The sequence below is a fragment of the Mammaliicoccus sp. F-M27 genome, assembly GCF_022387115.1.
Classification (GTDB): domain Bacteria; phylum Bacillota; class Bacilli; order Staphylococcales; family Staphylococcaceae; genus Mammaliicoccus; species Mammaliicoccus vitulinus.
In genome coordinates, this window is record NZ_JAJNIE010000001.1 from 288,358 (window position 1) to 345,801 (window position 57,444).

68 protein-coding genes and 1 riboswitch (2 of these 69 cut by a window edge) are annotated in these 57,444 nt (G+C 32.0%); of the genes, 58 read left to right on the forward strand and 10 right to left on the reverse strand.

What is annotated here, in order from left to right; all coding sequences use genetic code 11:
* From hrcA to recO, 18 genes are all read left to right on the forward strand, one after another.
* Nucleotides 1-562 carry the 3' portion of a heat-inducible transcriptional repressor HrcA gene (hrcA, locus tag LQ598_RS01545; RefSeq protein WP_107559159.1) on the forward strand. Its footprint begins 413 nt before the window's first position, so 562 of the gene's 975 nt are visible here — the last part of the coding sequence; the start codon falls outside the window, past its left edge; its stop codon occupies nucleotides 560-562.
* Between the two features lie 27 nt (nucleotides 563-589).
* Entirely contained in the window at nucleotides 590-1,192 is a 603-nt protein-coding gene (gene grpE, locus LQ598_RS01550) for a nucleotide exchange factor GrpE (RefSeq protein WP_016910856.1), read from the forward strand.
* Nucleotides 1,193-1,237: 45 nt separating this feature from the next.
* Nucleotides 1,238-3,073 (forward strand): molecular chaperone DnaK, encoded by a 1,836-nt coding sequence (gene dnaK, locus LQ598_RS01555; protein WP_016910857.1) that lies wholly within the window; start codon nucleotides 1,238-1,240, stop codon nucleotides 3,071-3,073.
* Nucleotides 3,074-3,167: 94 nt separating this feature from the next.
* Nucleotides 3,168-4,301 (forward strand): molecular chaperone DnaJ, encoded by a 1,134-nt coding sequence (gene dnaJ / locus LQ598_RS01560; RefSeq protein ID WP_016910858.1) that lies wholly within the window; start codon nucleotides 3,168-3,170, stop codon nucleotides 4,299-4,301.
* Nucleotides 4,302-4,304: 3 nt separating this feature from the next.
* Nucleotides 4,305-5,237, forward strand: coding sequence for a 50S ribosomal protein L11 methyltransferase (prmA, locus tag LQ598_RS01565; RefSeq protein ID WP_107556802.1), 933 nt, complete (start codon nucleotides 4,305-4,307; stop codon nucleotides 5,235-5,237).
* Between the two features lie 8 nt (nucleotides 5,238-5,245).
* Complete coding sequence (locus LQ598_RS01570; protein ID WP_016910860.1) at nucleotides 5,246-5,995, forward strand: 16S rRNA (uracil(1498)-N(3))-methyltransferase; 750 nt, start codon at nucleotides 5,246-5,248, stop codon at nucleotides 5,993-5,995.
* Between the two features lie 6 nt (nucleotides 5,996-6,001).
* On the forward strand, nucleotides 6,002-7,348 hold the full coding sequence (gene mtaB / locus LQ598_RS01575) for a tRNA (N(6)-L-threonylcarbamoyladenosine(37)-C(2))-methylthiotransferase MtaB (RefSeq protein WP_107559158.1): 1,347 nt from the start codon (nucleotides 6,002-6,004) through the stop codon (nucleotides 7,346-7,348).
* A gap of 126 nt (nucleotides 7,349-7,474) precedes the next feature.
* The gene (rpsU, locus tag LQ598_RS01580) at nucleotides 7,475-7,651 is read left to right on the forward strand and encodes a 30S ribosomal protein S21 (RefSeq protein ID WP_016910862.1); all 177 of its coding nucleotides are present in this window, start codon (nucleotides 7,475-7,477) and stop codon (nucleotides 7,649-7,651) included.
* Between the two features lie 213 nt (nucleotides 7,652-7,864).
* Nucleotides 7,865-8,581: an NfeD family protein gene (locus LQ598_RS01585; RefSeq protein WP_182475407.1), complete on the forward strand. Its 717-nt coding sequence runs from the start codon at nucleotides 7,865-7,867 to the stop codon at nucleotides 8,579-8,581.
* Between the two features lie 23 nt (nucleotides 8,582-8,604).
* The gene (gene floA, locus LQ598_RS01590; protein WP_016910864.1) at nucleotides 8,605-9,600 is read left to right on the forward strand and encodes a flotillin-like protein FloA; all 996 of its coding nucleotides are present in this window, start codon (nucleotides 8,605-8,607) and stop codon (nucleotides 9,598-9,600) included.
* A gap of 15 nt (nucleotides 9,601-9,615) precedes the next feature.
* Nucleotides 9,616-10,323 carry a hypothetical protein gene (locus LQ598_RS01595; protein ID WP_107559157.1) on the forward strand — a complete coding sequence of 236 codons (708 nt, stop codon included), beginning with the start codon at nucleotides 9,616-9,618 and terminating at the stop codon, nucleotides 10,321-10,323.
* 246 nt (nucleotides 10,324-10,569) lie between these two features.
* Entirely contained in the window at nucleotides 10,570-10,923 is a 354-nt protein-coding gene (locus tag LQ598_RS01600) for a PH domain-containing protein (RefSeq protein ID WP_226908851.1), read from the forward strand.
* A gap of 35 nt (nucleotides 10,924-10,958) precedes the next feature.
* Nucleotides 10,959-11,906 carry a PhoH family protein gene (locus tag LQ598_RS01605; protein WP_016910867.1) on the forward strand — a complete coding sequence of 316 codons (948 nt, stop codon included), beginning with the start codon at nucleotides 10,959-10,961 and terminating at the stop codon, nucleotides 11,904-11,906.
* Nucleotide 11,907: 1 nt separating this feature from the next.
* On the forward strand, nucleotides 11,908-12,369 hold the full coding sequence (ybeY, locus tag LQ598_RS01610; protein WP_107537189.1) for an rRNA maturation RNase YbeY: 462 nt from the start codon (nucleotides 11,908-11,910) through the stop codon (nucleotides 12,367-12,369).
* 4 nt (nucleotides 12,370-12,373) lie between these two features.
* A complete protein-coding gene (locus LQ598_RS01615; protein ID WP_213017645.1) occupies nucleotides 12,374-12,718 on the forward strand; it encodes a diacylglycerol kinase family protein in 345 nt (114 codons plus the stop codon).
* Nucleotides 12,719-12,730: 12 nt separating this feature from the next.
* Nucleotides 12,731-13,135 carry a cytidine deaminase gene (gene cdd, locus LQ598_RS01620; RefSeq protein ID WP_016910870.1) on the forward strand — a complete coding sequence of 135 codons (405 nt, stop codon included), beginning with the start codon at nucleotides 12,731-12,733 and terminating at the stop codon, nucleotides 13,133-13,135.
* Nucleotides 13,136-14,035 (forward strand): GTPase Era, encoded by a 900-nt coding sequence (gene era / locus LQ598_RS01625; protein ID WP_016910871.1) that lies wholly within the window; start codon nucleotides 13,136-13,138, stop codon nucleotides 14,033-14,035. It begins immediately after the preceding gene.
* A 22-nt stretch (nucleotides 14,036-14,057) separates the two neighbouring features.
* On the forward strand, nucleotides 14,058-14,810 hold the full coding sequence (recO, locus tag LQ598_RS01630) for a DNA repair protein RecO (protein WP_016910872.1): 753 nt from the start codon (nucleotides 14,058-14,060) through the stop codon (nucleotides 14,808-14,810).
* Nucleotides 14,811-14,865: 55 nt separating this feature from the next.
* On the opposite strand, the gene LQ598_RS01635 is transcribed toward recO, so the two are convergent.
* Nucleotides 14,866-16,254, reverse strand: coding sequence for a glycine--tRNA ligase (locus LQ598_RS01635; RefSeq protein WP_016910873.1), 1,389 nt, complete (start codon nucleotides 16,252-16,254; stop codon nucleotides 14,866-14,868).
* A gap of 297 nt (nucleotides 16,255-16,551) precedes the next feature.
* Between LQ598_RS01635 and ccpN the strand changes: the two genes are divergently transcribed.
* The 7 genes from ccpN to LQ598_RS01670 all read left to right on the forward strand — a co-directional run bounded on the left by ccpN (nucleotide 16,552) and on the right by LQ598_RS01670 (nucleotide 23,201).
* On the forward strand, nucleotides 16,552-17,187 hold the full coding sequence (ccpN, locus tag LQ598_RS01640; protein WP_016910874.1) for a transcriptional regulator CcpN: 636 nt from the start codon (nucleotides 16,552-16,554) through the stop codon (nucleotides 17,185-17,187).
* Nucleotides 17,188-17,201: 14 nt separating this feature from the next.
* The gene (locus LQ598_RS01645) at nucleotides 17,202-18,017 is read left to right on the forward strand and encodes a pyruvate, water dikinase regulatory protein (protein WP_016910875.1); all 816 of its coding nucleotides are present in this window, start codon (nucleotides 17,202-17,204) and stop codon (nucleotides 18,015-18,017) included.
* Between the two features lie 11 nt (nucleotides 18,018-18,028).
* Nucleotides 18,029-19,801, forward strand: coding sequence for a DNA primase (dnaG, locus tag LQ598_RS01650; protein ID WP_239745126.1), 1,773 nt, complete (start codon nucleotides 18,029-18,031; stop codon nucleotides 19,799-19,801).
* Nucleotides 19,802-19,827: 26 nt separating this feature from the next.
* Entirely contained in the window at nucleotides 19,828-20,937 is a 1,110-nt protein-coding gene (rpoD, locus tag LQ598_RS01655; protein WP_016910877.1) for an RNA polymerase sigma factor RpoD, read from the forward strand.
* A gap of 100 nt (nucleotides 20,938-21,037) precedes the next feature.
* A complete protein-coding gene (locus LQ598_RS01660) occupies nucleotides 21,038-21,391 on the forward strand; it encodes a c-type cytochrome (protein ID WP_016910878.1) in 354 nt (117 codons plus the stop codon).
* A gap of 53 nt (nucleotides 21,392-21,444) precedes the next feature.
* A complete protein-coding gene (locus tag LQ598_RS01665) occupies nucleotides 21,445-22,113 on the forward strand; it encodes a tRNA (adenine(22)-N(1))-methyltransferase (RefSeq protein WP_107537162.1) in 669 nt (222 codons plus the stop codon).
* Nucleotides 22,110-23,201, forward strand: coding sequence for a Nif3-like dinuclear metal center hexameric protein (locus tag LQ598_RS01670; protein WP_107537160.1), 1,092 nt, complete (start codon nucleotides 22,110-22,112; stop codon nucleotides 23,199-23,201). Before LQ598_RS01665 ends, LQ598_RS01670 begins: the two co-directional genes overlap by 4 nt.
* Before the next feature lie 60 nt (nucleotides 23,202-23,261).
* Here LQ598_RS01670 and LQ598_RS01675 read toward each other — a convergent pair whose 3' ends face one another.
* Nucleotides 23,262-24,230 (reverse strand): 4-hydroxy-3-methylbut-2-enyl diphosphate reductase, encoded by a 969-nt coding sequence (locus LQ598_RS01675; protein WP_016910881.1) that lies wholly within the window; start codon nucleotides 24,228-24,230, stop codon nucleotides 23,262-23,264.
* Nucleotides 24,231-24,378: 148 nt separating this feature from the next.
* On the opposite strand from LQ598_RS01675, the gene LQ598_RS01680 reads away from it, so the two are divergent.
* From LQ598_RS01680 to LQ598_RS01700, 5 genes are all read left to right on the forward strand, one after another.
* Complete coding sequence (locus tag LQ598_RS01680) at nucleotides 24,379-25,713, forward strand: DEAD/DEAH box helicase (RefSeq protein WP_107537161.1); 1,335 nt, start codon at nucleotides 24,379-24,381, stop codon at nucleotides 25,711-25,713.
* Nucleotides 25,714-25,722: 9 nt separating this feature from the next.
* Nucleotides 25,723-26,613, forward strand: coding sequence for a deoxyribonuclease IV (locus LQ598_RS01685; protein ID WP_016910883.1), 891 nt, complete (start codon nucleotides 25,723-25,725; stop codon nucleotides 26,611-26,613).
* A gap of 111 nt (nucleotides 26,614-26,724) precedes the next feature.
* Nucleotides 26,725-27,528 (forward strand): metal ABC transporter ATP-binding protein, encoded by an 804-nt coding sequence (locus tag LQ598_RS01690; protein ID WP_016910884.1) that lies wholly within the window; start codon nucleotides 26,725-26,727, stop codon nucleotides 27,526-27,528.
* Nucleotides 27,529-27,555: 27 nt separating this feature from the next.
* A complete protein-coding gene (locus LQ598_RS01695; protein ID WP_016910885.1) occupies nucleotides 27,556-28,437 on the forward strand; it encodes a metal ABC transporter permease in 882 nt (293 codons plus the stop codon).
* Entirely contained in the window at nucleotides 28,400-28,813 is a 414-nt protein-coding gene (locus LQ598_RS01700; protein WP_016910886.1) for a Fur family transcriptional regulator, read from the forward strand. Before LQ598_RS01695 ends, LQ598_RS01700 begins: the two co-directional genes overlap by 38 nt.
* Before the next feature lie 65 nt (nucleotides 28,814-28,878).
* Here LQ598_RS01700 and LQ598_RS01705 read toward each other — a convergent pair whose 3' ends face one another.
* From LQ598_RS01705 to LQ598_RS01715, 3 genes are all read right to left on the reverse strand, one after another.
* Complete coding sequence (locus LQ598_RS01705; RefSeq protein WP_107559153.1) at nucleotides 28,879-29,442, reverse strand: 5' nucleotidase, NT5C type; 564 nt, start codon at nucleotides 29,440-29,442, stop codon at nucleotides 28,879-28,881.
* Nucleotides 29,443-29,511: 69 nt separating this feature from the next.
* On the reverse strand, nucleotides 29,512-30,612 hold the full coding sequence (gene ispG / locus LQ598_RS01710) for a flavodoxin-dependent (E)-4-hydroxy-3-methylbut-2-enyl-diphosphate synthase (protein WP_016910888.1): 1,101 nt from the start codon (nucleotides 30,610-30,612) through the stop codon (nucleotides 29,512-29,514).
* A gap of 26 nt (nucleotides 30,613-30,638) precedes the next feature.
* Nucleotides 30,639-31,400 (reverse strand): DUF1189 family protein, encoded by a 762-nt coding sequence (locus LQ598_RS01715; protein ID WP_107557226.1) that lies wholly within the window; start codon nucleotides 31,398-31,400, stop codon nucleotides 30,639-30,641.
* Between the two features lie 164 nt (nucleotides 31,401-31,564).
* Here LQ598_RS01715 and LQ598_RS01720 point away from each other — a divergent pair, with 164 nt between their 5' ends.
* From LQ598_RS01720 to LQ598_RS01780, 13 genes are all read left to right on the forward strand, one after another.
* Entirely contained in the window at nucleotides 31,565-32,167 is a 603-nt protein-coding gene (locus LQ598_RS01720) for a superoxide dismutase (protein ID WP_016910890.1), read from the forward strand.
* Between the two features lie 135 nt (nucleotides 32,168-32,302).
* A complete protein-coding gene (locus LQ598_RS01725) occupies nucleotides 32,303-34,348 on the forward strand; it encodes a peptidoglycan D,D-transpeptidase FtsI family protein (RefSeq protein WP_107559151.1) in 2,046 nt (681 codons plus the stop codon).
* A 463-nt stretch (nucleotides 34,349-34,811) separates the two neighbouring features.
* Nucleotides 34,812-35,765 (forward strand): PstS family phosphate ABC transporter substrate-binding protein, encoded by a 954-nt coding sequence (locus LQ598_RS01730; RefSeq protein ID WP_016911874.1) that lies wholly within the window; start codon nucleotides 34,812-34,814, stop codon nucleotides 35,763-35,765.
* A 78-nt stretch (nucleotides 35,766-35,843) separates the two neighbouring features.
* Nucleotides 35,844-36,773: a phosphate ABC transporter permease subunit PstC gene (pstC, locus tag LQ598_RS01735; RefSeq protein ID WP_103323163.1), complete on the forward strand. Its 930-nt coding sequence runs from the start codon at nucleotides 35,844-35,846 to the stop codon at nucleotides 36,771-36,773.
* Nucleotide 36,774: 1 nt separating this feature from the next.
* Nucleotides 36,775-37,677, forward strand: coding sequence for a phosphate ABC transporter permease PstA (gene pstA / locus LQ598_RS01740; protein ID WP_016911876.1), 903 nt, complete (start codon nucleotides 36,775-36,777; stop codon nucleotides 37,675-37,677).
* A 77-nt stretch (nucleotides 37,678-37,754) separates the two neighbouring features.
* Nucleotides 37,755-38,543: a phosphate ABC transporter ATP-binding protein PstB gene (gene pstB, locus LQ598_RS01745; protein WP_103323126.1), complete on the forward strand. Its 789-nt coding sequence runs from the start codon at nucleotides 37,755-37,757 to the stop codon at nucleotides 38,541-38,543.
* A 1-nt stretch (nucleotide 38,544) separates the two neighbouring features.
* Nucleotides 38,545-39,192: a phosphate signaling complex protein PhoU gene (gene phoU / locus LQ598_RS01750; protein ID WP_016911878.1), complete on the forward strand. Its 648-nt coding sequence runs from the start codon at nucleotides 38,545-38,547 to the stop codon at nucleotides 39,190-39,192.
* Between the two features lie 76 nt (nucleotides 39,193-39,268).
* The gene (gene rpmG / locus LQ598_RS01755; protein ID WP_016911879.1) at nucleotides 39,269-39,418 is read left to right on the forward strand and encodes a 50S ribosomal protein L33; all 150 of its coding nucleotides are present in this window, start codon (nucleotides 39,269-39,271) and stop codon (nucleotides 39,416-39,418) included.
* A gap of 149 nt (nucleotides 39,419-39,567) precedes the next feature.
* Nucleotides 39,568-40,122 (forward strand): 5-formyltetrahydrofolate cyclo-ligase, encoded by a 555-nt coding sequence (locus LQ598_RS01760; protein ID WP_103323127.1) that lies wholly within the window; start codon nucleotides 39,568-39,570, stop codon nucleotides 40,120-40,122.
* The gene (locus tag LQ598_RS01765; protein WP_103323128.1) at nucleotides 40,123-41,571 is read left to right on the forward strand and encodes a rhomboid family intramembrane serine protease; all 1,449 of its coding nucleotides are present in this window, start codon (nucleotides 40,123-40,125) and stop codon (nucleotides 41,569-41,571) included. It abuts the gene before it with no gap.
* 3 nt (nucleotides 41,572-41,574) lie between these two features.
* Nucleotides 41,575-41,766, forward strand: coding sequence for a YqgQ family protein (locus LQ598_RS01770; RefSeq protein ID WP_016911882.1), 192 nt, complete (start codon nucleotides 41,575-41,577; stop codon nucleotides 41,764-41,766).
* Nucleotides 41,763-42,734: an ROK family glucokinase gene (locus tag LQ598_RS01775; RefSeq protein ID WP_016911883.1), complete on the forward strand. Its 972-nt coding sequence runs from the start codon at nucleotides 41,763-41,765 to the stop codon at nucleotides 42,732-42,734. The genes LQ598_RS01770 and LQ598_RS01775 overlap by 4 nt, the downstream gene beginning before the upstream one ends.
* Nucleotides 42,734-43,048 carry an MTH1187 family thiamine-binding protein gene (locus LQ598_RS01780; protein WP_016911884.1) on the forward strand — a complete coding sequence of 105 codons (315 nt, stop codon included), beginning with the start codon at nucleotides 42,734-42,736 and terminating at the stop codon, nucleotides 43,046-43,048. Before LQ598_RS01775 ends, LQ598_RS01780 begins: the two co-directional genes overlap by 1 nt.
* 29 nt (nucleotides 43,049-43,077) lie before the next feature.
* On the opposite strand, the gene LQ598_RS01785 is transcribed toward LQ598_RS01780, so the two are convergent.
* Entirely contained in the window at nucleotides 43,078-43,317 is a 240-nt protein-coding gene (locus tag LQ598_RS01785; protein WP_016911885.1) for a DUF2759 domain-containing protein, read from the reverse strand.
* Nucleotides 43,318-43,416: 99 nt separating this feature from the next.
* On the opposite strand from LQ598_RS01785, the gene LQ598_RS01790 reads away from it, so the two are divergent.
* Entirely contained in the window at nucleotides 43,417-44,049 is a 633-nt protein-coding gene (locus LQ598_RS01790) for an MBL fold metallo-hydrolase (RefSeq protein WP_016911886.1), read from the forward strand.
* A gap of 37 nt (nucleotides 44,050-44,086) precedes the next feature.
* Here LQ598_RS01790 and LQ598_RS01795 read toward each other — a convergent pair whose 3' ends face one another.
* Nucleotides 44,087-44,332, reverse strand: a complete 246-nt coding sequence (locus tag LQ598_RS01795) for a DUF2626 family protein (protein ID WP_016911887.1) — start codon at nucleotides 44,330-44,332, stop codon at nucleotides 44,087-44,089.
* Between the two features lie 153 nt (nucleotides 44,333-44,485).
* On the opposite strand from LQ598_RS01795, the gene comGA reads away from it, so the two are divergent.
* The 10 genes from comGA to gcvPB all read left to right on the forward strand — a co-directional run bounded on the left by comGA (nucleotide 44,486) and on the right by gcvPB (nucleotide 52,678).
* Nucleotides 44,486-45,388: a competence type IV pilus ATPase ComGA gene (gene comGA, locus LQ598_RS01800; RefSeq protein ID WP_107559568.1), complete on the forward strand. Its 903-nt coding sequence runs from the start codon at nucleotides 44,486-44,488 to the stop codon at nucleotides 45,386-45,388.
* Entirely contained in the window at nucleotides 45,381-46,418 is a 1,038-nt protein-coding gene (comGB, locus tag LQ598_RS01805; RefSeq protein ID WP_119609445.1) for a competence type IV pilus assembly protein ComGB, read from the forward strand. Before comGA ends, comGB begins: the two co-directional genes overlap by 8 nt.
* A 13-nt stretch (nucleotides 46,419-46,431) precedes the next feature.
* Entirely contained in the window at nucleotides 46,432-46,749 is a 318-nt protein-coding gene (gene comGC / locus LQ598_RS01810; protein ID WP_016911890.1) for a competence type IV pilus major pilin ComGC, read from the forward strand.
* A complete protein-coding gene (gene comGD / locus LQ598_RS01815) occupies nucleotides 46,749-47,177 on the forward strand; it encodes a competence type IV pilus minor pilin ComGD (RefSeq protein ID WP_107557114.1) in 429 nt (142 codons plus the stop codon). Before comGC ends, comGD begins: the two co-directional genes overlap by 1 nt.
* A complete protein-coding gene (gene comGE, locus LQ598_RS01820) occupies nucleotides 47,161-47,442 on the forward strand; it encodes a competence type IV pilus minor pilin ComGE (RefSeq protein WP_016911892.1) in 282 nt (93 codons plus the stop codon). The genes comGD and comGE overlap by 17 nt, the downstream gene beginning before the upstream one ends.
* Nucleotides 47,417-47,851: a competence type IV pilus minor pilin ComGF gene (comGF, locus tag LQ598_RS01825; RefSeq protein WP_107559515.1), complete on the forward strand. Its 435-nt coding sequence runs from the start codon at nucleotides 47,417-47,419 to the stop codon at nucleotides 47,849-47,851. The genes comGE and comGF overlap by 26 nt, the downstream gene beginning before the upstream one ends.
* A 234-nt stretch (nucleotides 47,852-48,085) precedes the next feature.
* The gene (locus LQ598_RS01830) at nucleotides 48,086-48,574 is read left to right on the forward strand and encodes a shikimate kinase (protein ID WP_016911895.1); all 489 of its coding nucleotides are present in this window, start codon (nucleotides 48,086-48,088) and stop codon (nucleotides 48,572-48,574) included.
* Nucleotides 48,575-48,590: 16 nt separating this feature from the next.
* A riboswitch (glycine riboswitch) is annotated at nucleotides 48,591-48,686 on the forward strand.
* Nucleotides 48,687-48,766: 80 nt separating this feature from the next.
* Nucleotides 48,767-49,855, forward strand: coding sequence for a glycine cleavage system aminomethyltransferase GcvT (gcvT, locus tag LQ598_RS01835; protein WP_107557111.1), 1,089 nt, complete (start codon nucleotides 48,767-48,769; stop codon nucleotides 49,853-49,855).
* An 11-nt stretch (nucleotides 49,856-49,866) separates the two neighbouring features.
* On the forward strand, nucleotides 49,867-51,210 hold the full coding sequence (gene gcvPA / locus LQ598_RS01840) for an aminomethyl-transferring glycine dehydrogenase subunit GcvPA (protein WP_016911897.1): 1,344 nt from the start codon (nucleotides 49,867-49,869) through the stop codon (nucleotides 51,208-51,210).
* Entirely contained in the window at nucleotides 51,203-52,678 is a 1,476-nt protein-coding gene (gcvPB, locus tag LQ598_RS01845; protein WP_016911898.1) for an aminomethyl-transferring glycine dehydrogenase subunit GcvPB, read from the forward strand. Before gcvPA ends, gcvPB begins: the two co-directional genes overlap by 8 nt.
* A gap of 95 nt (nucleotides 52,679-52,773) precedes the next feature.
* On the opposite strand, the gene LQ598_RS01850 is transcribed toward gcvPB, so the two are convergent.
* The gene (locus LQ598_RS01850; RefSeq protein ID WP_016911899.1) at nucleotides 52,774-53,154 is read right to left on the reverse strand and encodes a rhodanese-like domain-containing protein; all 381 of its coding nucleotides are present in this window, start codon (nucleotides 53,152-53,154) and stop codon (nucleotides 52,774-52,776) included.
* A 119-nt stretch (nucleotides 53,155-53,273) separates the two neighbouring features.
* Between LQ598_RS01850 and LQ598_RS01855 the strand changes: the two genes are divergently transcribed.
* On the forward strand, nucleotides 53,274-54,104 hold the full coding sequence (locus tag LQ598_RS01855; RefSeq protein ID WP_107557110.1) for a lipoate--protein ligase family protein: 831 nt from the start codon (nucleotides 53,274-53,276) through the stop codon (nucleotides 54,102-54,104).
* Between the two features lie 236 nt (nucleotides 54,105-54,340).
* Here the strand turns inward: LQ598_RS01855 and LQ598_RS01860 are convergent, their stop codons facing one another.
* Together LQ598_RS01860 and LQ598_RS01865 are read right to left on the reverse strand one after the other, a co-directional pair.
* Entirely contained in the window at nucleotides 54,341-54,553 is a 213-nt protein-coding gene (locus LQ598_RS01860; protein WP_107557108.1) for an SA1362 family protein, read from the reverse strand.
* Between the two features lie 55 nt (nucleotides 54,554-54,608).
* A complete protein-coding gene (locus tag LQ598_RS01865; protein ID WP_107592801.1) occupies nucleotides 54,609-55,196 on the reverse strand; it encodes a hypothetical protein in 588 nt (195 codons plus the stop codon).
* 99 nt (nucleotides 55,197-55,295) lie between these two features.
* Between LQ598_RS01865 and LQ598_RS01870 the strand changes: the two genes are divergently transcribed.
* The 3 genes from LQ598_RS01870 to accB form a co-directional block, all read left to right on the forward strand.
* Nucleotides 55,296-56,351 (forward strand): M24 family metallopeptidase, encoded by a 1,056-nt coding sequence (locus LQ598_RS01870; protein ID WP_107559571.1) that lies wholly within the window; start codon nucleotides 55,296-55,298, stop codon nucleotides 56,349-56,351.
* A gap of 25 nt (nucleotides 56,352-56,376) precedes the next feature.
* Complete coding sequence (efp, locus tag LQ598_RS01875; RefSeq protein ID WP_016911703.1) at nucleotides 56,377-56,934, forward strand: elongation factor P; 558 nt, start codon at nucleotides 56,377-56,379, stop codon at nucleotides 56,932-56,934.
* 146 nt (nucleotides 56,935-57,080) lie between these two features.
* Nucleotides 57,081-57,444, forward strand: the 5' portion of a protein-coding gene (accB, locus tag LQ598_RS01880) for an acetyl-CoA carboxylase biotin carboxyl carrier protein (RefSeq protein WP_016911704.1). 77 nt of this gene lie beyond the right edge of the window; 364 of the gene's 441 nt are visible here — the first part of the coding sequence; its start codon is at nucleotides 57,081-57,083; its stop codon lies beyond the right edge, outside the window.

Here is a 57,444-nt window from a genome sequence, read left to right on the forward strand (position 1 = left end):
TTTTGTTAGAGTCAACCCTACTCATTTAATGAGTGTCATTGTATTTACAGATGGATATGTTGAAAAAGTTCACGTTCAAGTATTAGAATCATTACAACAAGAACAAATAGAGAAATTAATGAACTATTTAAATCAACATTTTAAGCAAAACACTTTATCTACAATGATAAAAACGTTAGAATCATTAACGGTGTCATTCATAGATCATGACTTTATTAAAAAGTTTAAACATGCTTTATTAACACAAATTAATGATCAAAGTGAAGAAATCTTTCTAGGTGGAAAGATGCATTTGATTGATGCTTTGGATGTTACAAATGTAACGATGATTCAATCGATATTAAAGTATCTTGAATCAGAACGCATCGCTCAATTTTTAAATGAAATGTCTAGTGATTCAATAAGCGTTAAAATTGGACAGGAAATCAATAAAGACTTACACGGTATTTCTATTGTAAGTACGAATTATGAGATTTCTGGAGATATAAGCGGGCATTTAGCTGTTATCGGTCCAACTGCTATGCATTATAACAAAGTGATTCAATTGTTGAATCATTTTTAAATAAGGAAAGAAAATGGAGGGCATGAAATGACGGAAGAAAAGCAAAATGAACAATTCGACGAAACAAATGATCAAGCTCAATCTGTCGCTACTGAAGATGTAGAAACAAATGAAACGGAATCGGTAGATAACACAGAAAATGTTGAAGAGGTTGAGGAAGAAAAGTTAGTCGAAATTCCGGAAGCTGAACTCGAAGAACTCAAACAAAAAGTTAACATTGAAGAAGAAAAATATTTACGTTTATATGCTGAATTTGAAAATTATAAACGTAGAATGAAACAAGAATCTAGTATTATGAAAGATTATCAAGCACAAAGAGTGCTTACTGATGTATTACCAGCTTTAGATAATATGGATCGCGCATTACAACAAGAAGGTGAATCTGAAGACTTCTTAACATTTAAAAAAGGTGTCAATATGGTTTATAACGATTTATTAAGATCATTGAAAGATAATGGTTTAGAAGAAATCGAATCATATAATCAAGAATTCGATCCTAATGTACATCAAGCAGTAATGCAAGATAGTAATCCTGATTTCGAGTCAGGTGTAGTGACTGAAGAACTACAAAGAGGATATAAATTAAAAGATCGCGTTTTAAGACCGGCAATGGTTAAAGTAAACGAATAATCAATTTAGTTTAAAACATAACTATAAAATGGAGGAATCATTCTTATGAGTAAAGTAATAGGTATAGACTTAGGTACAACAAATTCAGTAGTATCAGTTTTAGAAGGTGGAGAGCCTAAAGTAATCCAAAATCCTGAAGGTAACAGAACTACACCATCAGTAGTAGCATTTAAAGATGGTGAAACACAAGTTGGTGAAGTTGCTAAACGTCAAGCAGTAACTAACCCTAATACTATTCAATCAGTTAAACGTCATATGGGTACTGATTATAAAGAAAAAGTTGAAGATAAAGAATATACACCACAAGAAATTTCAGCAATGATTTTACAAAACTTAAAATCAACTGCAGAAAGTTATTTAGGTGAAAGTGTTTCTAAAGCAGTTATTACAGTTCCTGCGTATTTCAATGACTCAGAACGTCAAGCAACTAAAGATGCTGGTAGAATTGCTGGTTTAGAAGTAGAACGTATTATTAACGAACCTACTGCAGCTGCATTAGCATATGGTTTAGATAAAACTGAAACAGACCAAAAAGTATTAGTATTCGACCTTGGTGGCGGTACTTTCGACGTATCTATCCTTGAATTAGGTGACGGTGTATTTGAAGTATTAGCAACTGCGGGTGACAATAAACTTGGTGGTGACGATTTCGACGACGTTATCATTAAATATTTAGCTGAAGAATTCAAAAAAGAAAATGGAATTGACTTAACACAAGATAAAATGGCGGTACAACGTCTAAAAGACGCAGCTGAAAAAGCTAAAAAAGACTTATCAGGTGTATCATCTACACAAATTTCATTACCATTCATTTCAGGTGGCGCTAATGGACCATTACACTTAGAAACTACTCTTTCAAGAGCTAAATTCGAATCATTAACAAGTGATTTAGTTGCAAGAACTATGGGACCTACTAAACAAGCTATGAAAGATGCTGGTTTATCAAACTCTGAGATTGACGAAGTAATTTTAGTTGGTGGTTCAACACGTATACCAGCTGTACAAGAAGCTATCAAAAAAGAAATCGGTAAAGAACCTAACAAAGGTGTTAACCCTGATGAAGTAGTAGCAATGGGTGCTGCGATCCAAGGTGGCGTTATCACTGGTGACGTTAAAGACGTAGTATTACTTGACGTTACACCATTATCTTTAGGTATTGAAACTATGGGTGGCGTATCTACAGTATTAATCGAAAGAAATACTACAATCCCAACATCTAAATCACAAGTATTCTCTACAGCAGCTGATAACCAACCAGCAGTAGATATTCACGTGTTACAAGGTGAACGTCAATTAGCAGCAGATAACAAAACGCTTGGTAGATTCCAATTAACGGACATTCCACCAGCACCTCGTGGCGTACCACAAATTGAAGTTTCATTTGATATCGATAAAAACGGTATTGTAAATGTAACAGCTAAAGATTTAGGTACTAACAAAGAACAAAAAATCACAATCGAATCAAGCTCATCATTATCTGATGAAGAAATCGATCGTATGGTTCAAGACGCAGAGAAAAACGCTGAAGAAGACAAAAAACGTCGCGAAGAAATCGATGTAAGAAACGAAGCAGACCAAATGGTATTTACTGTTGAAAAAACTTTAACTGATCTTGGCGAAAATGTTGATGAAAGCGAAAAAACTAAAGCTGAAGAAGCTAAAGAAGAATTGAAAACAGCATTAGAAGGCACTGATATCGAAGACATCAGAGCTAAAAAAGATGCACTTCAAGAAATTGTACAACAATTATCAGTGAAAATGTATGAACAAGCTGCACAAGCACAAGAAGGTGCTGAATCAGCTGATGGCCAATCTACTTCAAACGATGATGACGTAGTTGATGCTGACTACAAAGAAGTCAACGAAGACGATAAAAAATAATACTGATCATTAAAAAGTCAAAGTCAATGTGATTGGCTTTGACTTTTTTAATTCATATCCGTATTATAAATCAGTGTGTAAAGGAGAGTTTATATTGGCAAAAAGAGACTATTATGAAGTGCTTGGTGTTTCCAAAGATGCTTCTAAAGATGAAATAAAAAAAGCTTATAGAAAATTATCAAAAAAGTACCATCCTGATATTAACCAGGAAGAAGGTGCTGATGCTAAATTTAAAGAATTATCAGAAGCATATGAAGTATTAAGCGATGAAAACAAACGTGCTCAATATGACCGTTTCGGACATAATGGACCACAACAAGGTTCTGGAGGTTCACAAGGATTTGGAGGACAAGATTTCTCTGGATTTGGTGGATTTGAAGATATATTCGGGTCATTCTTCGGTGGCGGTGGTGCTAGAAGAGATCCAAATGCACCTAGACAAGGTGACGATTTACAATATAGCATGACATTAACATTTGAAGAAGCTGTATTTGGTACTGAAAAAGATATTACAGTACGCAAAGATGTTGAATGTGATACATGTCATGGTAATGGTGCTAAACCAGGAACTAAGAAAAAAACATGTACGTATTGTAGTGGACAAGGTCATGTAACGGTTGAACAAAATACGATTCTTGGTAGAATGCAAACTCAAAAAGTATGTCCTGAATGTGAAGGTTCTGGACAAGTATTTGAAGAAAAATGTTCAGACTGTCATGGTAAAGGTACACAAAACAAAAAAGTTACAATCACAGTTAAAGTTCCAGAAGGTGTAGACAATGATCAACAAATTCGTCTAGCTGGAAAAGGTGGACCAGGTATAAATGGTGGACCTGCTGGTGACTTATATGTTGTATTCAGAGTCAAACCTCATAGCAATTTCAGACGTGAAGGCGATGACATCTTTTATGACTTGAATCTATCATTTCCACAAGCAGCGCTTGGTGATGAAATAACTGTACCTACATTAACTGGTAATGTATCACTTTCTGTGCCAGCTGGTACTCAAACAGGTAAACAGTTTAGACTTAGAGAAAAAGGTGTACAAAATGTTCACGGTTATGGTAAAGGTGACTACTTTGTAACGGTTAAAGTCGTAACACCTGAAAAAATGACTGAGAGACAAGAAGAGCTCCTACGTGAATTTGCTGAAATTGGTGGAGAAAAATTAACAGAACAACCATCTAGCTTAAAAGATAGAGCTAAAAAGTTTTTTAAAGGAGAATAGCCTGTGAATTGGATTGAGTATTCTATCATGATAAATAAAGAAGCAGAACCAGTCGTTACTGCATTGCTAAATGAATTAGGCGCAAACGGCGTTGTAATAGAAGATTCATCAGAATTAGAGAAAGAACATATTGACGTATACGGTGAAATTTATGAATTAAATCCTAAAGATTATCCGGAACATGACATAAGAGTTAAGTGTTACTTTAATGAACTAGTTTTTACTGATAGTTTAGAACAAGAAATTAAAGATTCTATTGCTCATGTTGAAGGTATTAATTCTGAGATATTATCTTTCTCTAAAACAATTATTAAAGAATCTGATTGGGAAAATGAATGGAAAAATTATTTTCACCCATTTAAAGCTTCTGAAAGATTTGCAATCGTACCAAGTTGGGAAGAAGACACATATGATAACCAAGATGATGATTTATGCATAAAGCTTGATCCAGGTATGGCTTTTGGTACTGGTGATCATCCAACTACAAGCATGTGTTTAAAACATATAGAAGAAGTTGTGAAGCCAAATCATAAAATCATTGATGTTGGTACAGGCTCTGGTATTTTAAGTATTGGTTGTCATTTACTTGGCGTTCAATCAATTAAAGCTGTTGATTTAGACGAGTTAGCTATTAAAGTCGCTAAGGAAAACTTCGAAAAAAATAATTGTGAGCAAGATATATTAGCTGAAACTGGCAATTTATTAACTGAAGAAACTGAACAATATGATGTGATTATTGCTAATATTTTAGCGCACATAATCGATTTAATGATTGAAGATAGTTATGCAAGACTGAATGATAATGGCTACTTTATTACTTCTGGAATTATAGAAGAAAAATCCGATGAAATTATTGAAAAACTAAAAGAAACTGGTTATACTATCGAAAAAGTATTACGAGAAGATGGATGGGTTTCAATAAGAGCTAGAAAGTAGGAGAAATGATGCAAAGATATTTCTTACTCGAAAACGCTGAGTTAAATCAGCGTTTTTTTATACATAATACAGATGATATACATCATATAAAAAATGTGATGCGCATGAATGTGGATCAAAAACTTATTTTAACGTTTAAAGACCAAAAGTCTCTAATATCTAAAATAATTGCTTTTCACGATGATAGTATTGAATTAGAAACGATTGAAGATACAACGAGACAAACAGAACTTCCTGTTGAGATAACAATTGCGAGTGGTCTTATTAAAGGTGACAAATATGAATGGATGATTCAAAAAGGAACTGAGATGGGCGCACATCATTTTATTGCTGTTCAATCTGAAAGAGCAATTGTTAAGTTGGAAGAAAAGAAACAGTCTAAGAAAATCGATAGATGGCAAAAAATTATAAAAGAAGCTAGTGAACAAAGTATGAGACTTACAATTCCAGACATTGAGTATAAGTCGAGTTTTAAATCAATATATGATAATATGAATGAATATGATTATGTATTAATAGCATATGAAGAAGAAGCTAAACGTGGGGAAACGAGTAAATTACATCAAGTTGTTTCTAATCTTAAACATGGGCAAAAGATTTTAATCATCTTTGGACCAGAAGGTGGCTTAACTGAAAGTGAAGTCAATCTTTTTAAAGGATCAGAAAAAGTGAGTTTAGGTCCTAGAATTTTAAGAGCTGAAACCGCTCCACTGTATGCTTTAGCTGCTTTAAGTTATCAATTAGAATTAATGAGGTGATTATAATTGGCTACAGTAGCATTTCATACTTTAGGTTGTAAAGTTAACCATTATGAAACTGAGGCAATTTGGCAATTATTTAAGGAAAATGATTACGAAAGAGTAGAATTTGAAACAAATGCAGATGTGTTTATTATTAACACGTGTACTGTGACAAATACGGGCGATAAGAAAAGTAGACAAGTTATTAGGCGAGCAATTCGTCAAAATCCTGATGCAGTCGTTTGTGTAACGGGTTGTTATGCTCAAACATCACCTGCAGAAATCATGGCGATTCCTGGTGTTGATATAGTTGTCGGTACTCAAGATAGACATAAATTAATCTCTTACATTGAAGATTATAAACAGAGTAGGCAACCTATTAATGGTGTAGGTAATATTATGAAAAACAGAAAATATGAAGAATTAGAAGTGCCATATTTTACTGATAGAACACGTGCATCATTAAAAATTCAAGAAGGCTGTAATAACTTTTGCACATTCTGTATCATTCCGTGGGCTAGAGGCTTGATGAGATCAAGAGATCCTGAACAAGTGGTCAGTCAAGCAACAACACTAGTAAATTCAGGTTATAAAGAAATTGTTTTAACTGGAATTCATACAGGTGGATATGGCGAAGACTTAAAAGATTATAATTTAGCGCAACTCCTTAGAGATTTAGAACAAGTTGAAAACTTAGAAAGAATTAGAATTTCTTCAATCGAAGCGAGTCAACTTACTGATGAAGTAATTGATGTCATTGATAAATCTACAAAAGTAGTGAGACATTTACACATTCCATTACAATCAGGTTCAGATACTGTGTTAAAACGCATGAGAAGAAAATATACGATGGCACATTTCTCTGAAAGGCTTCAAAAGCTTCATAAAGCTTTACCTGGTCTAGCTGTGACAAGTGATGTTATTGTTGGTTTTCCTGGTGAAACTGAAGAAGAATTTCAAGAGACATATGATTTTATTGTGAAACACCAATTTTCAGAATTACATGTGTTCCCTTATTCTATGAGAACAGGTACACCAGCAGCTAGAATGACGGATCAAATTGATGAAGATGTTAAAAATGATCGTGTACATCGATTAATTGAACTATCTGATCAATTAGCGAAAGATTACGCGTCTAAATTTGATCAAACTGTATTAGAAGTTATTCCTGAAGAGAAAGGTTCTTCTGATGGAAAATTAGTTGGCTATGCTGATAATTACATGAAGATCGAATTTGAAGGTGACGAGTCATTAATTGGTGAATTAGTGAAAGTTAAAGTAGTAACACCAAGTTATCCTATTAATAAAGGAAAACTTGTAAAAGTAGTCAATCATGCAACGAATAAAGATGAAAGATTACTTGTAAAGTAATATTCATAAGAAATGATTATTGACTTAAAAAATGACTTATTTTATAATGTTATAGTACATAGTTATTTAAATGCTATGTAAATGACAAATAAAGCTTTGTTGATATTTGGAGGGAGGGAAATACAGATGTCTAAAACAGTAGTTCGTAAAAACGAATCAATCGAAGATGCATTACGTCGCTTTAAACGTACAGTTTCAAAAAGCGGTACGATTCAAGAAGTGCGTAAACGTGAGTTCTATGAAAAACCAAGCGTTAAGCGTAAGAAGAAATCAGAAGCAGCTCGTAAACGTAAAGTTAAATAATTAATTTTTTATTGAACTCCCTCAATGAATATTAATTAATTATAATGAACGTTATTTAACGTTTAAAACGTTAGAAGAACACATAAACAACTTGTTTATGTGTTCTTTTTTATATATATAAAAATAATTTAAGCTTATATTTATGGAAGAATATGTGTATACGTTTTAGTTCGTGTCTGTTTTATTGTATAATATTAAAGAGGGGTGAGATTATTGACAACAGGGTATGAATACATAATTGCTTTCATTCAACATAATTTGAATTTAGGTATTGTTTCAAGTCAAAGTCTTTCAAAAATTGGCGATTTTATTACGACACCGCTAGTGACATTAATTTTGACTTGTATTATTTTTCTAGGCGCTCTTTATCAATTATATTCAAACCATATTAACTTTGCAGGGATTTTAAGTTTTATTTGTACGCTTATCTTCTTTATTGGTTATGTAATAATTGATGAAATTAGTTTGATTTCTGTTTTACTTTTTGCAATAGGTGCGCTTTTAGTAATAATTGAATTATTTGTTATAGGCGCAATATTAGGTATCCTTGGATTTATCGCTATTATAGGTAGTTTTATATTAGTTGGTGAAAACATATTAACAATGGGTATGATTATTGCGGTAGCATTAATTCTAACAACGATAGAGTGGGTGATATTAGTGAAAGGATTTAATCGAAAAATACCATTCTTTGATAAAGTTATTCTTAAAGATTCTACGAACAAAGAATCTGGCTACACATCACACGATGATAGAAGTCATTTGATTGGCAAACTATGTACAACATACACTGCATTAAGACCCTCTGGCATTATACTTGTGGATGACGAAAGAATAGATGCTGTTTCAGATGGTAATTTTATTCAAAAGGATATACAAGTAAAGATCGTACAAGTAGAAGGTACGAGAGTCGTTGTAAGAGAAATATAATATAGTTAAGGAGAGAGTTGCATATGTTATCAGGTTTAGTTGCCTTTATAATTATTGCTGTCATTTTAATCGTACTACTTATGATTTTATTCTCATTTGTTCCAGTAGGATTATGGATTTCAGCTATAGCAGCAGGTGTTAAAGTAGGAATTGGTACATTAGTCGGTATGCGTTTAAGACGTGTATCACCTAGACGTGTTATCAATCCGTTGATCAAAGCACATAAAGCTGGTTTAGCGTTAACTACAAATCAATTAGAATCTCATTATTTAGCTGGAGGTAACGTTGATAGAGTAGTAGATGCGATTATTGCTGCACAAAGAGCAGAAATCAATTTAGAATTTGAAAGAGGGGCAGCTATTGATTTAGCTGGACGTGACGTACTAGAAGCAGTACAAATGTCAGTTAACCCTAAAGTGATTGAAACACCATTTATTTCAGGTGTTGCAATGAATGGTATCGAAGTAAAAGCAAAAGCTAGAATTACAGTTAGAGCTAACATCGCGCGTTTAGTTGGTGGTGCTGGTGAAGATACAATCATCGCTCGTGTTGGTGAAGGTATTGTATCTACAATCGGTTCTAGTAAACATCATACTAAAGTACTTGAAAATCCGGATAGTATTTCTCAAACTGTATTGAGTAAAGGATTAGACTCTGGTACAGCATTTGAAATCTTATCAATTGATATAGCTGATGTAGATATCGGTAAAAACATTGGTGCAGATCTTCAAACAGAACAAGCACTTGCAGATAAAAATATTGCACAAGCTAAAGCTGAAGAACGTCGTGCTATGGCTGTAGCAACTGAACAAGAAATGAAAGCAAGAGTACAAGAAATGCGTTCTAAAGTTGTTGAATCAGAAGCAGAAGTACCACTTGCAATGGCAGAAGCACTTAAATCTGGTAATTTAGGTGTAAAAGATTACTACAATTTGAAAAATGTAGAAGCTGATACTGGCATGAGAGAAGCAATTAACAAGAGTACAAAGCCACAAGATTCTAATTCACCGAACCAATAAGAGAGGTGATTTAAAATGGAAATAGGCATTATCATCTTTGTTATTTGGGTAATTTTTAGTGTGGTCAGTGGAATTATTGAAGGTAACTCTAAAAATAAAAAGAAAAATAATAAACAACCCCAAACTAGTCAAAGACAAAATCCAGTAAATAGACAAGCTACAGAAAAAACGAATAAGGCACAACAAGAGTTGAAAGATTTAGTTAATAAATATGAATCTTATAAACAAAAAGCTGAAACGAGTTCATCTGACCGTATGTCTAGCCATTATAAGAATTTAGCTGATCAACTTGCAAGACATCTTAAACAAAATAATATAGACGTTGAAAAGCCTGTAATTAACCAAACTGTTAAAGAGAATAACACTCGTCAATCATCACCTAAACATGAAAATGCTTTTATTAACGAGAGAAAAGAGCAAATTCGTAAAAACAGACCTAAAAATCAAAAAGAAACGATTAAACAACTTTTAGAATTTAGTAATGAAGAGATGAATGCTTTAACAGAGTTGCAAAAAGAAAACATTTCTCAAATCGAAGCTGAAGCGGAACAAATTATAAATAATACTCAGCTTTCAGAAAGAACGAGACGTTCAATGGTTAAACAACTCTATTTGAATAGTAAACATAAGTTTAATGATGAAGCAATAAACGTTGATGAGAATCAAGTTGTTAATGGTATTATTTGGTCAGAAATACTCAAAAGACCAAATGAGTTGAAATAAGCTATATTAACCAGGACCTAATATTTAGGTTCTGGTTTTTTAATTCACAAAAATATCATTTAGACTTACAATATAAGTAGGATTTAAAAAGGTGTGATAAAAATGGTATTTAAGAAGAAGATAAGTGTTTCATCTATTTTTATTTCAATTATATTATTTTTAATAGCTTTAATACCTCTTTTTATTAGCAACAAATACTTAATCATAATAACCTTTATATTGGCTTTTCTTATTATTGTAAATATTATGTTTGAAAGATACACGATCAAAGAACATTTTTTAACGATTAGAAGAGGTTTTTTTAAGAATACTTATAATATTTTTGAAATCGAACAAATTAACATGACGAAATCTATTGAAGGAAATAGTATGTTAGAAATTGTCTCAAAAGGTAAATTAGTAGAAAAGGTTAGTCCGATTGAAGAAAGAGAGTTTATTATTACGCTCATACGTATCAATCCTAAAATCAAATTGAATAACAGTAATAGATTACGTGAATTTGAAAAAGTAACAAATTTATTAACTTCACAAGAAAAATTAAATAATATGCAAAATAAAGTCCATAAGATTGCACGTTATATCAAGGTTTGGTACATTTAAAGTGTTAACAATTCAACTTATAAAGGAGATATTTAATGCCTACATTAATTCAAATCGAGAATATGGATCAAGCTCAAGCGTTATTAGGTAATGGAGATGAGCATATAAAATATATTGAAAATGAGCTCGAGGTGGATGTTTTAACACGAGGACAAGAAATTAGTGTTCGTGGGAGACGTTTAGAAAATGTTGAAAAAGCTGAAAAAGTATTGATGAATTTGTTAAAAGTAATCGAAAGTGGCGCAAGTATAACAATTAATGATGTTCAAGCAGCGGTAAAAATGGCTGATAAAGGTACAATTGACGAACTGATTAATCTATATGACGAAGAAATCACTAAAGATAGTAATGGTAAAATTATAAGAGCTAAAACAATGGGTCAAAGAGTGTATATTAATAACATTAAAAAAAATGACTTAGTATTCGGCATTGGTCCTGCAGGGACAGGGAAGACGTTTTTAGCAGTTGTAATGGCAGCTAGAGCATTGCGTCTCGGACAAGTTAAACGCATCGTATTAACGCGCCCTGCAGTCGAGGCTGGAGAATCATTAGGTTTCTTACCGGGTGACTTAAAAGAAAAGGTTGATCCATACTTAAGACCTTTATATGATGGTCTACATACAGTCTTAGGTACTGAACAAACTGCTCGCTTAATCGAAAGAGGTACAATTGAAATAGCACCTTTAGCATACATGAGAGGTCGAACACTTGATGACGCTTTTGTTATTTTAGACGAAGCACAGAACACGACACATCCACAAATGAAAATGTTCTTAACAAGATTAGGGTTTGGTTCGAAAATGGTCGTTACAGGTGATAGAACACAAATTGATTTACCTAAAGGCGTTAAAAGCGGTTTAATAGAAGCTGATCAAAGATTAAGTGGTGTCAAAGGTATTTCGATGACATATTTAGAACAAACAGATGTTGTCAGACACCCATTAGTAGGTAAAATAATTAATGCATACGAAGAGGAGATTTAATATGCTAACAATGGATTTTATAGATGAACAACAAGTAATTGATGAGGATACTAAAAATCAAATTGAATCGTTACTAACACTTGCTGCTAAGAAGGAAAATATTACTGAAGAAGCAGAACTTTCTATTTCATTTGTCGATGAAGAAGAAATACAAGCGATTAATCGCGATTATAGAAATAAAGATAAAGTGACTGATGTCATTTCATTTTCTCTTGAAGAGGATGAACCTGAGATTGAAGGTTTAGACATTCCGAGAGTATTGGGAGATATTATTATATGCTTGGGCGTTGCTCAAGAACAAGCTCAATCATACAATCATAGTCTCAGTAGAGAATTAGGATTTTTAGCATTACATGGTTTCTTACATCTGTTAGGTTATGATCACATGACTGAAGAAGATGAAAAAGAAATGTTTTCTCGACAAGATGAAATATTAAATGAGTTTGGACTAACGCGTGAATAAATTCTTGAATCGCTTTAAATTTCCTATAGCAGGTTTAGTTACGATTGTAAAAAAAGACCGCAATTTAATATTGCATTTAGTATTTGCTGTTATCGTCATCTTTGTTAGTTTAATATTAAAATTAAATCAGAATGAGTGGCTATGGATTATACTTGCTATATTCAGTGTTTTAATAACTGAAATTATCAATACCTCAATCGAATATGTTGTTGATATGTACACTGACAAGTATAATATACTTGCTAAACACGCTAAAGACACAGCAGCTTTAGCGGTATTGTTATCATCAATCATGGCGGCAATTATCGGGATAATGATATTTTTGCCGAAATTGATAGAGGTATTTTAAGGGGGATGTATTATGGAATTTAAACAAGAGTGGTACGAGGGCGCAAGAGAAGCACAGAAAAGAGCTTACACACCATATTCAAAATTTAATGTTGGTGCATATTTAATAACGAAAGACGGTAAATCGTATTATGGCGCAAATATTGAAAATGCTGCATATCCATCAACAATTTGTGCAGAACGTTCAGCATTAGTTGCTGCAATGTCAGATGGCTATAGACCTGGAGACTTTAAATGTATTACAATAACTGTTGATGCTGATAAACCTTCATCACCATGTGGCACTTGTAGACAAGTCTTAAAGGAACTATGTGATGATGATATGCCCGTTTATTTAACACATCAAAAAGACGAACGAATTGAAACTACTGTTAATGAATTATTACCTTTAGGTTTCTCAGGAAAGGATTTAGAATAAATGAATGAATTTAAATCAGGTTTCATATCTATAATAGGTAGACCTAATGTCGGCAAATCTACTTTTATGAACAAAGTTATCGGTCATAAAGTAGCCATTATGTCAGACAAAGCACAAACGACGAGAAATAAAGTACAAGGTGTTTTAACCACTGATGATGCGCAGATGGTATTTATCGATACACCTGGTATCCATAAGCCTAAACACGCTTTAGGTGATTACATGATGAAAATCGCTAAAAATACATTAAAAGAAGTAGACTTAATTATGTTTATGATTAATGTGGATGAAAGTATTGGTAAAGGTGATGAGTATATCATTGATCTATTAAAAGAAACTAAAACGCCAGTATTTTTAGTTTTAAATAAAATAGATTTAGTACATCCAGATCAATTACTTGTTGAGATTGAAAAATATCAAAAAACTATGGAATTTGCAGAGATTGTTCCAATATCTGCGTTAGAAGGATTAAACATAGAGACACTTTTAGAACAATTTAAAAAATATTTAGAAGAAGGTCCGATGTATTATCCTAAAGACCAAATTTCTGATCATCCTGAACAATTTGTTGTAGCAGAATTGATTAGAGAAAAAGCATTACATTTAACTAACCAAGAAATACCTCATGCGATTGGTGTAAACATCGATAAAATGACTAAAGCTGAAGGCGAAAAAGTACACGTTGAAGCTACAATTTACGTAGAGCGCGACTCTCAAAAAGGTATTGTTATCGGTAAAGGTGGCAAAATGCTTAAAGAAATAGGAAAACGTGCCCGTAGAGATATAGAAATGTTACTCGGTTCAAAAGTTTATTTAGATTTATGGGTAAAAGTTCAAAAAGATTGGCGTAATAAACCTAATTTCATTAAACAAATGGGATATAGGGAAGACGAGTATTAAATAGAATGGAGGCGATGATAAAATGCTTTATAAACAAGAAGGATTTGTCATTCGCTCAGTAGATTATGGTGAAAATAATAAAATCATAACGATTTTAAATGAATATGGTCATAAAGTTCCATTAATGGCACGCGGTGCTAAAAAAACAAGTCATCATTTACAAGGTGCTACACAGCCCTTCGTTCATGGCTTGTTTATTTTTTCTAAATTCAAAGGCATGGGTACTTTATCTTCAGCAGATATTATAAATAGTCATAGAATGATGCAAAGCGATATTTTCAAAAGTGCTTATGGCGCATATTGTATAGAAATAGTCGATAAAGCATTAGAAGAGGAAGAACATGATGTATTCTTCTATGAGCTGCTCTTAGGCGTCTTTCAAGCGGTTGAAAAGGGCGTTGATGCTGACACAATGAGTATGATCGTTGCGTTAAAATGTATGCCTAAATACGGATATGAACCGAGATTTAATGCATGTGTGATAACAGGCGATATGGACCAACAACAATTAAACGCTTATAGTTTTATATATAATGGACCATTAAGCAATCAGGCACTCGCAAATGATGAACATGCTTATCGAATATCTAATCGAGCGTTATATTTCATGAACTTAATGTATCAATTACCGATACAACATTTAAATAGTTTTAAAATAAACGATCCAGTGAAGGTAGAGATTCAAACTTTAATTGATAATATGTATGATGAATATGTCGGAGTTGTATTTAGAACGAAAAAATTACTCAAACAACTTGATAATTTAAAAATATAAAAAAACAGAGCAAAGACTTTATAGTTACTAAGTCTTTGCTCTGTTTTTATTTTATTTAGAATCTGATTTTTTCAGCTAAGAAGCTTTCAACTTCATCGATTGGCATACGCACTTGTTCCATTGTGTCTCTGTCACGTACTGTAACTTGGTTGTCTTCTAATGAATCGAAGTCAAATGTAATACAGTATGGTGTACCAATTTCATCTTGTCTACGGTAACGTTTACCGATTGATTGTGATTCATCAAAATCAATTGCGAATTTTTCGCTTAATTTTTCGTACACTTTAATCGCGTCTGGTGAAAGCTTTTTACTTAAGGGTAAAATAGCTGCTTTATATGGTGCTAACGCAGGGTGGAAGTGTAACACTGTACGTTGTTCTTTTTCACCTTCGTTTTCTTCTTCGTATGCATCACATAAGAATGCTAATGTCACACGATCAGCACCTAATGAAGGTTCGATACAATATGGTATGAACTTTTCACCAGTTTCTTGGTCGTGATATTTGAAGTCTTCACCACTAAATTCACTATGTTGTTTCAAGTCGAAATCTGTTCTTGAAGCGATACCCCATAGTTCACCCCAACCGAATGGGAATTTATATTCGATATCAGTTGTAGCATTAGAGTAGTGACTTAATTCATCTTCGTCATGGTCACGTAATTTAGTATTTTCTTCTTTAATACCTAAATCTTTTAACCATTTTGCAGCATACTCTTTCCAGAAGTTTTGCCATTCGATTTCAGTACCTGGTTTACAGAAGAATTCAAGTTCCATTTGTTCGAATTCTCTCGTTCTGAAAATGAAGTTACCTGGTGTAATTTCGTTTCTGAATGATTTACCGACTTGAGCGATACCAAATGGTAATTTTTTGCGCATTGAACGTTGAACGTTTTTATAGTTTACGAAAATACCTTGTGCAGTTTCAGGGCGTAAGAAAATTTCATTTGTTGAAGATTCTGTAACACCTTGGAATGTTTTGAACATTAAGTTGAATTGACGAATATCAGTCCAGTTTGCTGTACCACTTTCAGGACATGTAATACCTTTATCATCAATAAGTTGTTTCATTTCATCGAAGCTCATGCCATCAGCGATAAAGTGCTCATCGCCTTCAACATTTTGCATATAATCTTCAATTAATTTATCTGCTCTGTAACGAATTTTAGAATCTTTGTTGTCTATCATAGGATCATTAAAGTTAGATAAATGTCCTGAAGCTTCCCATGTTCTTGGATTCATTAAGATTGCAGCATCTAAACCAACATTATACGGAGATTGTTGAACGAATTTTTGCCACCATGCTTTTTTAATATTATTTTTTAATTCAACACCTAGTGGACCGTAATCCCAAGTATTTGCTAAACCACCATAAATTTCACTACCAGGGAATACAAATCCTCTGTGTTTTGCTAACGTTACTACTTTGTCCATATCATTTGCCATAAAAAATTCACTCCTCATTTAAATTAAAAAAGTCCCAAGACATCATTAAATAATGCCTTGGGACGAGTATATAACCCGCGGTTCCACCCAAATTAGTGTAGCCACTCACTTTATATTAAGTTTTATAAGCCAAAACTTTTAATGTTAAGCTTTCACCGTCCTTAACTCGCTTTTAATTTCAAAGTTAATTAAAATATAGCATGGTATGTGAGAGTTATCAAGTAAAATCAAATATTCAAATTGAGCAAAATTTGCGATACATGTTATAATTAATCTAATTGAATTGTGTTTGAAGGGGTGAGAGTTATCGAATTAAATCAAAGACAAGAAAAAATTGTACAAATTGTTAAAAACAATGGACCTATTACAGGTGAAAAAATAGCTGATCGACTAAATTTGACGAGGGCTACGTTAAGACCTGATTTAGCAATTTTAACAATGGCAGGCTATCTAGATGCAAGACCTAGAGTAGGATATTTTTATACTGGAAAATCGAGCACACAATTGTTAAGTGATTCAATTAAGAAAATGACAATTAAAGAATCTATGGCTATACCGGTAGTTATAGAAGAAAGTGTTTCTGTATATGAAGCAATATGTAAGATGTTTTTAGAAGATGTTGGTACATTATTTGTTATTAATAAAGAAGGCTATTTAATAGGTGTTTGTTCAAGAAAAGATTTGTTAAGAGCAGCAATAGGCGGTCAAAGTCTGAAAGAAACACCCGTAAGTATAAACATGAGTCGTATGCCTAACATAACCGTATGTTTAGAAGACGATTTACTAATATATGCTGCGAAACTATTAATAGATAAACAAATAGATGCATTACCTGTAGTTAAAAAATTAAAAGGCGATAAGATGAAAGTAAAAGGTAGAATCACTAAAACTACTATTACTCGAGCATTTGTTTCACTTATTGAAGATGAGTAGGAGGAATACGTTAAATGGAAGAGATAAGAATAATTATAGCATCAGATTCAGTAGGAGAGACGGCCGAACTTGTTACTAAAGCTTGTACTTCTCAGTATAAGACTGAGGGCAATGTATTAGATATTGTGAGATTACCTTATATTGAAAATGAAAATAATATTAATGAAGTGGTTTCATTAGCATTGGAACAAAAATCAATCGTAGTCTATACATTAGTTAAACCTGAAATGAGATTATACTTAAAAGAAAAATTAGAAGAAAATCATATAAAGAATGTAGATATTATGGGTCCGTTGATGAGTATATTGGGCAATGAATTAAATGAATCTCCCCTTAATGAACCAGGTAATATTCATAAACTAGATGAAGACTATTTTAAGAAGATTGAAGCGATAGAATTTGCAGTTAAATATGATGATGGAAGAGATCCTAGAGGTTTACCTAAAGCAGATATCGTTTTAATCGGTGTATCTAGAACTTCTAAGACACCACTTTCTCAATATTTAGCGCATAAACGTTATAAGGTGATGAACGTACCTTTAGTGCCTGAAGTTGCACCACCAGAAGGCTTATTCGATATCGATCCGAAAAAATGCATTGCATTAAAAATCAATCAAAAAAATCTGAATGCGATTAGAAGAGCTAGATTGATTCAGCTAGGTCTCAGCGATGATGCTAACTATGCTAAAGATGATAGAATTGAAGAAGAGTTAAAATACTTTGAAGAAATTGTTGATAAAATTGGATGTCCTGTATTAGATGTTTCAGATAAAGCGATAGAAGAAACAGCTAATGACATTATTAAAATCATTACTCAACAAAACCGTTAAAGGGTGAAATGATGCGTATAGAACAAGAACTAATAAATGAAATCCGTGAGAAAAATGATATTTTAGATGTTGTAAGTGAATATGTGAAGCTAGAAAAAAGAGGGCGTAACTATATAGGGTTATGTCCTTTCCATGATGAAAAGACACCGTCATTTTCAGTTTCAGAAGATAAACAAATATGTCATTGTTTCGGTTGTAAAAAAGGTGGAAATGTTTTTCAATTTATACAAGAAATTAAAGATGTATCATTTGTCGACGCTGTAAGAGAGTTAGGAGACAAAGTAGATATTCACATCGAAAATCAAGAAACTGTAGCAACTGATTCAATGGTTGATGACCATATAAAAATGATCGAAATGCACGAACTGATGGCAAATAATTATCATTATATTTTGAAACATACCGAAGAAGGCGAAGCAGCTTTAAACTATTTAAAATCACGTGGATTTAGCGATGAATTGATAAATGATAGAAAAATAGGATACGCACCTAATCATTCTAAATTTACGCATGACTTTTTAGAAAAGAATGGTTATGATGCTGTACTCGCTTTTGAAGCTGGATTGTTAAGTCGCAATGATGAAACATTTGATTACTTTGATAGATTCAGAGATAGGATAATATTCCCGTTGCTCAATTTCCAAGGAAAAACAGTTGGATTTTCAGGAAGAACTTATACTGATCAATCTCCTAAATACTTGAATAGTCCAGAAACACCAATATTCCAAAAAAGAAAAATGTTATATAACATCGATCGCGCCAGAAAATTTATAAGACAAAATGACGAAGTGATTCTTCTTGAAGGTTTTATGGATGTTATTAAATCTGATGAAGCGGATATTAAACAAGTTGTTGCGACTATGGGAACAGCTTTATCAAAAGAACATATTATTATGGTCAAAAAACTGGCATCAAACGTTACTTTACTGTATGATGGAGATTTCGCAGGTAAAGAAGCTGCTATTAATGTAGGTAAAGAACTACTTAATGAAGGTTTAAATGTTTTTGTTGTGAATTTACCTAAAAAAATGGACCCTGATGACTATATTTCTGAATATGGAAGTGAAGCGTTTAAATCATTTGTAGAAGGGCAAAAACAATCTTATGTTGCGTTCAAAGCTCAACAATTATATTATGCCAACGAAAACAATGATTTAAAACATGGACAACATTTAGAAGAATTAGTCAATGATATCAATCTTATTCGTTCAGAATTTTTAAGAAAAAAAGTATTGCAACAAGTAGCTGATTTGTATAAAGTAGATGTTAACAGTCTAAAAAATCGACTATCGCCAAATATTGTTCAAAATAATGCTGATTATTATGATGTCGTTCCTGAAATGAAGGAAAAAAAACTAGATAAAATCGGTAGAGCAGAACAAGCGTTGTTAAAACATTTTATGAATCATAAACAGTTATTTTTAGAATATCATTCTAGGATTAATCAAGAAGACTTCACTTCATTGAATAATAGAGTGATTTTTTCACGTTTAAATGGGTATTATAAGAATAATGATGTTTTTAACATAAGTGATTTTTCAAGTTACATTGAAGAACATCAAATCATGGAGACAGTTATGTACTTAGATTCATTGCTGATCAATGACGAACCAGAAACTGATGAGATGGAAGATTATATTAGAGTCATTAGTCCTAATGAACAAGAAGAAAATTCAATAGAATATTTAAATGAACAATTGAATAAAGCAATGCAAGCAGGCGATTTCGCACTGCAAAGACAGTATTTGGAACAAATTGTACAATATAATCGGAATAGAATGTAAGAGTTAATAACCCGGGAGGCCTATTCATGTCTGATAAAGAATTAAACAAAATCAATAGCGCTAATAATGAAGCAGTACTTACTGTAGATCAAGTTAAGCATCAATTAATTGAACAAGGTAAAAAAGCAGGACATTTGAGTCACGAAGAAATTGCAGATAAACTGCAAAACTTTGAAATGGATCCAGATCAAATGGATGATTTCTTTGATTTAATCAATGAGAATGAAATCAATTTGATTAATGAAAAAGACTCTACAGATACTAATGACAAATTAAATTTAAATGACTTAAGTGCTCCTCCAGGTGTAAAAATAAATGACCCAGTTAGAATGTACTTAAAAGAAATTGGACGCGTTAATTTATTAACAGCTCAAGAAGAAATAGAATTGGCTAAACGTATCGAAAAAGGTGACGATGTTGCTAAATCACGCCTTGCTGAAGCTAACTTAAGACTTGTAGTCAGTATTGCGAAACGTTATGTAGGTAGAGGTATGTTGTTCTTAGACCTTATTCAAGAAGGTAATATGGGTCTTATTAAAGCAGTAGAAAAATTCGACTTTAATAAAGGTTTCAAATTCTCAACTTATGCGACTTGGTGGATTCGCCAAGCAATAACAAGAGCTATCGCTGACCAAGCACGTACAATCCGTATTCCAGTTCATATGGTTGAAACTATTAATAAATTAATCCGTGTTCAACGTCAATTACTACAGGATTTAGGAAGAGACCCATCTCCTGAAGAAATCGGTGAAGAAATGGATTTAACACCAGAAAAAGTGCGTGAAATTTTAAAAATAGCACAAGAGCCCGTTTCATTAGAAACACCAATTGGTGAAGAAGATGACAGTCATCTAGGCGACTTCATTGAGGACCAAGATGCTCAAAGCCCATCAGATCATGCTGCATATGAATTGTTAAAAGAACAATTAGAAGATGTTTTAGATACATTAACAGATAGAGAAGAAAATGTATTAAGACTTAGATTTGGTCTTGATGATGGCAGAACAAGAACGCTAGAAGAAGTTGGTAAAGTATTCGGCGTGACGAGAGAACGTATTCGTCAAATCGAAGCAAAAGCATTACGCAAGTTAAGACATCCGTCTAGAAGTAAGCGTTTGAAAGATTTTATGGACTAATCATGAAAAGTTTATATTAATCCCAAAAAGCCTTTGACAATGCCTTGTTTTAATATAAAATATAATTGTATGAAGGTTTAACAAAAGGGAGGTTGTATGAATGAATCGTAATCCTGTTATCCCGTTTATTCTGATTTTATTACTCGGTGTGGGATTAATATTCTTCATGTCAGCACATGGTGCTAACAAGGAGGAAGAAAAAGAAGGCGGAGGCGGTGCGAAAACTGAAAAGTTTGACGCAGCTACATTCGCAAAGGACAATTGTACAAGTTGTCATGGACAAAATCTTGAAGGTGGAATGGGACCTAAACTTGCAGGTAGTTCTAAAGATGCAGGTGAAATGAAAAAAATCATTCGTGACGGTAAAGGCTCAATGCCTGCCCATGATGAAGCGACTATTTCAAATAAAGATTTAGACACACTTGTCAAATACTTGAAAGAAGAAGCTAAATAACACAAAAAAATCTTTTGCTATTGCAAAAGATTTTTTTAATGAAAGGAAAAATTATGATTCAAATAAATAAACGTTTAACGAAGGTAAGTGAATATCTCAACCATAATAAATTAGCGGATATTGGATCTGATCATGCTTATTTACCTATATACGCAATTCAAAATGGTTTCATTAATAAAGCGATAGCTGGAGAAGTAGTAAAAGGTCCCTTTTTAGCTGCTCAACATAACACTAAAATATATGGCATGACTGATATTATAGAAGTTAAACTAGGTGACGGCCTAGAAGTTATAGATGACACGATTGATGTCATTACCATTTGTGGAATGGGGGGGCCATTAATAGCTCAAATTATTGATGAAGGACAGCACAAATTATCTCATTACCCAGATTTAGTTTTACAAGCAAATATTCATGCATTACCAATTAGACAAGTATTACAAAAAATTGGTTACCAAATATATGATGAACAATTAATAAAAGATAAAAAGCATATTTATGAAATCATTGTTGCTAAAAAAGGTGAAATGCAATTAGACGAAACAGAAATGAAATTCGGACCTATATTGCTAAAATCTAAAACTGATTTGTTTAAAGAGAAATGGCAAAGGGAATTAGAATCACTAAATAAGATTAGTAAACAATTAGAGAATCATAATGATCATGAAAGATATCATGAAATCAATCAACAAATACTTCATATCAAAGGGGTGCTTAAATGATTATTCAAGAATTATTAAATGTCATCAATAAACACGTTCCATTTTCAAGTAGTGAATCATGGGATAATACAGGGTTATTAATTGGAACAGAAGACAGTGAAGTGTCTGGCGTGTTAACAACTTTAGATTGCACTATGGAAGTTGTAAATGAAGCGATCGATAATGATATGAACACAATTATTGCGCATCATCCGCTTATCTTTAAAGGTGTTCAAAACATAACAGATAAAAGTTACGGTCCAATTATACGTAAGCTCATTCAAAATGATATCAATTTAATCGCGCTTCATACAAATTTAGATGTACATCCTAAAGGCGTAAGTTACATGATCGGCAATCAAATAGGTTTGAAAAATATGTCAGTTCTAGATGAACAACTTGAAACTTATTACAAAGTACAAATTTATGTGCCAGATAAAGATGTAGATATGATGAAGGCTGCATTTGTTAAGCATCATTTAACACAAATAGGAGAGTACAGTGAAGTCTTTTTCCAATCACAAGGAAAAGGCCAATTTAAACCAAGTGAGAACGCAAATCCACATATAGGTAAATCTAATACAATAGAAACAGTATATGAAACAAAATTAGAGTTTAAGGTAGAAGAAAAAGATAAATTATTAGCACAACAACTTATTTATGAAAACCATCCATATGAAGAACCTGTATTTGATTTTATAGAAATTAAGAAAAATGCTGGAATAGGTTTAGGTATAATTGGAGAATTAGAACAAACGCAATCTATTAAGGAATTTGTGGAAAATTATAAAGAAAAACTACAAATACCGGCAGTAAGGTTTATAGGAAATAATAAGGCGACAATAAATAAAATTGCAATTGTAGGTGGTGCAGGTATTGAATACGCACAACTTGCTAAAAGTAAACAAGCAGATTTATTTATAACGGGTGATGTTAAACATCACGAAGCATTGGATGCTATAGCGGATGGTATTAATGTTCTAGATGTTAATCACTATAGTGAATATGTGATGAAAGAAGGCTTGAAGTCTTTATTGGAAGAATGGACACAACAATCTATCAAAGTAAAAGTATCTACAATTAATACAGACCCATATGAATATATGTAACTGCACATAAAAAAAACTGCCGATAAAGTCACTTAAAGTGAACTTGTCGGCAGTTTTTGTTTATTTCATGATTTTTACTGGTTGTGGTTTTTTAATTTTAGGTAATATCTTTTCAATAGGGACATTACTCGTTAAAGCTGAATCTGGTACATTTGTAGGATCATAGTTCTTAATATAATCGATCACTTCTTTAACGATTAGTGTAGGCGTTGATGCGCCAGCTGTTACAGCTACGCTCTCAACATCTTGCAACCATTCTAGCTTTAGTTCGCTCAAGTCAGAAATTCTATAAGCATTCGTATGGGCGATTTCTTTTGAAACTTGTGCTAGCCTATTAGAGTTATTGCTTTTAGGATCACCTACAACAATGAGTAAGTCTGCTTGCTGAGCTTGGTTAGCGACTGCTTCTTGTCTTACTTGTGTTGCTAAACATATTTCTTCATGAACTTCTATATGAGGATATTTAATTTTTAATTCGTCTATTAAATGTTTTACATCCCACTGTGACATCGTCGTTTGATTCGTGACGATGAGCTTTTTATCTTTAATATGTTCTGGTAGTGCTTCAATGTCATCTAATGTTTGGACGAGGTGAACAATATCAGGGGCTACTCCAACTGCGCCTTCTGGTTCAGGATGTCCTTTTTTACCAATATAAATAACATTGTAACCTTTCTCTTTAACTTCTCGTATTAGTTGATGTGTGTTGTCTACATCTGGACAAGTAGCATCTATACAAACAAGACCTTTTTCTTTAGCACGTTTTTTGACTTCAGGTGAAACACCGTGTGCAGTGAAAATTACTGTCCCTTCGTCAATTTGTTCTAAAATTTTTAATCTGTTAGGGCCATCTAAAGTAATGATTCCGTCTGATTCAAACGCATCCGTTACATGTTTATTATGAACAATCATGCCAAGTATATAAATAGGTCTAGGAAGTGATTTGTCTAATGAAGCATTTCTAGCAATTACCATTGCATCAACAACACCGTAACAATAACCTCTTGGGGTAATTTTTATAATTTCCATTAATTGCCCTCCTTATTTATAACCATTATAACAACACTCAAGAATGAATGAAACTAAATAAAAATTCGAAATAATTCTTTAAGCCTATCATAAAGTGCTTATATACTATATAATATATGAAGTGAAAAAGAAACGAGGAGGGTCGCTTATGTCTAAGCATCCGTTTGAACATTTTCAATTAGGAAATGAATTAGTAGAGGCGGTTAAAGATTTAAATTTTAATCAGCCAACAGAAGTACAACGACGTGTAATACCGAAGATTATAAAAGGGTCCAATATAATCGGACAATCTCAGACTGGTACTGGTAAGTCACATGCATTTTTATTACCATTATTCGATAAAATAAATGTTGATATAAAAGAACCGCAAATCATTATTTTAGCGCCTACGAGAGAGTTAGCTAAACAATTATATGATGCCGCATCACATTTAGCACAGTTTAAAAAAGGTGTTAAAGTCAGTTTATATATTGGTGGTACAGATAAATCAAGAGATATTGATAAATCTAAAAACACACCGCAAGTAGTTGTAGGTACACCGAATAGAATTGATGACATGGCTGTAGAAAGAGCATTAGACTTACATTTAGCTAAGTATGTTGTCATTGATGAAGCAGATTTAATGATCGATTTAGGATTCATGCCTAAAGTTGATAGTGTTGCGAGTAGATTAGATGGAAATGCACAAATCTCTGTATTTAGTGCAACGATTCCTAAAGCTTTACATCCGTTCTTAAATAAATATTTAAGTAATCCGGAATTTGTTGAAATTGAAACAGCAACTTCTAACAAAGATAATATTGATTTCTACTTAATACCTACTAAAGGTGAAGAGAAAGAAGCAAAAATCTTAAAAGTTATGAAAGTGATTAATCCTTATTTAGCAATTATATTCGCTAACAGCCGTGATAGAGCTGATGAGTTAGTAGCTCATTTATCAAAAGAAGGATATAAAGTTGGCGTTATCCATGGAGGATTAACACCGAGAGAAAGAACGCAACAAATGAAGCGTGTTAAACAATTAGACTTTGAATTTGTTGTGGCAAGTGATTTAGCATCACGCGGTATTGATATTGAAGGTGTTAGTCATGTGATTAACTATGACTTGCCTAAAGAAATTGATTTCTTTACGCATAGAGTTGGTAGAACAGGTCGTGGAGATTATAAAGGCGTAGCGATTAGTTTATATACACCAGACGAAGATGATCTGATCACACAAATTGAGAAAAACAATTACAAATTTAATCATGTTGATATTAAAAATGGTGAATTCGTAGAAATTAAAGATCGTCAAAATAGAACAAGACGTGTTAAAAAAGAAGACAACATCGAGCAGACACTTAAGCAAAAACTTAAACGAAACAATAAAAATAAAGTTAAACCTGGTTACAAGAAGAAATTTAAACGCGAATTAGAAGACATGAAATTTAAAGAAAAGAAAGCACATTCTAAGAGGACTAAAAAACAAGGCAGAAAAGGATAGGTGTCATATATGTTAATCGGATCACACGTTTCAATGAGTGGTAAGAAGATGTTGCTTCAAGCAGCGGAAGAAGCAGCAAGTTATAATGCTTCAACATTTATGATTTATACTGGTGCACCACAAAACACAAGACGTAAAAGTATTGAAGATTTAAATATTGAAAATGGTCAAGCAGCAATGAAAGAATATGGTTTATCTAACATTGTTGTGCATGCACCGTATATTATCAATATTGCGAATACAACTAAACCTGAAGTTTTTAATTTAGGTGTTGAATTTTTACAATCTGAAATTGAACGTACTGAAGCTTTAGGTGCTAAAGATATAGTACTTCATCCAGGTGCTCACGTTGGTGCTGGCGAAGAAAAAGGTATTAAAAAAATTATTGAAGGCTTAAATGAAGTCTTAACGAATAATAACGATGTTCGTATAGCTCTAGAAACAATGGCAGGTAAAGGCTCTGAATGTGGTAAAACATTCGAAGAACTTGCGCAAATCATTGATGGTGTAGACCATAACGAACGATTATCTGTTTGTTTTGATACTTGTCATGTAAATGATGCTGGTTATAACGTTAAAGAAGACTTTGATGGTGTGTTAAATGAATTTGATAAAATCGTAGGTATAGATAGAATAAAAGTACTTCACGTAAACGATAGTAAAAACCCACAAGGTGCAAGAAAAGATAGACATGAGAACATAGGTTTTGGCTCAATAGGATATGATGCCCTGCATTATATTGTAAATCATGAAGCGTTTAATGATGTTCCTAAAATATTAGAAACACCTTATGTAGGCGATGATAAAAAGAATAAAAAACCACCATATAAATACGAAATAGAAATGATTAAAAATGGAACATTCGATCCAGACTTAAAAGATAAAATTTTTAATCAATAAATAATCATTAAGGAATGCTAAATATTTAGCATTCCTTTTTCTATTCGTAAACATTACTATTTACATTGAACAATTTTCGTTGTATAGTATTCTATTGACGAGGTGATGAACATGGAAAAAGAAGCACCAATTTTTGAATTAAAAGATATCAGTTATAGCTATCCAAATAAGTTAGCACTTAGCCACATTAATATACAAATTTATAAAGGTGATTTTCTAGCAATTGTAGGACCGAATGGTTCAGGAAAATCAACATTACTTAAATTAATCCTTGGACTGTTACCTTTGCAAAAAGGTGATATATTCATTAGCGGTAAAAAAATCAATCAATATAAATCTTGGGAAAAAATTAGTTACGTTTCTCAGAAATCAAATGCATTTAGCTCAGGATTCCCTGCTACAGTTAAAGAAGTTGTAATGAGTGGGTTAACTAAAAATAAAAGCTTATTTAAATGGTTTAATAAAGACGACGCTGCACAAGTAGATGAAATATTAGACAGACTCAATATAAGCGAACTTAAAAATGAAAATATAGCGCAATTATCAGGTGGTCAACAACAGAGAACATTTATAGCAAGAGCGCTAATCTCTAAACCGAGTATTTTAATACTAGATGAACCTACAGTAGGTATAGATGCAAGACATGTATCAGAATTTTATCAATTACTTACACAATTAAAACAAGAAGGCATTACAATCATTCTTGTAACACATGACATCGGAGTCGTTGCAGATACAGCAAGTAAAGTTGCATGTTTAAACCAACATATACACTTCCATGGAACAAGTGAATCGTTTAAATCGTTAGATGAAGTTTCAATATCTAAAATTTATGGACATCCAGTGCAATTTGTTGATCACCAACATAATCGTGATTGCTGTGTAAACGAGCAAGTGGAAGAACTTGCGAAATGATGGTCAAAGTGAAGGAGTTTTTAAATAATGATTGATGCGTTTTTAAATTTTGATTTTATAAGATATTCATTTATAAGTGGTGTCTTAGTTGGTTTTATCGCACCTTTAATAGGCGCGTTTATTGTAGTTAGAAGGTTATCGCTTATTGCAGATGCTTTAAGTCATGTTACTTTAGGTGGCATATCAATGGGATTATTCTTAATGAGTGTTAGCCCATTATTTGCTTCAATTAATCCGATATGGTTTGGGATTATATTTTCAATAGCAGGTGCCTTACTTATTGAACAGTTGAGAACCGAGTATAAGCATTATCAAGAAATTGCGATTCCCATTATTATGAGTGGCGGTATTGGTGTTAGTGTTATCTTTATATCGCTAGCAAATGGTTTTAATCAAGATTTATTTGGTTATTTATTCGGCTCTATAAGTGCAGTGAATTTAAGTGATTTATTTACGATTATTGTGATTACAGTGATCGTATTAATATTTGTCATGTTACTATATAAATCTCTTTTCGTATTGTCATTTGATGAAGAATATTCTAAAGTAATCGGCATGCCGAAATGGATTCAATTATTATTTATCGTCATTGTTGCATTGGTTATTTCAGCATCAATGAGAGTTGTAGGAATATTGCTCGTAAGCAGTTTAATGACATTGCCAGTTGCTACAAGTATGAGACTTGCAAAAGGATTTAAACAATTAATCGCATTAAGTATATTGTTCGGTGAAATATCCGTCGTTGCTGGTCTAATACTTTCCTTCTATTTGAATATTTCACCAGGAGGTATTATAGTAGGATTATTGATTGTAGAATTACTTGCAAGTATTGCCTACAGCAAAGTATTGATTAAAAAAGGAGGCTATCATCTTGAAAGTAGAAGAAGCCATTCAAATATTGAAGAATGATGGTCATAAGTATACAAATAAACGCCGTGACATTATTTCTTTATTCGTTAACGAAGATAAATATATAACAGCAAAATATATACAAGAAGCTTTAAAAGATGATTACGCAGGTTTGTCATTCGATACAATTTATCGTAATTTATACTTATTTAAAGATTTAAATATAATTGAAAGTACTGAAATTGATGGTGAAATGAAATTTCGTATAGCATGTCAAAGTCATCACCATCATCATTTTATATGTGAATCATGTGGAACAACAAAAGTTATTGATTACTGTCCAATGGATTCAATAAAACAACAATTACCAAATGTAGAAATAGCAGCACATAAACTAGAAGTATATGGTAAGTGTGAGAAGTGTAAAACAGTATAATAAAAAAGAGCAGCAATTCAATTTAAACAATGAATTGCTGCTCTTTTTATGTCTGAACTTTGTTTTTATAAACGATTAAGTAATGGTGATACTTCGTGCCAAGTTTTTATTCTATAAATACCTGGTTGAAGCTCTTTTTGGTTATATGGTGTATCGAATAAAAAGACAGGTATGTTGAGATGATGGTTGATATCTTCAGCATTATCTAATTTATCTTCGAAAAATACGTCTATATTTTGTTTCTTTGTAACTTCTAATTTATTATGACTACCTGTTAATGTAATTTGATCAAATGGTATATTATGCATATTGAACCATTCTTTCGTTATATCTTCTAAATGACTATGTCTTGCACTTATATAACATAGTTCATAATCATTTTTAAGCTGGTTTAAAATATCTTTTGCGCCTTCTGCAACTGGAGAGTTTTGATAAATATGAGATTCATTATTTTTAAACCAATTGAGCATGACTTCTTCTTCGCAGTTTAATACATTCGCTAAATTATACTCTGTTATATCTTCATATTTTAATTGTTGATTAAAGTCTTTTTGTAAATAGGGTACAAATGTTTTAGGACATGTTACAGTCCCGTCAATATCTATACCTAGTCTTGGCTTTTGGTTCATAAAAAATCACCTTTATATGTTATTTAATGAAAGGCACAATAATTAGTAATTATTGTGCCTTTTTATATTTTATGCTTTTTGAGTTGTTATATTTTGTTCCATCTCTAAAGCGAGCTTATCAATTTCTTTCTTTAATTCATCTACCATTGTTTCTTCTGGTACTTTGCGAACAGTTTTACCTTTCATAAATAAAAGGCCTTCTCCTCGTGCGCCTGCAATACCTATATCCGCTTCTCTTGCTTCTCCTGGACCATTTACTGCACATCCAAGAACTGCTACTTTCAACGGCACTTGAAGATTAGAAATGTACTCTTCAACTTCATTAGCAATAGATATTAAATCAATTTCAATTCTACCGCAAGTAGGGCAAGCAATCAATGTAGCAGCGTTACTAGCTAAACCGAATGCTTTAAGCAATGATTTTGCGACTTTAACTTCTTCAACGGGATCGGCCGATAAAGAAATACGGCATGTATTACCTATACCTAAACTTAGAATGGCTCCTAAGCCTGCTGAAGATTTAACTGTACCGTTAAACAACGTACCACTTTCTGTTATACCGAGATGTAATGGATAATTAAAAGCTTGCGCTGCTTTCGTATAAGCTTCTATCGCGAGATTAACATCACTTGCTTTCATTGAAACAATAATATCATGAAAATCTAAATCTTCTAGTATTTTAATATGATGTAATGCACTCTCTACCATACCATCTGCAGTAGGGTAACCATATTTTTTTATGATATGTTTTTCTAATGAGCCGGCATTTACACCAATTCTAATAGGAATACCTTTTTCTTTACACGCTTTAACAACCGCTTCGACTTTTTCACGTCTACCGATATTTCCTGGATTAATTCGAATCTTATCTGCGCCATTTTCAATAGCAATTAAAGCGAGCTTATAGTTAAAATGAATATCTACAACTAAAGGAATATTTATTTGAGCTTTAATGTCTTTAATTGCATATGCATCTTCTTCATTTGGACAAGCAACACGAACTATTTGGCAACCTGCTTCTTCTAAGCGTTTAATTTCAGCTACTGTCGCTTTGACATCATGTGTTTTTGTAGTCGTCATACTTTGGATAATGACTTCATCTGAACCGCCAATCGTTAAGTTCCCAACTTTAACAGGTCTAGTGTTAGTACGATGAATGATTTCTGACATGATAAGACTCCTTTGTTTATATTTGCTTATAATTTTACATTAGCATGTTTCTTTCCGTTTGGTAAGTTAAATGCCATTACGAGAATACCAATAATAATTATACACCATGAAACAAACATTAATAAAGTATTCGACGCAACTATTCCTAATAATAGGACTAAAGTCGGAAGTGTTATGACAAATGTCATCATTTTAAACCATGTCATATAACGTGATTTTTTTCGGATTAAAATGCTGAATAAATGACCAGCTAACGACAATATACTTATTTTTAAAGATAGACTTATAAATTGGATGAACAAAAGAAATAAAACAATCATGCTTAAATAGAAGTACTTTGAATCATTAATCGTATCAATAAATCGAATTAAATCATCTTGATCAGTGACAACAGTCGATAATGAGCCATAACTGATTTCTGTATAATCATTGTAATTAGATATTTCAATATGGTCAGGCTTAAATACGACGAGATGATTATCCTTCATATTAAATTGAGGAGATTCAGTGAAGACAATCGATTGTGTATCGTTTAACTTGATTGTTTTATTAGATGATAAAATCATTTTGTTGTTGTCTATTTTAAATTTAGGTATTTCATCTACTTCATTATCTACAAGGGTAGATAAGTTTTGCGTGATTTGTATGTATTGAACTGTATTAGGAAGTATTAAAATGAAACTTAATAATAATATATGTAGAAAGATGTATCTTAACTTTGTTATTCTGAACATTGGATATTTGCTAGGGCGCTTGAATAGCCTTTTTAGTTCCTTTGCGTACTGCATAATTTCACCTCTTCTTGTTTCAATAATAATGATAAAAAAACAGAGTTGCAAGGCGATAAATAAGAAAATTAATTTTTTTGAATATTATTTAAACAAATTGTTTGTTATAAAACTTTAATCTTGATAAGATAAGTATGTAAAACAAATGAGGAGGATGATTTTTTATGGCTTTTGAATTACCAAAATTACCATATGCGTATGACGCATTAGAACCACACATCGATAAAGAAACTATGGAGATTCACCATACGAAACACCATAACACTTATGTAACAAAATTAAATGACGCAGTTAAAGGTACAGATTTAGAAAGTAAATCTATTGAAGATATCATTAAAAATTTAAATTCTGTTCCTGAAAATATTCGTACTGCAGTTCAAAACAATGGTGGCGGACATTATAACCACTCATTATTCTGGGAACTATTAACACCAAATGCTTCTGAACCTTCAGGAGAAGTTGTGGATGCAATTAGTTCTACATTCGGTTCATTAGACAAATTCAAAGAGGAATTTGCAGCTGCAGCAGCTGGCCGTTTCGGTTCAGGTTGGGCATGGTTAGTTGTAGATAACGGTGAATTAGCGATCGTTTCAACTCCAAACCAAGATAACCCTATTTCAGAAGGTAAACTTCCAGTATTAGGCTTAGATGTTTGGGAACATGCTTACTACTTAAACTATCAAAATAGACGTCCAGATTACATTAATGCATTCTGGAATGTTGTAAATTGGGATAAAGTAAACGAATTATATCAAGCAGCAAAATAATTCGTCTTTTGATTTGGATGGCTTCTTTTTATAGAAGTCATCTTTTTTTATAAAAATTTACCTTTATCAATAGCAATGTAAGTCATAATCATATATGATAAAATTATTATAATAGAGTTAAAAAGGTAGGTTTAGTTGTTGAAACGAGTAAAAAAGAAATCTAAAGAAGAAGCATTTCGCCTTTTAATGAATAAACGTGTAAGCCTAATATTAGCAGTTGTAGTCATCTTATTTTCTGTGCTTATAATGCGACTAGGCTACTTGCAAATAGTTAAAGGCGGAGAATATAAACGGACAATAGATAGTACTGAATCAATCACAGTAAACGAGTCAGTGCCAAGAGGCCGTATTTATGATAGGAACGGCAAGGTTTTAGTAGATAATGAATCTAGAAAAGCTATTACATATACAAGAGATAGGAGAACAAGTCAGGATGATATTTTAAAAATCGCTGAAAAACTATCTCATTTAATGAAAATGGACACATCTAATATTACAGATAGAGATAAACAAGATTTTTGGATTTTAAGAAATCAAGATGAAGTTCAAAAGTTAATGAAAGATGAACAAGCTTTATTCTCAGATGGGAATATAAGCCAAGAAGATTATGATGAAGCATTATATAAAAAAGTGACTTCTAAATACACAAATACTTTATCGAAAAATGATTTGCAGATTTTAGCGATTTTCAGAGAAATGAATGCAGGTTCTCAACTTAGCCCGGTAGTTATTAAAAATGAAGGTGTTAAAAACGACGAGTATGCAGCTGTTTCGCAACACTTATCAGAATTACCTGGCGTTAACACAACGATGGACTGGGAAAGACGCTATCCATATGGAGAAACTTTAAGAACATTATTTGGTAATGTATCAAGCAAAGAAGAAGGATTACCGAAAGAGCTTGTTAATGATTATTTAACTAAAGGCTATTCAAGGAATGATAGAGTAGGTAAATCATACTTAGAATATCAATACGAAGATATATTAAAAGGTTCTAAGAAAAAAATGAAATACGTGACAGATAAGTCAGGTAAAATAACAAGCTCAGAAGTCATTTCTGAAGGTTCAAGAGGTAATGATCTCGTATTAACAATAGATATAGAATTACAGAAAAAAGTTGAAGAATATGTCGATAAGCATATCGAGTCATTACGCGATAAAGGCGCGAAAGATATGGATAGAGTCATGGTTGTTGTTCAAGACCCTAGAAATGGTGACGTTTTAGCAATGGCAGGTCGTGATATCGTTGAAAACGGTAAAATCACAGATAATCATATTGGGAACTTTACAAGTCAATATACAGTAGGTTCTTCTGTCAAAGGTGCAACATTGCTCGCTGGTTATCAAAATGGCGTACTCGATGTTGGAGATACGATGGTCGATGAACCACTAAAATTCAACGGTGGATTAACGAAGCGTTCTTATTTCAACCAAGATGGTAAAAAAACAATCACTGATGCCGAAGCATTAATGCACTCATCAAACGTATTCATGTATAAAACAGCGCTTTTATTAGCAGATTCACCATATAGAAGTGGCATGTCATTGCCATCAGATGTTGAACAAGCAGGTATTAAATTACGTAAAGGTTTAAATCAAGTAGGATTAGGTGTAAAAACTGGTATTGACTTACCAAACGAGTCTGCAGGTCAAATAGAACCCATTAAAGATAATCCAGGTAACTATATTGATTTAGCAATAGGACAATTTGATACTTATACGCCAATACAACTTTCACAATATGTAGCAACAATTGCTAATGATGGATATAGATTGAAACCACATTTAGCAAAAGAAATTAGAAATTCTACTAACGAAGACGCACTTGGACCTATTAAAAAATCATTTAAAGGCGAAGTGATGAACAAAGTTAACAATAGTGATAAGGAAATTAAACAAGTTCAAAAAGGTTTCGATATGGCATTCAATAAAGTAGAAGGAACGGGTTATTCAAGCTTTAATGATACAGTTGTTAGATCAGCAGGTAAAACAGGTACAGCTGAAGTATTTAAAGACGGAAAACCAAAAGTAAATTCAACTTATATTGGGTATGCACCAGCTAAAAACCCTGAATTGTCATTTTCTATTACTTATACGAACCAACCCGTACCAGAACCGTGGTTACCAGGTGGAGATTTAGGTAGAGATATCATAAACTACTATTTTAAAGATAGAAAGTAATTGAAAATATAGCATCATGAGATAGACATGAACATCCTAGATTAATATAAAAGAGCGTAAATTCTTGTTTTCGAAGAATTTGCGCTCTTTTTAGTTTGTTTAGGTAGTCTTGCAACATAGAATATGTACTTAAACGAACAAACGAAAAAAATATAAGAAAAATGGATATTTATAACGATTTTGTGAAGTGCTGACGCCCGGGGGAATAGTATGCGAGAGAGACTACAGGTTCGAACCATACCCCCAGGCAAGCATGCACGAACAAAATCGAAGATTATAATATATTAAACATATCATCCGATTAAATAGAGAGGGCATGTCAAAATATTGATCGTTTAAAATTAAAAACGTTTCCATCAAATGTTAACACAAAATTTACATTCAATTTATTTGTGCTTAATAAAGAAAATGTAAAGTAAAGGTGTAATAAAGATTAAGGCGTTATTAATTAGGAGGATTTAACATGAAAAAGTGGCAATTAATTGGGTCAACAACAGCATTGAGTTCAGCACTTCTATTAGGAGCTTGTGGTGGAGCAGCTGAAAAATCTAGTTCAGGGGATACTAAATCTTCAGATGATAATAAATTAAGTGGCGAAGTAAAAGGTGATGGCTCATCTACAGTCGCACCAGTAATGGAAAAAATAAACGAAGACTTCTCAGCAGAACAACCTGATGTATCAGTATCAATCGGTGTTTCGGGAACTGGTGGAGGATTTGAAAAATTCATAGCGGGTGAAACTGATTTCGCAAATGCTTCTAGAGATATTAAAGATGAAGAAAAAGATAAATTGAAAAAAGAAAAAGTTGAATACACTGAGTTTAAAGTTGCTCAAGATGGTTTAACAGTAGCAGTTAATAAAGATAATGACTTTGTTGAAGAACTAAGTATGGAAGAATTAGCAAAAATATATAGCGGGAAAGCTAAAACATGGAAAGATGTTAATTCAGAATTTCCTGATAAGAAAATCAAAGCATTTTCACCAGACCAATCTCACGGGACATACGATTTCTTTAGTGAAGAAGTTTTAGATGAAAAAGATCTGGAATCAGAAAAAAATGCTGACACAAACGTAATTGTTAAATCAGTTCAAGATAACAAAGATTCAATTGGCTTCTTTGGCTACAACTTCTACCAAGAAAATAAAGATACATTGAAAGCAGTGAAAATCAAAGGTGATGAAGGTAAAGCGGTAGAACCTACTGATGAATCTGTTAATGATGGAACTTATCCTTTAAGTAGACCACTGTTCGTTTACGCGAAGAATAAATCACTTGAAGATAACGATGCATTCTACGGCTTTATGGAGTATGTCATTGACAACTCAGCAGATGCAGCGAAAGATGCAGGTTATGTTCCATTAAAAGATGAAGAATATAAAAAAGACAAAGAAACTTTAGAAAAATTTAAAAAATAATCATTAAAAAAATCATTAATAAATCAATGCAAAGGGCGTACATATGTCGCCCTTTTTCAAAATGAAGGAGTTATTTTTATGGAAGAACAAACTTCAGTGCAGGAACTTATTAAACGAAATAATAACAATAAAGGAAAGGTTTTTGCTGACAAAGCAGTTCCAATTATTTTATTATTAATAGCTTCAGTTTCTGTACTAACAACAATCGGGATATTATTTACACTTATTACTGAAACAGTAACGTTTTTCACGAGAGTGAATCCATTTGAATTTTTATTCACTAAAGAATGGGCACCTTTTTCTTCTGATCCACAATACGGAATATTTGCGCTTATATTAGGTACTTTAAAAGTAACGGCTGTAGCAACGGTATTTGCAGTACCTGTTGGACTAGGCGCTGCACTTTACTTAAGTGAATATGCGTCTGATAGATCAAGAAGAATGATTAAACCAGTATTAGAAATATTGGCAGGTATTCCTACAATTGTATATGGTTTCTTCGCGTTAACATTTGTTACACCTATATTAAGAGGAATATTCCCTGAATTAGGTAGCTTTAACTCAATTAGTCCCGGTTTAGTCGTGGGGGTCATGATTATTCCGATGATTACAAGTATGAGTGAGGATGCGATGAGTTCAGTGCCAGAATCGATTAAAGAAGGTGCACTTGGTTTAGGTGCAACGAAATTTGAGCTAGCAACTAAAATTGTCTTTCCAGCAGCATTATCGGGAATTATTGCGTCGATTGTATTAGCTGTATCAAGAGCAATTGGTGAAACGATGATTGTTTCATTAGCAGCTGGTAGTACGCCAGATGCAAGCTTTAGTTTAACAGGATCAATTCAAACGATGACAGGATTTATCGTTCAAGTTGCTACTGGAGATGCAACTTATGGGTCAGATATTTATTACAGTATATACGCGGTAGGTTTCACATTGTTTATATTCACATTTATTATGAATATTATTTCTCAATGGGTCACTAAGCGCTTTAGAGAGGAGTACTAATATGTCAGAAGTAAATTTAGTTGATCAAACTGTTGTTCAAAAAAAATTACCCACAAGATTGTTAAAAAATAAAGTGATTAAATCAGTATTTTTTGTCTGTACATTAATTGGGTTAATTGTATTAGCTATATTGCTATTTGACATATTTAAAAAAGGTATTCCTTATTTAAGTACTGATTTCTTTAGTAATTTCTCTTCTACTTCACCTGAAAGAGCGGGTATTAAAGGTGCTTTAATTGGTACACTTTGGCTCATGATGACGATTGCTCCAATATCTATTATTTTAGGTGTCGGCACAGCAATCTATATGGTTGAATATGCAAAAGAAAATTGGTTCACAAAATTTATTAGAGTAAATATCTCAAACCTAGCCGGGGTACCGTCAGTAGTATTTGGTTTGTTAGGTTTAACGATATTTGTACGTGGAGCCGGGTTTGAAAGCTTATCACTAGGGAAAACGGTAATTGCAGCCGCATTAACAATGTCGCTAATGATTCTACCAATTATTATCGTAGCAAGCCAAGAAGCTATAAAAGCTGTACCATCTTCAATTAGAGAGGCTTCTTTAGGACTAGGTGGTACAAAATGGCAAACGATTAAAAATATTGTATTACCTGCATCTATCCCAGGTATTTTAACAGGTACAATACTTGCACTATCAAGAGCATTAGGTGAAACAGCACCATTAGTTGTAATTGGTATTCCTGCTATATTAATGAAAACGCCAAATAGTATCTTTGAATCATTTCAAGCGTTGCCAATGCAAATATATAATTGGGCTAAATTGCCACAAGCTGAATTCCAATTTGTATCATCAGCTGCAATAATCGTTTTACTCGTAATATTAATTCTTATGAACTCAATTGCAATTTATATTAGAAATAAATATCAAAGAAAACTTTAAAATCAAAATGAAGAGGGGTCATTAAAATGACAGACGTAAAAATTAGAGATTTGTCTCAAAATATACCTTCAAATGACATGACATCAAGTAAAGAAATAGTAGTTGAAGATAAAAACATTGTATATAAAACAAATAATTTAGATTTATGGTATGGTGATTTCCATGCTTTGAGGAATATTAATCTTGATATCGCTGAAAACGAAGTGACAGCGATAATTGGTCCGTCAGGTTGTGGTAAATCAACTTATATTAAAACTTTAAATAGAATGATTGAATTAATTCCTAGTGTTAAAACATCTGGTGAAATTATTTATAGAGATCAAAATATTTTCGATAAAAAATATAGTGTTGAAGAGTTAAGAACGAATGTTGGTATGGTCTTCCAAAAACCAAACCCATTTCCTAAGTCTATTTATGACAATATCACTTATGGTCCTAGAATCCATGGTATTACTGATAAAAAAGTATTAGACGAAATCGTTGAACGTTCATTAAAAGGTGCAGCTATATGGGATGAGTGTAAAGATAGACTTGATAAAAACGCTTATGGACTATCTGGAGGACAACAACAAAGAGTTTGTATTGCCCGTTGTTTAGCAATAGAGCCAGATGTCATTTTAATGGATGAACCAACTTCAGCATTAGATCCTATTTCAACATTAAAAGTTGAAGAACTTGTTCAAGAATTGAAATCTAAATACTCTATTATTATTGTGACTCATAATATGCAACAAGCTGCTAGAATATCTGATAAAACGGCTTTCTTCTTAAATGGTTACGTAAACGAATTTGACCATACTGATAAAATTTTCTCTAACCCAACTGATAAGAAAACAGAAGATTATATTTCTGGGAGATTTGGTTAATATGGTTATAAGAGAAAAATACGAAGGTGAATTAAACACACTGATTGAAGATTTATTTAAATTGGGTAAAGAAGTTTATCAGATGATTGAGCAGTCGGTTACAGTTTTAAGTGATGAAGATAAGACTAACGCTAGAAATTTAATCGCTTACGATAAGAAAATCAACCAAATGGAATATGATATTAATGAAAAAGTCGTTATGTTAATTACGAAGCAACAACCTATGGCTACTGATTTGCGTGTGATGATCTCAGCTTTAAAAATTGCTTCAGAATTAGAAAGAATGGCTGATAATTCAACTAATATTGCTCAAATTAGAAAAAGAGCTATCATAACGGATTATTTTATATTGATGAGATTAAAAACCATGGGTAAACTAGCGATGTTAATGCTGAGAGATTTAGAAACAGCAGTTAATAATAAGGATATATTGCTCATAAAAGAAATCATTGAGCGTGATGACGACATTGATGATTTATATAGAGAGATTAGTAATACGACTTATTTAATAGACAATGATCCATTCATTTCAGGTCAAGCACATCTTGCTGCAAGATATTTAGAAAGAATTGGCGATCATATTACAAATATTAGTGAAAGCTGTTATTATTATATTACTGGCGAACACTATGAGCCAATTGAAAAATAATACTGGAATTATATAACCATAGATGGTATTATAATAAGGTCGTATATTAATTGAAATAAGAATAGGAGGGTTCATCATGCGCGTAAATGTAACTTTAGCATGTACTGATTGTGGTGAAAGAAACTACATCTCTAAAAAGAATAAACGTAATAACCCAGAGCGAATCGAAATGAAAAAATATTGTGCTCGTGACGGTAAACACACTCTTCATAGAGAAACAAAATAATAAAACGAATAAGAACACATTGCCAATTTTGGTAGTGTGTTTTTTATTTAACTTTAGAGGTCCTAACACTACCTATCACAGTATTTCTTGTGTTATCATTAAATGTATAAATGCTAGAAATGAAATAATAATTGGGAAGTGTTAAATTCATGACTATCAAGAAAAAATTGAGAAAAGAAATACTGGATTTGATGAGAAATCAACAAAAATCTCAGAAAGAGAATTATGATTTTAATTTACGAAAACAATTATTTGATCACGATAAATATAAAAATGCAAAATCAGTAGCTATTGTCATGAGCATGGATCATGAAGTAGATACATTGCCAATTATAGAGAAGTTATTACAAGATAATAAAAAAGTATATGTGCCTACAACAAACTACAGTACAAAAATTATGAAATTTCAGCAATTAACGGATTTAGAATCTATTGCTCTAGACGAAAAGGGCATTAAATATATTGATAAGCAAACTGAAATAAGTGACGATATTGATTTGATCATTGTACCTGGCGTTGTATTTAGTGAAGACGGTTATAGAATTGGCTATGGTGGAGGCTATTATGATAAATACTTATCTGAATACAAAGGAAGCACGCTTAGCCTAGTATATCCATTTCAAATTAAATCGTTTGATACAGAAGAGCATGATGTACCCGTTGAAGAAATTATATTACCAAATGTTATTTATGGAGAAGAATAAATGGATAAAATAAAACAAATGTGGAAGTCGATTTATTATTTAGTATATACAGAAGGATTTAATATTTTATCAATTGATGAAGAAGATTCAGAAGTTTGGTTAACACATGAATCTAAAAAAGTCGTAAAACGCTTTATACATAAAGCACCTACACATCAAGAAGTAGATTTTGACTTTGAAAAAACAACAGACCATTTAAGTAGTTTGATTGATAGTATAGGATTTAGCTTTGAACAATTGGACACATATTATTTAACGGATAAAGATATAGATTTCACAGAGTTTAATCATTATAAGCGTCCTAAAATTAGATATTATGCTTTAAGCAGTGTGGAAGATTTCGAGAAAGTATCCAGCCATATCATTACAAAACAACAAATTAAACGTTCTAAAACAACAGCTGTAACGACATATAAGAACAAGTTGCTAAATGCGAGTTTTATTGATAGTTTTATGCTAAAATTTTCACCAGTTACATATTTTTTAGTAGCGATCAACGTGATTGTCTGGCTATCACTAGTATTAATATTTAATCAAGTTGCGCAAATTAATCTAGTAGATTACGGTGGACTCGTACATTTTAACGTTGTACACGGTGAGTGGTATAGGTTATTAACATCTATGTTCTTGCATGCCGATTTCACACATTTGATCATGAATGTATTTTCACTTATTATATTTGGTAAGTTAATTGAAGGTGCATTAGGTTCAATCAAGATGTTTATAATATATCTTGTCTCTGGTCTATTTGCTGGATTAGTATCATTAAGTATTGATACTGTATCTATTTCTATTGGTGCAAGTGGTGCTATATTTGGACTGATTGGTGCATTCATCGTCTACTTATTTACGAGAAAGAATATCAATAAACAATTTGTATTACAAACATTTATAGGTATTGCGATTATTTCTTTATTAGCATTATTTATAAGCAACGTGAACCATTTTGCCCACTTAGGAGGATTTATTGGTGGTGCTATCCTTATGTATATCATATATAAATGGATGGAGCATGATAAATTCAAAATGCATTATATTATTGCTTTTATCGTATTAATCATTATTCTAGTATTCATTATTTTTAGCAGACAACAGCATTATATATATGATGAATTAACTAAAGAAGCGATGAATAATGGTGATTTTAATAGTGCGGAAACAATGATTAAGCAAATAAAAGAAAAAAACTTCGAATCTGATGAAACATATATATTAAGTGGATTGATTGTAGCAAATAATACGTCATTGGATGAAGCTATTTTAGAGTGGGAGAGAGGTTTAAAGATTTTCCCTCAATCTCCCAAGCTCAATTATCAATTAGCTTTAGGTTATAGAGCCAAAGACGATTACGATAAAGCAAATAAATTTATTAATCAATCAATAAAGCAAGATAAAAATAATGAACATTATAAAGCTTTAAAAAAAGAAATAACTGCATTTAGGAGTTAATAAATGGAAAACTTATATGATGTACAACAATTATTAAAAAAGTTTGGATATATCATCTATTTTAAAAATGAAGAAGATCGATTAGAAATGATGGAGCAAGAAATTAAGTCAATGTATCAATCTATGCTTATTGATAAAGACACATTTTTACAAGCAAGACTCATTATTAACCAGAGAAGGATTGAGAAAAAATGACACATATTTTATCAGCAGATATTGGTGGAACAACATGTAAATTAGGAATATTTGATAAAACTTTAAATATTGAAGAAAAATGGGAAATTTCCACTAATAAAACTGGCGAAGGTATTTTAGAAAATATTTACGATTCGTTTGTAGTACATATGAACCGTAAAAATATTGATATGGAAAATATAATTGGAATGGGCATCGGTGTTCCTGGCCCAATCGATTTTGAAAATGGTATTGTTCATGGTGCAGTTAATTTAAATTGGACGGGTAATATCGAAGTAAGAAAACATATGCAACAGTATTTCAATGGACCTATTTACGTAGATAATGACGCGAATGTGGCAACTTTAGGTGAGAAATTCAAAGGTGCTGGAAGAAATGAAAGTGATGTTGTATGTATAACACTTGGCACTGGTGTAGGTGGTGGAATTGTTTCCAACAGTGAATTGATTCACGGTCATAATGGCTCTGGCGCTGAGATAGGACACTTCTTAGTAGATCAGAATAAAAGGTTCCAATGTAACTGCGGTATGAAAGGCTGTTTAGAAACGGTCGCATCTGCTACAGGCGTTATTAATTTAGTTCATCATTTTTATCCAAATATTAATATGAAGTCTAATATTCATGACCTCATTGCAAGCAAAAATGTTACGGCTAAAGACGTGTTTGATGCAGCGAAATCAGGAGATGAATTCAGCTTATTTATCATTGATAAAGTTGCAGGTTACATAGCTTATGCAGCAAGTGTCATTAGTGTTATGACTAATCCGAAGTACATCATAATCGGTGGAGGCGTTAGTAAGGCTGGAGATATCTTACTTAAGTTCATAAAAAAACATTTTGAAAAAATGACTTTTAGACCTGCACAAGAAGATACGCATATTGAAGTTGCTCAATTAGGCAATGATGCAGGTATTATTGGTGCAGCAGGCCTCATTAAAACTTATGTATTAGAAAAGGAGAATCAATAATGGCTATAGTAGACGTTGTTGTCATACCAGTAGGTACAGAAGGACCGAGTGTAAGTGAATATATTGCAGATATCCAATTAATTTTAGAAAAGCATAAAGAAACAGGAAAAATTGATTTTCAACTAACACCTATGAATACTTTAATTGAAGGCGATTTAAAGGATTTATTTGAAGTGATTCAAGAAATCCATGAAAGTCCTTTTAATAAAGGTTTAGATAGAGTGTGCACGAACATTAGGATTGATGATAGAAGAGACAAATCTAGAAAAATGAATGAAAAGTTAGAATCAGTAAACAAACATTTAAACAAATAAAAAAAGACGAGTGAAAACTCGTCTTTTCTTTAATGATGTAAGATTGGATAACCGTAAGTAAATATTGTAGCTAATGAGAAAAAGCCAAATGATACTACAGTTATTGCACCAAAAAGAATGCCCAAAATATTTTTGTTTTTGAATGCTGAAATCAAACCAAATATTGCAAGAATAAAAACAGCTAGCATTAATAAAGAAAAAATATTAACACCGATATGGATTTTTACTCCAAATAACTCAAATAATTCCCCTGTGTCGATAAATGGCATTCCAATACCCCCAATACAAATTTCTTTTATTATCATATTAATTGTATAATTAATATGCGGTTTTGTCGAGATACTTTTTAAAAAAGAGGAGGAAATAAAATGAAAGTACATAGCTATTCTTTAGGCATTGTTGAAACAAATTGTTATATTATCGAAGGTGATGAAGAACTTTTAGTAATTGACCCAGGTGATAATGGTCAATTTATAAATGAACGTATAAAGAAATTTAATAAAAAGTTGAGTGGTATCTTACTGACACATGCTCATTTTGATCATATAGGTGGTGTAGATGATGTCGTTAACGCTCACGGTGTAGACGTTTATGTACACAAAGAAGAGAAATCTTGGTTAACGGATACTGTGAAAAATGGTTCTAAAAAGTTTGAAGCTTATCAGTTACCTCCAGTTGTGCAGCACACGATACCTTTAGTTATAGGTGAAGGTCAACATAAAATTGGTGAGTTTGAGTTTGAGGCATTACATACGCCTGGTCATTCTCCAGGAAGCTTATCGTTTGTTTTTGGTGACTTTGCTGTTGTTGGAGATACTTTGTTTAAAGGCGGCATCGGTAGAACGGATTTATACAAGGGTGATACTGAAACGTTAATGAGCTCTATTGAAGATAAATTATTAGAATTAGATCCTAATACGACAATCTTTCCGGGACATGGACCCGAATCAACGATATCTGAAGAAGAAATGACGAATCCTTATTTAAATGGTTTTAACTAAATAAAAAAGCATTACACTAAATGTGTAATGCTTTTTTTTAATGATGACCGAAACTTGGCTCTAATAAGAATGTTGAATAGTATGTGAATCCTACAAAACATAATACTAAATAAAGAGCGAATATATACATATACATTCTTTCAGTTAATTTTAAGTATCCCAACAATACGAAAAATCCAGTTTGAGCTACAAAGAAATACGCCATCATGTCCATTCCTCCGACATAAAACATTGTAGCAAATATAGCAGTCCAGAAGCCTAGAGTTTTATAAACTTTATCCATCTTCTTAAGAACCCCCTCTGTGTTTACTTTCTTATTCATTTCTAATTATAAAGTTACTGCATACAAAAGTAAATAGCATTTTGATGCAAAATATAAACAATCAAGTAAGTAATGACGGATATTGAAAGCGTTTATATATAATAGGAGGAGATTATGGAGAAATTATTTAAATCAATTATCGAAGACGCTATAAAATCAAATGTAAGCGATATTCATTTCATACCTGTAATAGACGATAAGATTGTTGTTCAGATGAGATTTAATGGTGACAACAAAGACTATGATTTATCGTTAGATGCTAAATTGTATAACAGATTGCTAATCTATATGAAATTTATTTCTCACTTAGACGTAAGTGAGAGAAACAAAGCACAAAGTGGTCAGTATATTTATGAACATGTTATGAATTATTATTTGAGAATTTCGACGATACCAATTAGTTTAGGGATAGAATCATGTGCAATCAGGATAACACCTCAATATTTTATTGAAAGTGATGCAAATAGGCTTAATTCAGATTTTATAGAAATTAGAAATAAGATGTATCAATCTGAAGGTTTATTTCTATTTACTGGGCCTACAGAATCTGGTAAGACAACTTTAATGTATGAATTAATGTATGACTTAAAGAAAGAAAAGAATAAACATATTATTACGATTGAGGATCCTGTGGAACAAACATTAAATGGCGTTGTACAAGTTTCTGTTAATGAAAGAGCGAATATATCTTATCAACAGTCATTTAAAGCAATTTTAAGATGTGATCCTGATGTTATTATGATAGGTGAAATAAGAGATGAAGAAACTGCTAAGCAAGTTATACAAGCAAGTTTAAGTGGGCATCTTGTGCTTTCAACTATGCATGCTAAAGATAATATCGGTGCAATACATAGATTAATTGAATTAGGCATAACTGTAGAACAAATTAAGCAAGGCATATCGTGTATTGCAAATCAGCGATTAGTTAAGCAAGATGAATCAAGTCGTTGTCGAAAAATGAGTTACATGTTTAGTGAACATATCATTCAATATATGGTGCGTGATTATCATGAATAAAGGCTGTATCTTAAAAAAAGATAAAGTATTATATTTAGTTAGGCTTTCAGATATGTTAAAACAAGGTTTTACCTTGATGGAAGCCATTCAATTATTAACAGATCAATTCCCACAGTTTTCTAAACAAAAATTAACAGCGAAAGTAGTTGAACTGGTGAAAGTGACTGGGCAATTGCACGAAGTTTTGAAAGTTTTGAATTATCCTCAAGTAATCATTACTCAAATTTATTTTGGAGAAAACTACGGAAACTTAATTGAAACAATCGATCATTCTATTTTATATTTAAAGAAAATAGAGCATGTAAAAGAAAGATTTATTAAAACGATACAATATCCTGCATTATTACTTTGTATATTCTTCATGCTTTTAGCTGCAGTAAACGAGACAATTATTCCTCAATTCAGTGAAATATATGAATCTATGAATGTAGAAATTTCCACCTCATTAAAAGTAATTACGACAATCTTTTCCTATTTGCCTACTACAATTTTCACGATATTTTTAAGCTTAATATTGATAAACCTCTTACTATATATGAATTATATGGGTAAAGATGTTTCCAAAAGAATCGTGTTTTTTAAGAGAATACCTTTTATTAATAAATACATTTCTATGTATCATTCATACCGTGTTGCTAGAGACTTTTCATTTTTTATACAAAATGGCGTAACGCTTAATACAATTATTGAAATTTACATGTTACAAACTAAAGATGATTTTTTAAAATATATTGGTCTCTCAATCAATAATGCTATGAGAAAAGGGGAAATATTTCCTAATGCAATAAAACAATTAGGATGTTTCGACGAGCATTTAATTCATTATATTAAACACGGCGAAAACAAATCTAAATTAGATCTGGAATTGCATTATTTTAGCGTATTCATGTTAGATAAATTAGAAAAGACTTTTGTTAAACATTTGAAATGGATACAACCTATTGTATTTGGGATTTTAGCATTACTAATTGTAACACTGTACTTAATTATTATTTTGCCGATGCTACAAATGGTTGAAGGCATAAAATGAAAGGATGTTATAAATGAAAAAGTTTAAATTGCTATGTAAAAAAGAAGGGTTTACTTTAATCGAGATGTTGATAGTGCTTTTGATCATAAGCATTTTGTTAATCATCATCATACCTAATATTAGCAAACAATCTGAAACTGTTAAAAGCACTGGATGTCAAGCACAAATTAAAATGGTAGCTGGACAAGTAGAAGCATATACGTTAAAGCATGATGCTAAACCGAACTCAGTTAATGATTTAGTAAGTGATGGGTATATAAATGAAAAGCAATTAACGTGTAAATCAGGTGAGAGCATTACATTACAAAATGGAGAAGTCGTTGCAAATTAATTGAGAATAAGGGATTTACGCTCATCGAGATGATCATTGTAATTTCAATACTAAGTTTGATTTTTATGGTTACGATGTCTTTATCGATTAGTTCAGTAGATAAAATAGGATTAACAAGTGGTATAAAAGACTTTGAAACGAAGTTAGAGTATTTAGAAACAAAATCTCTTGCAACTAAAAGGCCGATATTAGTTTGGTTTAAACCTAATTCAGAAAAAATTTATTATCAATTAGAGAAAGATAACATTCAAACACTCAATCTATATAAAGGCAATATATCTAAAGACAATAAATTTACTACTTTAGTATTTGATGGAGAAGGAAATATTAATCAGTTTGGTACATTGAAAATGAATTTTAGCAACAAAAAATATAACGTTGTTTTTCGTATAGAGAAGGGAAGATATAGAATTGTCGAAGAACAATAAAGGTTATGTTTTTATCGATTTTATGCTTTCAATTTTCATTATTATTTTATTAAGTGGGACGTTATTACCTTTAGTGACTACTTTAAATAAAAATATTGAAAAAGAGCATAGCAAAATTAAGCTTTATCAAATCTTGTACCAAACGCTTCAATCCTCAAATCACGAATTTAAATATGATGTAAGCAGATATAAATATATCAATTTTAATAATCAAATTTGTTTGGAAGATGAAAAGAAAAATGAAAAAGTTTGTATCAAAAAATAACTCTGGATTTACGATGATAGAGATGTTGTTATCTTTGTCATTTTTACTTATTATCCTCGCACTTATACCTTTGTTAATTAAAAGTATATATGTATTTAAAGATAATGCACTGGATCATACGAACTATGAATTAATCATGTTTCGTAAAGATTTATCTGAAGAAATAAAAGATACTAACATCGTGATTGATAATGCTCATCACAAAATGAAATTTATACACAATGGCAATTCAAAAGAATATACATTGTTAAACTCCAAAATATATAAAAGTATTAATGGAAAAGGGAATATTACGTTATTAAATAATGTCGAACTCTTCAATATACAACAAGTTAATCAAAATACATTTAAGGTAGATATAACCATTAGGAAGGGAGATAACAAAATTCATGAAGAAATTTTTATCTAATGAGCATGGGTTTTTATTACTATTTCTACTAGGTATTTTGTTTATCTATTCCGCTTTTTTATCGTTTTACCTAGTTCAATATAGTTATAAGTTAAATATTTATCACAATCTAGAGCAATACTATCAACAAGAAATAAAAATAATGATAAATAAAGAATATTAGTCTTTTTATTTTCTGAATAATGAGATAGAATAAAGTTTAAGTTGAAATGTGACAGCTAAGGAGTAGATTTAATGTCGATAGTGTTAGTTGGTTTTATGGGTGTTGGAAAAACAACAATCGGTAACTTGTTAAGTGAACATTATGACAAACCTTTAGTAGATATAGATACTTATATCGTTGAAACAATACAATTACCAATCCCTCAAATTTTTGAAAAGTATGGTGAAGCATATTTTAGAGATTTAGAGTATCAAGCCCTTCAAAAATGGATTGATAAAGACGTTGTTATTTCAACTGGTGGTGGTATTATAGAATCTGAATTATCGAAAGATATATTGAAAGGTAATGTGAATACATTCTGGTTAAAATGTGATATTGAAATATTATTTAATAGAATTAATCATGATCATAATAGACCGAATGCAAGCGGCAGATCTTTAAATGAATTAAAAGCCTTGTATTCAAAACGAGAATTAAGTTATAATGAAATCGCATTCAAGCATATTGATGCAAACAGACCTAAAGAAGTAGTTGCTAGTGAGATTATTGAATCTCTATAAGCTTATATATTTGCGAATGATCAAAGTTAGAGAGAATGAATGTAATATTCATCGCCGAAGGAGCAAACCATATTTGAGTGAATCTCTCAGGCAAAAGGATAACTTTGTGACGCATTCCTGAAGAGTACTTCAACAGGGTAGCGAAAGCTACCCTGTTTTTTTATTATACATATTTAGAAGGGGAGAGTTATGATGACTACAGATTTAAAGAAAACACCTTTATATCAAACGTATATTGATCAAGGAGCAAAAGTTATTGATTTTTCTGGCTGGGCTTTACCAGTGCAATTCTCAAGTATTAAAGAGGAACATAATGCTGTTAGATCAAAAGTTGGTATTTTCGATGTAAGCCATATGGGTGAAATTATCGTTTCTGGAGAAGAAGCGGATCAATTTATTCAATATGCTTTAACAAATGATCCGTCTACATTAACAGACTCTAAAGCTCAATATACTATGCTTTGTAACGATAAGGGCGGCGTGATTGATGATTTAGTTGTTTACAAGTTGGAAGAATCGGTTTATTTCTTAGTTGTTAACGCTGGTAATACAGATATAGATTTTGAATGGTTACAAAATATTCAAGGATTTAATGTAAACATTGAAAATAAATCTTCAGAATATGGACAATTAGCTATTCAAGGGCCAGAAGCTCGTGATTTAGTGCAAAAATTAGTGAACATAGACGTTACTGAAATGAAGATGTTTGAGTTTCAACAAAATGTTAGTTTATTCGGGAAAGAAGTTATATTGTCGCAATCAGGTTACACAGGTGAAGATGGTTTTGAAGTATATTGCAAATCTGGAGATACTAAAGAAATATGGGATGGCTTCATCAAGGAAGGTGTTGAACCTTGTGGCTTAGGAGCACGTGATACGCTTAGATTAGAAGCGGCTTTACCATTACATGGTCAAGATTTGTCAGAACAAATCACGCCATATGAAGCAGGGGTAGGTTTTGCAGTTAAACCTTTAATTGAAGCAGACTTTATTGGTAAATCAGTACTTAAAGAGCAAAAAGAAAATGGTGCAACTAGAAAATCAATTGGTATAGAAATGATTGATAAAGGTATACCTAGAACTGATTATGAAATTTTAGATATTGATGGTCATGAAATTGGGTATATCACTTCAGGAACACAATCACCATCAACTGGTAAATCAATCGCAATGGGATTGATTAACAAAGAATCTTTTGAACTAGATAAAGAAATTCTAATTCAAGTAAGAAAAAGACAAGTAAAAGCTAAAATTGTAAAAAAATCATCATTTAAATCATAGGAGTGAATAAAATGGGTCACCGCTATATACCTTTAACTGAAAAAGATAAGTCAGAAATGTTAGATGTAATCGGTATTAAATCAGTAGATGAATTATTTACTGATATACCTGAATCAGTAAGATTTAACAATCCACTAAATATTAAAGAGAAAAAATCAGAAACAGCTTTATTACGAGAATTATCACAAATTGCTAATAAAAATATAACGAGTGAAACACATGCATCATTTTTGGGAGCTGGTGTTTATGATCACTATATTCCAACAGTAGTAGACCATGTCATTTCTCGTTCAGAATTTTATACTGCATATACACCGTACCAACCTGAAATTTCACAAGGTGAATTACAAGCTATTTTCGAATTTCAAACTTTAATTTGTGAATTAACCGGTATGGATGTAGCTAACTCTTCAATGTATGACGGAGGAACTGCTTTTGCTGAGGCTGCTGTACTTGCAGCAGGTCACACTAAAAAGAAAAAAGTAATCGTTTCTAAGTCAGTACATTATCAATCTATTGAAGTTCTTAAAACATATACGAAAGCTCAAGATATTGAAGTAATCGAAGTTGATTTAGACGGTACAGTAACAGATTTAGATAAATTAAAAGAAGTTATCGATGATGATACTGCAGCTGTATGCGTTCAATATCCTAATTTCTTTGGTTCACTGGAAGATTTAGAAGCTATTAAACAATTAATCGAAGACAAAAAAGCATTATTTATTGTTTCGAGTAATCCGTTATCTCTAGGTCTCATTACACCTCCGGGAGAATTTGGTGCAGATATCGTTGTTGGAGATGCACAAGTATTCGGTATCCCAGCACAATACGGTGGCCCACATTGTGGTTACTTTGCATCAACTAAAAAATTGATGCGTAAATTACCTGGACGTTTAGTAGGTCAAACACAAGATGAAGATGGTAATAGAGGTTTTGTATTAACATTACAAGCACGTGAACAACATATTAGAAGAGATAAAGCTACATCTAACATTTGTTCTAACCAAGCGTTAAATGCTTTAGCAGCTTCAGTATGTATGAGTGCGTTAGGTAAAAATGGCGTATACGAAATGGCTAAACTTAACATGGAAAACACAACATACATGAAGCAACAAATGAAAGAAGCGGGATTTGAAGTATTAGATGGTATTTCATTTAATGAATTTGTTGTTAAGTTTAACAAACCTATAAAAGAAATAAATAAAGATTTACTTGAAGAAGGCATAATAGGTGGATTTGATTTAGGATTTATGAATGATGATTTTGAAAATCATATGTTAATTGCAGTGACTGAACTTAGAACTAAAGAAGAAATTGATACATTTATCCAAAAAGTAGGTGAATATAGTGCGTAAACCATCAAGTGAATTAATTTTTGAAAGATCTAGAAAAGACAGATTTGCATTTTCATTACCTGAAAAAGAAGTTGAAACACAAAATGTTCAAGATATACTAGGTGATAAATTTACGAGAAAACAAAAAGCTGAATTACCAGAAGTCAGTGAACTTGATTTAATGAGACACTATACAGAGTTGTCGAATAAAAATCATGGTGTAGACACTGGATTTTATCCTTTAGGTTCATGTACGATGAAATACAATCCTAAAATAAATGAAAAAGTTGCCAGAATGTCTGGTTTTGCAAATGCTCATCCGTTACAAGATGTTTCTACTGTACAAGGGTCGTTAGAAATTATTTATGATTTACAAGAACACTTAAAAGAAATAACAGGTATGGATGAAGTGACATTGCAACCTGCAGCAGGCGCACATGGCGAGTGGACTGCGTTATTAATGATTAAAGCGTTCCATGAAGCAAATGGCGATTTTAATAGAACAAAAGTAATTGTACCTGATTCAGCTCACGGTACGAATCCAGCATCTGCTAAAGTAGCTGGTTTTGACACTGTTACAGTTAAATCTAACGAAAAAGGTTTAGTAGATATAGAAGATTTAAAACGTGTAGTCGGTGAAGACACAGCTGCAATCATGTTAACAAACCCTAACACTTTAGGTTTGTTTGAAGAAGATATTTTAGAAATTAGAGAAATTGTCCACCAAGCTGGCGGTAAACTGTACTATGATGGTGCAAACCTTAATGCGATAATGAGCAAAGTAAGACCAGGAGATATGGGCTTTGATGCAGTTCATTTAAACTTGCACAAAACTTTCACTGGACCACATGGTGGAGGCGGACCTGGTTCAGGACCAGTTGGTGTTAAAGAAGATTTAATTCCGTATTTACCTAAGCCAACAGTTGTAAAAGAAAATGATAGCTATAAATTTGAGCATGATATGCCGAATTCAATAGGTCGAGTTAAGCCATTCTTTGGTAATTTCGGTATTTATTTAAGAGCTTACACTTACATTAGAACAATGGGACCTGATGGATTAAAAGCTGTTTCCGAAACAGCAGTTTTAAATGCGAACTACATGTTGAGAAGATTACAAGATCATTTTGAAACGCCATATACACAACATTGTAAACATGAATTTGTTATAAGTGGTTCAAGACAGAAAAAACTAGGTGTTAGAACATTGGACATTGCGAAACGTCTATTAGACTTTAATTTCCATCCACCTACAATTTACTTCCCTATAAACGTGGAAGAGTGCATGATGATTGAACCTACTGAAACCGAATCTAAAGAAACATTAGATGCTTTCTGTGATACATTAATTCAAATTGCTAAAGAAGCGGAAGACAACCCTGAAATCGTATTAGATGCACCACATACTACGGTTATCGGACGTTTAGATGAAACGCAAGCAGCAAGAAAACCAGTTTTAAAATTCGAATTATTAAAAGAAGAAAAAAATTAATTGTAAAATAAAAATATCTCTTCACTAGGCTTATAACCTAATGAAGAGATATTTTGTTTTGAAAACGAGTATTTATGTACCATAATCTTTTGGAATTATTTAGACTTAACTTTACCAGTCCATTTTTTATATCCACCTTTTAACATGTACAAGTCTTTATAACCTTTTTTCTTCATCATTCTTGCTGCTCTAGAACTTGCTACACCATTCGCATCACAAAAATAAATAGGTTGGTCTTTACGTAACCCTTGATATCTAGTGCGAAATACACTCATCGGTATATTTCTAGCTCCGATGATATGACCATAGTCAAAATCAGCTTTTTCACGTAAGTCGATGACTTGCGCCTTTCTTAATCCCTTGTGAAACTCATTTTGATCTAGTTCTTTAACTGCGCGCTTGTTCAATGAATAGTTAATTGCCATATAAATAATAAGCAAGACTACGACTATGAGCGCGATGTACCAATAATTCATGGTCTGATTCCTCCCAATTCAAGTCGATACTCCTATTATAAGATTTCTCGTGAGATTTATCAAAATATTTTTGCTAAAATAGACAAGTATATAGAATTAATTGAATAGGAGTTTTAAATGTGAGAGAAACTTGGCACTTTATAAACACGAAATCAAACGATCCATATTACAATATGGCAGTAGATGAAGCACTTATGAATTTTGTTAGCAGAGGTGAAATAGACCCTGTAATTAGATTCTACACGTGGAACCCAGCTACACTATCAATAGGGTATTTTCAAAAGCTAACAAAAGAAATTGATATTGAAAAAGTTAAAGAAAAAGGATATGGACTTGTTAGACGCGCGACTGGCGGTAGAGGTGTGTTACATGACAAAGAACTAACATATAGCGTCATAGTTCCAGAATCACATCCTAACATGCCTAAAACGGTTACTGAAGCATATCGCGTTATATCAGAAGGTTTATTAGAAGGATTTAAAACATTAGGCTTTGATGCTTATTTTTCAATCCCTAAAACAAAAGAAGCTAGAGACAAATTAAAGACACCTCGAAGCTCAGTATGTTTTGATGCACCAAGTTGGTATGAACTTGTAGTGGAAGATAGAAAAATAGCAGGAAGTGCTCAAACAAGACAAAAAGGAGTAATCTTGCAACATGGTTCGATTTTACAAGATATTGATGTAGATGAACTGTTTGATATGTTTATATATAGAAATGACAGATTAAAAGATAAAATGAAAGCAGCTTTCATTGATAAAGCGGTCGCAATAAATGATTTGTCTGATAGACATATTACATTAGAAGAAATGGAAACAGCATTTTATGAAGGTTTTAAAAAGGGATTAGATATTGAATATAAGCCCTTAATCTTTACAGAAGCGCAACTTACTGAAATTAAAGAGATAGAAGAAAAATATAAATCAGAAGAATGGACATATAGAAAATAAAGGATTCTGAGACATAGTTACCTTGATTTCACTTAGGTTTGTCCTCACGATTTTGTAAAGTGCTGACGCCTGAGGGAATAGTATGAGTGAGAGACTACAGGCTCGAACCATACCCCTAGGCAAGTATGCACTTTCAAAATCGTAAAAATCAAAAATATAAAAAGATCTCTTCACTAGGCGATAACCTAATGAAGAGATCTTTAATTTTGTGCATGGTATTTATGTCCCAGACATCTTTATTTATTTCTGCGCTTTTGTTTACGCATTGCTTTCTTATACTTCCTTTGATCTGGTGTTAAGAAGAAGAAATAGTAAATTAAAAAAATGATTAACCCGAATATAATAAGTGACACAAACATTCTAATAAAACCCATTATGAAAAAATCAAGGTTCATAATTAAGCCGAATAGTGCTACTGCAATAAATAAATAAAATAAAACGTTTTTCATAGAACCTCACCTTAAGTAATTAGTCTATTTAATATAGCATATTTTAAACTTATACTCACTTTATTTGTCCTATTTCGTTGTCTAAACTTTTTAATTGATTGATAGATTTTTCTACGCCTTTTTTATCTTTCTTATTAAATGCTTCATTTAAATCTTTAAATACATTTTCGATTCCGGTAGACAATTTCAACATACTTTTATGTAAATCTTTATAATCTTTAGGAATTGATTTACCTTCCATTTCGTCTTTATATTTCTTCGTAATCGTTTTTTGATTTTGATAAATGTTTTCTAATTCGTTTTTTGTATCTTCGTCATCAAATTTTGTGATGTTTTTATTGATCTTGTTGTAACTTGAAATGTTTGTTTTTGTTTCATTAATGAAACGTGTTGATGATTTTAAATATTGTGTTGTAAATTGACTAGTGGATTCTTTTTTAATTTTTTTTATGGAGCTATTAATGCCCGATTCTTTTTGTTTATATGTTTTGTTTTTATCTTCTAAGTCAAGGACTTCTTGCTTTAGTTTTCTATTATCAGTTTTCAAAGTTGATTTCTTTTCTTCAAGCTGTTGTATTTTATCATTCCCACAAGCGGATAATACAACTGTACTCGCCATGATAGTTATTATTGTTTTTCTCATGTTTATTAACTCCCAATGTTTTACTGTGAAAAAATTATTGCATGTATGCTATTATTTTAATGTATATAGATTTATTGTACAAATAGAAAGGGGATAAATATGAAAATTAATAAGTTGAGACAAGTTATGAGTCAAAAAGAATTAGATGCTGTGGTTATACTATCACCTTATAATAGAATGTACCTTTCAGGATTTACGGGGACGAGTGGTAGTTTGTTAATAACACAAGATCAATCACTTTTAATCACAGACTTTAGATATATTCAGCAAGCTAATGATCAAGCTAAAGACTTTAAGGTTATAAATCAAGAAGGTCCGATGTTAGGTAAGATAAACGATTTAATTAAGCAAGGTCCATATAAAAATGTAGGTGTTGAAGCTGACTTAATTACTTACAATGATTTTCAAGAATTAAATACAGAAAATGTTGAACTTTCTTCTATTGAAGGTGTAATCGAAACGATTAGAATGATTAAAGACGAATTTGAAATTCAACAAATTCAAAAAGCATCTGATATTGTAGATGAAACTTATGAACATATTCTTGAGTGGGTTAAACCAGGGATGACTGAAAATGAAGTGAACAACGAGATGGAAATGTTCATGAGAAGTAAAGGTGCAACATGTTCTTCATTTGATACAATTGTTGCTTCCGGACACCGTGGTGCATTACCACATGGTGTTGCAAGTAATAAAGTCATTGAAAATGGTGATATGATCACTTTAGACTTTGGCGCTTTATACGAAGGTTATGTAAGTGATATTACGAGAACTTTTGCAATAGGTGAACCGAAAGAAGAAATGAAAAAAATATATAATATTGTGTTAGAAGCACAATTAGCTGCACTAGAACAAATTAAACCAGGCATGACAGGTAAAGAAGCTGATACGATAGCTAGAGATATTATTAAAGGATATGGGTATGGAGATGCATTTGGTCACTCATTAGGTCATGGTATTGGTTTAGAAGTACACGAAGGACCAGGACTGTCCCAAAAATCAGATATCGTGCTTGAAGAGAACATGTGTGTAACATTAGAACCGGGCATATATGTCGATGGTTTAGGTGGCGTGAGAATAGAAGATGATGTATTAGTTACAAAAAATGGTCTAGAGCGCTTTACTAAATCTTCAAAAGACCTTATTATTTTATAAGAAGGTATAAATAGGAGGAAAATGAATGATTTCAGTTAATGATTTTAAAACAGGTTTGACAATTAAAGTTGAAAATGGAATTTGGAAAGTATTAGATTTCCAACACGTAAAACCAGGTAAAGGTGCAGCTTTTGTTCGTTCTAAACTAAGAAACTTAAGAACTGGTGCTATCCAAGAAAAAACTTTTAGAGCTGGTGAAAAAGTAGAAAAAGCTCAAATTGATAACCGTCGTATGCAATATCTGTATGCAAACGGAGACAGCCATGTATTCATGGATAACGAAACTTATGATCAACTAGAACTACCAGAAGAAAGTTTAGAATACGAACTTAAGTTCATTAAAGAAAATATGGAAGTTCATATTCAAACATATGATGGTGAAACAATTGGTATCGAATTACCTAATACAGTTACTTTACAAGTTACTGAAACTGAACCAGGTATTAAAGGTGATACTGCTAATGGTGCTACAAAACAAGCAACAGTAGAAACTGGATTTAGCTTAAATGTTCCTTTATTCGTAAATGAAGGCGATTTACTTATCATTAACACAACTGACGGTAGTTATGTATCAAGAGGTTAATGCGTAATAATAAATGTTTAAATGACCAATAGAAAAAACTTCTATTGGTCATTTTTAATTAAATCTTAAAATCTCTTGAATTGGTATGACCACTAAAGTAAAATGTATGAAGTGTAATGAATTAGAATTTAAAAGGAGTTTTTCAAATGAACTTAAAACAAATTAAAGAACTAGTTGATATATTAGACAATTCTTCTTTAACTGAAATTGATATTAATGATAAAGATTTTAAATTAACTTTAAAAAAAGATATTAAACAAGAGATTATTTATAGCCAAGGAAGTTCAAATGTTATTGCTGAACAACAGCCACAACAAACGCCACAACAAAATGTTGAACCTGAAGCACCAACTGGTTTAACGATTAATGCCCCAATGGTCGGAACATTCTATAAATCACCATCACCTGACGAAGGTCCTTATGTACAAGTAGGATCACATGTTGATGCGGATACGACTGTTTGTATTTTAGAAGCGATGAAATTATTTAATGAAATACAAGCAGAAGTAT

Coding starts and splice junctions, on each gene's coding strand:
- grpE (WP_016910856.1), top strand. CDS start 590: ATGACGGAAGAAAAGCAAAATGAACAATTCGACGAAACAAATGATCAA.
- dnaK (WP_016910857.1), top strand. CDS start 1,238: ATGAGTAAAGTAATAGGTATAGACTTAGGTACAACAAATTCAGTAGTA.
- LQ598_RS01570 (WP_016910860.1), top strand. CDS start 5,246: ATGCAAAGATATTTCTTACTCGAAAACGCTGAGTTAAATCAGCGTTTT.
- rpsU (WP_016910862.1), top strand. CDS start 7,475: ATGTCTAAAACAGTAGTTCGTAAAAACGAATCAATCGAAGATGCATTA.
- floA (WP_016910864.1), top strand. CDS start 8,605: ATGTTATCAGGTTTAGTTGCCTTTATAATTATTGCTGTCATTTTAATC.
- LQ598_RS01595 (WP_107559157.1), top strand. CDS start 9,616: ATGGAAATAGGCATTATCATCTTTGTTATTTGGGTAATTTTTAGTGTG.
- LQ598_RS01600 (WP_226908851.1), top strand. CDS start 10,570: ATGTTTGAAAGATACACGATCAAAGAACATTTTTTAACGATTAGAAGA.
- LQ598_RS01605 (WP_016910867.1), top strand. CDS start 10,959: ATGCCTACATTAATTCAAATCGAGAATATGGATCAAGCTCAAGCGTTA.
- ybeY (WP_107537189.1), top strand. CDS start 11,908: ATGCTAACAATGGATTTTATAGATGAACAACAAGTAATTGATGAGGAT.
- cdd (WP_016910870.1), top strand. CDS start 12,731: ATGGAATTTAAACAAGAGTGGTACGAGGGCGCAAGAGAAGCACAGAAA.
- era (WP_016910871.1), top strand. CDS start 13,136: ATGAATGAATTTAAATCAGGTTTCATATCTATAATAGGTAGACCTAAT.
- recO (WP_016910872.1), top strand. CDS start 14,058: ATGCTTTATAAACAAGAAGGATTTGTCATTCGCTCAGTAGATTATGGT.
- LQ598_RS01635 (WP_016910873.1), bottom strand. CDS start 16,254: ATGGCAAATGATATGGACAAAGTAGTAACGTTAGCAAAACACAGAGGA.
- LQ598_RS01645 (WP_016910875.1), top strand. CDS start 17,202: ATGGAAGAGATAAGAATAATTATAGCATCAGATTCAGTAGGAGAGACG.
- dnaG (WP_239745126.1), top strand. CDS start 18,029: ATGCGTATAGAACAAGAACTAATAAATGAAATCCGTGAGAAAAATGAT.
- rpoD (WP_016910877.1), top strand. CDS start 19,828: ATGTCTGATAAAGAATTAAACAAAATCAATAGCGCTAATAATGAAGCA.
- LQ598_RS01660 (WP_016910878.1), top strand. CDS start 21,038: ATGAATCGTAATCCTGTTATCCCGTTTATTCTGATTTTATTACTCGGT.
- LQ598_RS01665 (WP_107537162.1), top strand. CDS start 21,445: ATGATTCAAATAAATAAACGTTTAACGAAGGTAAGTGAATATCTCAAC.
- LQ598_RS01670 (WP_107537160.1), top strand. CDS start 22,110: ATGATTATTCAAGAATTATTAAATGTCATCAATAAACACGTTCCATTT.
- LQ598_RS01675 (WP_016910881.1), bottom strand. CDS start 24,230: ATGGAAATTATAAAAATTACCCCAAGAGGTTATTGTTACGGTGTTGTT.
- LQ598_RS01680 (WP_107537161.1), top strand. CDS start 24,379: ATGTCTAAGCATCCGTTTGAACATTTTCAATTAGGAAATGAATTAGTA.
- LQ598_RS01685 (WP_016910883.1), top strand. CDS start 25,723: ATGTTAATCGGATCACACGTTTCAATGAGTGGTAAGAAGATGTTGCTT.
- LQ598_RS01690 (WP_016910884.1), top strand. CDS start 26,725: ATGGAAAAAGAAGCACCAATTTTTGAATTAAAAGATATCAGTTATAGC.
- LQ598_RS01695 (WP_016910885.1), top strand. CDS start 27,556: ATGATTGATGCGTTTTTAAATTTTGATTTTATAAGATATTCATTTATA.
- LQ598_RS01705 (WP_107559153.1), bottom strand. CDS start 29,442: ATGAACCAAAAGCCAAGACTAGGTATAGATATTGACGGGACTGTAACA.
- ispG (WP_016910888.1), bottom strand. CDS start 30,612: ATGTCAGAAATCATTCATCGTACTAACACTAGACCTGTTAAAGTTGGG.
- LQ598_RS01715 (WP_107557226.1), bottom strand. CDS start 31,400: ATGCAGTACGCAAAGGAACTAAAAAGGCTATTCAAGCGCCCTAGCAAA.
- LQ598_RS01720 (WP_016910890.1), top strand. CDS start 31,565: ATGGCTTTTGAATTACCAAAATTACCATATGCGTATGACGCATTAGAA.
- LQ598_RS01730 (WP_016911874.1), top strand. CDS start 34,812: ATGAAAAAGTGGCAATTAATTGGGTCAACAACAGCATTGAGTTCAGCA.
- pstC (WP_103323163.1), top strand. CDS start 35,844: ATGGAAGAACAAACTTCAGTGCAGGAACTTATTAAACGAAATAATAAC.
- pstA (WP_016911876.1), top strand. CDS start 36,775: ATGTCAGAAGTAAATTTAGTTGATCAAACTGTTGTTCAAAAAAAATTA.
- pstB (WP_103323126.1), top strand. CDS start 37,755: ATGACATCAAGTAAAGAAATAGTAGTTGAAGATAAAAACATTGTATAT.
- phoU (WP_016911878.1), top strand. CDS start 38,545: ATGGTTATAAGAGAAAAATACGAAGGTGAATTAAACACACTGATTGAA.
- rpmG (WP_016911879.1), top strand. CDS start 39,269: ATGCGCGTAAATGTAACTTTAGCATGTACTGATTGTGGTGAAAGAAAC.
- LQ598_RS01760 (WP_103323127.1), top strand. CDS start 39,568: ATGACTATCAAGAAAAAATTGAGAAAAGAAATACTGGATTTGATGAGA.
- LQ598_RS01765 (WP_103323128.1), top strand. CDS start 40,123: ATGGATAAAATAAAACAAATGTGGAAGTCGATTTATTATTTAGTATAT.
- LQ598_RS01770 (WP_016911882.1), top strand. CDS start 41,575: ATGGAAAACTTATATGATGTACAACAATTATTAAAAAAGTTTGGATAT.
- LQ598_RS01775 (WP_016911883.1), top strand. CDS start 41,763: ATGACACATATTTTATCAGCAGATATTGGTGGAACAACATGTAAATTA.
- LQ598_RS01780 (WP_016911884.1), top strand. CDS start 42,734: ATGGCTATAGTAGACGTTGTTGTCATACCAGTAGGTACAGAAGGACCG.
- LQ598_RS01785 (WP_016911885.1), bottom strand. CDS start 43,317: ATGCCATTTATCGACACAGGGGAATTATTTGAGTTATTTGGAGTAAAA.
- LQ598_RS01790 (WP_016911886.1), top strand. CDS start 43,417: ATGAAAGTACATAGCTATTCTTTAGGCATTGTTGAAACAAATTGTTAT.
- LQ598_RS01795 (WP_016911887.1), bottom strand. CDS start 44,332: ATGGATAAAGTTTATAAAACTCTAGGCTTCTGGACTGCTATATTTGCT.
- comGA (WP_107559568.1), top strand. CDS start 44,486: ATGGAGAAATTATTTAAATCAATTATCGAAGACGCTATAAAATCAAAT.
- comGB (WP_119609445.1), top strand. CDS start 45,381: ATGAATAAAGGCTGTATCTTAAAAAAAGATAAAGTATTATATTTAGTT.
- comGC (WP_016911890.1), top strand. CDS start 46,432: ATGAAAAAGTTTAAATTGCTATGTAAAAAAGAAGGGTTTACTTTAATC.
- comGF (WP_107559515.1), top strand. CDS start 47,417: ATGAAAAAGTTTGTATCAAAAAATAACTCTGGATTTACGATGATAGAG.
- LQ598_RS01830 (WP_016911895.1), top strand. CDS start 48,086: ATGTCGATAGTGTTAGTTGGTTTTATGGGTGTTGGAAAAACAACAATC.
- gcvT (WP_107557111.1), top strand. CDS start 48,767: ATGACTACAGATTTAAAGAAAACACCTTTATATCAAACGTATATTGAT.
- gcvPA (WP_016911897.1), top strand. CDS start 49,867: ATGGGTCACCGCTATATACCTTTAACTGAAAAAGATAAGTCAGAAATG.
- LQ598_RS01850 (WP_016911899.1), bottom strand. CDS start 53,154: ATGAATTATTGGTACATCGCGCTCATAGTCGTAGTCTTGCTTATTATT.
- LQ598_RS01860 (WP_107557108.1), bottom strand. CDS start 54,553: ATGAAAAACGTTTTATTTTATTTATTTATTGCAGTAGCACTATTCGGC.
- LQ598_RS01865 (WP_107592801.1), bottom strand. CDS start 55,196: ATGAGAAAAACAATAATAACTATCATGGCGAGTACAGTTGTATTATCC.
- LQ598_RS01870 (WP_107559571.1), top strand. CDS start 55,296: ATGAAAATTAATAAGTTGAGACAAGTTATGAGTCAAAAAGAATTAGAT.
- efp (WP_016911703.1), top strand. CDS start 56,377: ATGATTTCAGTTAATGATTTTAAAACAGGTTTGACAATTAAAGTTGAA.